The sequence below is a fragment of the Mesorhizobium sp. M0028 genome (assembly GCF_040323855.1).
In the GTDB taxonomy this organism is placed as follows: domain Bacteria; phylum Pseudomonadota; class Alphaproteobacteria; order Rhizobiales; family Rhizobiaceae; genus Mesorhizobium.
The window spans coordinates 1-49,264 of sequence record NZ_JAMYVG010000034.1; the positions used below are offsets into that span (position 1 = coordinate 1).

Annotated in this window: 42 protein-coding genes and 7 pseudogenes; 13 read left to right on the top strand and 36 right to left on the bottom strand. The window is 61.0% G+C overall.

Annotated elements, in window-relative coordinates:
* Window positions 1–778, top strand: a pseudogene (locus tag NKJ93_RS32050) (site-specific integrase); the annotation flags it as partial.
* A 242-nt stretch (window positions 779–1,020) separates the two neighbouring features.
* Here NKJ93_RS32050 and NKJ93_RS32055 read toward each other — a convergent pair.
* The gene (locus NKJ93_RS32055) at window positions 1,021–2,682 is read right to left on the bottom strand and encodes a tannase/feruloyl esterase family alpha/beta hydrolase (RefSeq protein ID WP_352593307.1); all 1,662 of its coding nucleotides are present in this window, start codon (window positions 2,680–2,682) and stop codon (window positions 1,021–1,023) included.
* Window positions 2,683–2,873: 191 nt separating this feature from the next.
* Here NKJ93_RS32055 and NKJ93_RS32060 point away from each other — a divergent pair.
* Window positions 2,874–3,192 (top strand): annotated as a pseudogene (locus NKJ93_RS32060) (integrase); the annotation flags it as partial.
* Between the two features lie 2 nt (window positions 3,193–3,194).
* On the opposite strand, the gene NKJ93_RS32065 reads toward NKJ93_RS32060, so the two are convergent.
* The 3 genes and pseudogenes from NKJ93_RS32065 to nadE form a co-directional block, all read right to left on the bottom strand.
* On the bottom strand, window positions 3,195–3,452 hold the full coding sequence (locus tag NKJ93_RS32065) for an aminopeptidase (protein ID WP_352593309.1): 258 nt from the start codon (window positions 3,450–3,452) through the stop codon (window positions 3,195–3,197).
* Window positions 3,453–4,113: 661 nt separating this feature from the next.
* Complete coding sequence (locus NKJ93_RS32070; RefSeq protein WP_352593312.1) at window positions 4,114–5,196, bottom strand: sensor histidine kinase; 1,083 nt, start codon at window positions 5,194–5,196, stop codon at window positions 4,114–4,116.
* A 404-nt stretch (window positions 5,197–5,600) separates the two neighbouring features.
* Window positions 5,601–5,932: pseudogene (nadE, locus tag NKJ93_RS32075) on the bottom strand (NAD(+) synthase); the annotation flags it as partial.
* Window positions 5,933–6,944: 1,012 nt separating this feature from the next.
* Between nadE and NKJ93_RS32080 the strand changes: the two are divergent.
* Complete coding sequence (locus tag NKJ93_RS32080; RefSeq protein WP_352593315.1) at window positions 6,945–9,011, top strand: carbamoyltransferase family protein; 2,067 nt, start codon at window positions 6,945–6,947, stop codon at window positions 9,009–9,011.
* An 85-nt stretch (window positions 9,012–9,096) separates the two neighbouring features.
* On the opposite strand, the gene NKJ93_RS32085 is transcribed toward NKJ93_RS32080, so the two are convergent.
* Window positions 9,097–9,273 carry a hypothetical protein gene (locus NKJ93_RS32085; RefSeq protein WP_352457364.1) on the bottom strand — a complete coding sequence of 59 codons (177 nt, stop codon included), beginning with the start codon at window positions 9,271–9,273 and terminating at the stop codon, window positions 9,097–9,099.
* Window positions 9,274–9,593: 320 nt separating this feature from the next.
* Between NKJ93_RS32085 and NKJ93_RS32090 the strand changes: the two genes are divergently transcribed.
* The 3 genes from NKJ93_RS32090 to NKJ93_RS32100 all read left to right on the top strand — a co-directional run bounded on the left by NKJ93_RS32090 (window position 9,594) and on the right by NKJ93_RS32100 (window position 12,111).
* Window positions 9,594–10,778 carry a glycosyltransferase family 9 protein gene (locus NKJ93_RS32090; protein ID WP_352453586.1) on the top strand — a complete coding sequence of 395 codons (1,185 nt, stop codon included), beginning with the start codon at window positions 9,594–9,596 and terminating at the stop codon, window positions 10,776–10,778.
* A gap of 538 nt (window positions 10,779–11,316) precedes the next feature.
* Window positions 11,317–11,601, top strand: a complete 285-nt coding sequence (locus NKJ93_RS32095) for a type II toxin-antitoxin system TacA family antitoxin (RefSeq protein ID WP_352453587.1) — start codon at window positions 11,317–11,319, stop codon at window positions 11,599–11,601.
* Complete coding sequence (locus tag NKJ93_RS32100; RefSeq protein WP_352593318.1) at window positions 11,602–12,111, top strand: GNAT family N-acetyltransferase; 510 nt, start codon at window positions 11,602–11,604, stop codon at window positions 12,109–12,111.
* Between the two features lie 213 nt (window positions 12,112–12,324).
* Here NKJ93_RS32100 and NKJ93_RS32105 read toward each other — a convergent pair whose 3' ends face one another.
* The 3 genes and pseudogenes from NKJ93_RS32105 to NKJ93_RS32115 form a co-directional block, all read right to left on the bottom strand.
* Window positions 12,325–12,468 (bottom strand): hypothetical protein, encoded by a 144-nt coding sequence (locus NKJ93_RS32105; protein WP_352502718.1) that lies wholly within the window; start codon window positions 12,466–12,468, stop codon window positions 12,325–12,327.
* A 917-nt stretch (window positions 12,469–13,385) separates the two neighbouring features.
* Window positions 13,386–13,727 (bottom strand): FMN-binding negative transcriptional regulator, encoded by a 342-nt coding sequence (locus NKJ93_RS32110; RefSeq protein ID WP_502904414.1) that lies wholly within the window; start codon window positions 13,725–13,727, stop codon window positions 13,386–13,388.
* An 89-nt stretch (window positions 13,728–13,816) separates the two neighbouring features.
* Window positions 13,817–14,032 (bottom strand): annotated as a pseudogene (locus NKJ93_RS32115) (hypothetical protein); the annotation flags it as partial.
* Window positions 14,033–14,313: 281 nt separating this feature from the next.
* Here NKJ93_RS32115 and NKJ93_RS32120 point away from each other — a divergent pair.
* Together NKJ93_RS32120 and NKJ93_RS32125 are read left to right on the top strand one after the other, a co-directional pair.
* Window positions 14,314–15,960: an MFS transporter gene (locus NKJ93_RS32120; protein WP_352508099.1), complete on the top strand. Its 1,647-nt coding sequence runs from the start codon at window positions 14,314–14,316 to the stop codon at window positions 15,958–15,960.
* 782 nt (window positions 15,961–16,742) lie between these two features.
* Window positions 16,743–16,980, top strand: a pseudogene (locus NKJ93_RS32125) (hypothetical protein); the annotation flags it as partial.
* 9 nt (window positions 16,981–16,989) lie between these two features.
* Here NKJ93_RS32125 and nolL read toward each other — a convergent pair.
* From nolL to NKJ93_RS32195, 14 genes and pseudogenes are all read right to left on the bottom strand, one after another.
* Window positions 16,990–18,034 (bottom strand): annotated as a pseudogene (gene nolL / locus NKJ93_RS32130) (nodulation factor fucose acetyltransferase NolL).
* 1,168 nt (window positions 18,035–19,202) lie between these two features.
* A pseudogene (locus tag NKJ93_RS32135) lies at window positions 19,203–19,316 on the bottom strand (SMC-Scp complex subunit ScpB); the annotation flags it as partial.
* A gap of 988 nt (window positions 19,317–20,304) precedes the next feature.
* Window positions 20,305–22,275 carry a relaxase/mobilization nuclease RlxS gene (gene rlxS / locus NKJ93_RS32140; protein WP_352593321.1) on the bottom strand — a complete coding sequence of 657 codons (1,971 nt, stop codon included), beginning with the start codon at window positions 22,273–22,275 and terminating at the stop codon, window positions 20,305–20,307.
* A 192-nt stretch (window positions 22,276–22,467) separates the two neighbouring features.
* Entirely contained in the window at window positions 22,468–23,154 is a 687-nt protein-coding gene (locus NKJ93_RS32145; protein WP_352593324.1) for a lytic transglycosylase domain-containing protein, read from the bottom strand.
* A complete protein-coding gene (lepB, locus tag NKJ93_RS32150; RefSeq protein ID WP_352593327.1) occupies window positions 23,142–23,690 on the bottom strand; it encodes a signal peptidase I in 549 nt (182 codons plus the stop codon). Before lepB ends, NKJ93_RS32145 begins: the two co-directional genes overlap by 13 nt.
* Window positions 23,687–23,956 (bottom strand): helix-turn-helix transcriptional regulator, encoded by a 270-nt coding sequence (locus NKJ93_RS32155; RefSeq protein WP_352593330.1) that lies wholly within the window; start codon window positions 23,954–23,956, stop codon window positions 23,687–23,689. The genes lepB and NKJ93_RS32155 overlap by 4 nt, the downstream gene beginning before the upstream one ends.
* Window positions 23,957–24,107: 151 nt before the next feature.
* A complete protein-coding gene (locus NKJ93_RS32160) occupies window positions 24,108–24,431 on the bottom strand; it encodes a DUF736 domain-containing protein (RefSeq protein WP_023672372.1) in 324 nt (107 codons plus the stop codon).
* Window positions 24,432–24,975: 544 nt separating this feature from the next.
* Complete coding sequence (locus NKJ93_RS32165; RefSeq protein WP_352593333.1) at window positions 24,976–26,697, bottom strand: ParB/RepB/Spo0J family partition protein; 1,722 nt, start codon at window positions 26,695–26,697, stop codon at window positions 24,976–24,978.
* Between the two features lie 78 nt (window positions 26,698–26,775).
* Entirely contained in the window at window positions 26,776–27,195 is a 420-nt protein-coding gene (locus NKJ93_RS32170; RefSeq protein ID WP_352593336.1) for a DUF2958 domain-containing protein, read from the bottom strand.
* A 17-nt stretch (window positions 27,196–27,212) separates the two neighbouring features.
* Window positions 27,213–27,416, bottom strand: coding sequence for a hypothetical protein (locus tag NKJ93_RS32175; RefSeq protein WP_352593339.1), 204 nt, complete (start codon window positions 27,414–27,416; stop codon window positions 27,213–27,215).
* Window positions 27,413–28,375 (bottom strand): ArdC family protein, encoded by a 963-nt coding sequence (locus tag NKJ93_RS32180; RefSeq protein WP_352593342.1) that lies wholly within the window; start codon window positions 28,373–28,375, stop codon window positions 27,413–27,415. Before NKJ93_RS32180 ends, NKJ93_RS32175 begins: the two co-directional genes overlap by 4 nt.
* A 487-nt stretch (window positions 28,376–28,862) precedes the next feature.
* Window positions 28,863–29,183 carry a sunset domain-containing protein gene (locus NKJ93_RS32185; protein ID WP_352468497.1) on the bottom strand — a complete coding sequence of 107 codons (321 nt, stop codon included), beginning with the start codon at window positions 29,181–29,183 and terminating at the stop codon, window positions 28,863–28,865.
* Between the two features lie 58 nt (window positions 29,184–29,241).
* On the bottom strand, window positions 29,242–29,469 hold the full coding sequence (locus NKJ93_RS32190; protein ID WP_352453620.1) for a hypothetical protein: 228 nt from the start codon (window positions 29,467–29,469) through the stop codon (window positions 29,242–29,244).
* Window positions 29,470–29,604: 135 nt separating this feature from the next.
* Window positions 29,605–29,856, bottom strand: coding sequence for a helix-turn-helix domain-containing protein (locus NKJ93_RS32195; RefSeq protein ID WP_023722035.1), 252 nt, complete (start codon window positions 29,854–29,856; stop codon window positions 29,605–29,607).
* A gap of 128 nt (window positions 29,857–29,984) precedes the next feature.
* Between NKJ93_RS32195 and NKJ93_RS32200 the strand changes: the two genes are divergently transcribed.
* Window positions 29,985–30,254, top strand: coding sequence for a DNA -binding domain-containing protein (locus NKJ93_RS32200; RefSeq protein ID WP_352453619.1), 270 nt, complete (start codon window positions 29,985–29,987; stop codon window positions 30,252–30,254).
* Between the two features lie 95 nt (window positions 30,255–30,349).
* Here the strand turns inward: NKJ93_RS32200 and NKJ93_RS32205 are convergent, their stop codons facing one another.
* The 11 genes from NKJ93_RS32205 to NKJ93_RS32255 all read right to left on the bottom strand — a co-directional run bounded on the left by NKJ93_RS32205 (window position 30,350) and on the right by NKJ93_RS32255 (window position 43,514).
* Window positions 30,350–32,257, bottom strand: coding sequence for a putative bifunctional diguanylate cyclase/phosphodiesterase (locus NKJ93_RS32205; RefSeq protein WP_352593345.1), 1,908 nt, complete (start codon window positions 32,255–32,257; stop codon window positions 30,350–30,352).
* Between the two features lie 303 nt (window positions 32,258–32,560).
* Window positions 32,561–33,742, bottom strand: a complete 1,182-nt coding sequence (ubiM, locus tag NKJ93_RS32210) for a 5-demethoxyubiquinol-8 5-hydroxylase UbiM (RefSeq protein WP_352593372.1) — start codon at window positions 33,740–33,742, stop codon at window positions 32,561–32,563.
* A gap of 421 nt (window positions 33,743–34,163) precedes the next feature.
* Window positions 34,164–34,316, bottom strand: coding sequence for a cbb3-type cytochrome oxidase assembly protein CcoS (gene ccoS / locus NKJ93_RS32215; RefSeq protein ID WP_023679633.1), 153 nt, complete (start codon window positions 34,314–34,316; stop codon window positions 34,164–34,166).
* Entirely contained in the window at window positions 34,313–36,601 is a 2,289-nt protein-coding gene (locus NKJ93_RS32220) for a cation-translocating P-type ATPase (protein ID WP_352593348.1), read from the bottom strand. Before NKJ93_RS32220 ends, ccoS begins: the two co-directional genes overlap by 4 nt.
* On the bottom strand, window positions 36,598–37,095 hold the full coding sequence (locus tag NKJ93_RS32225; RefSeq protein WP_352496245.1) for a FixH family protein: 498 nt from the start codon (window positions 37,093–37,095) through the stop codon (window positions 36,598–36,600). The genes NKJ93_RS32220 and NKJ93_RS32225 overlap by 4 nt, the downstream gene beginning before the upstream one ends.
* On the bottom strand, window positions 37,092–38,651 hold the full coding sequence (gene ccoG, locus NKJ93_RS32230; RefSeq protein WP_352593351.1) for a cytochrome c oxidase accessory protein CcoG: 1,560 nt from the start codon (window positions 38,649–38,651) through the stop codon (window positions 37,092–37,094). The genes NKJ93_RS32225 and ccoG overlap by 4 nt, the downstream gene beginning before the upstream one ends.
* Window positions 38,652–38,782: 131 nt before the next feature.
* Window positions 38,783–39,646 carry a cytochrome-c oxidase, cbb3-type subunit III gene (ccoP, locus tag NKJ93_RS32235; protein ID WP_352516163.1) on the bottom strand — a complete coding sequence of 288 codons (864 nt, stop codon included), beginning with the start codon at window positions 39,644–39,646 and terminating at the stop codon, window positions 38,783–38,785.
* Between the two features lie 2 nt (window positions 39,647–39,648).
* Window positions 39,649–39,798, bottom strand: coding sequence for a cbb3-type cytochrome c oxidase subunit 3 (locus NKJ93_RS32240; RefSeq protein WP_023679629.1), 150 nt, complete (start codon window positions 39,796–39,798; stop codon window positions 39,649–39,651).
* Between the two features lie 11 nt (window positions 39,799–39,809).
* On the bottom strand, window positions 39,810–40,541 hold the full coding sequence (gene ccoO, locus NKJ93_RS32245; RefSeq protein WP_352593354.1) for a cytochrome-c oxidase, cbb3-type subunit II: 732 nt from the start codon (window positions 40,539–40,541) through the stop codon (window positions 39,810–39,812).
* On the bottom strand, window positions 40,532–42,163 hold the full coding sequence (gene ccoN / locus NKJ93_RS32250; protein WP_352593357.1) for a cytochrome-c oxidase, cbb3-type subunit I: 1,632 nt from the start codon (window positions 42,161–42,163) through the stop codon (window positions 40,532–40,534). The genes ccoO and ccoN overlap by 10 nt, the downstream gene beginning before the upstream one ends.
* A gap of 604 nt (window positions 42,164–42,767) precedes the next feature.
* Window positions 42,768–43,514: a Crp/Fnr family transcriptional regulator gene (locus tag NKJ93_RS32255; protein ID WP_352493084.1), complete on the bottom strand. Its 747-nt coding sequence runs from the start codon at window positions 43,512–43,514 to the stop codon at window positions 42,768–42,770.
* 154 nt (window positions 43,515–43,668) lie between these two features.
* On the opposite strand from NKJ93_RS32255, the gene hemN reads away from it, so the two are divergent.
* A complete protein-coding gene (gene hemN / locus NKJ93_RS32260) occupies window positions 43,669–45,018 on the top strand; it encodes an oxygen-independent coproporphyrinogen III oxidase (protein ID WP_352593360.1) in 1,350 nt (449 codons plus the stop codon).
* A 558-nt stretch (window positions 45,019–45,576) separates the two neighbouring features.
* On the opposite strand, the gene queE is transcribed toward hemN, so the two are convergent.
* From queE to queC, 3 genes are read right to left on the bottom strand one after another with little or no spacing between them, the layout of a single operon-like run.
* Window positions 45,577–46,311, bottom strand: coding sequence for a 7-carboxy-7-deazaguanine synthase QueE (queE, locus tag NKJ93_RS32265; protein ID WP_352453860.1), 735 nt, complete (start codon window positions 46,309–46,311; stop codon window positions 45,577–45,579).
* Window positions 46,308–46,664 (bottom strand): 6-carboxytetrahydropterin synthase QueD, encoded by a 357-nt coding sequence (gene queD, locus NKJ93_RS32270; RefSeq protein WP_023722053.1) that lies wholly within the window; start codon window positions 46,662–46,664, stop codon window positions 46,308–46,310. Before queD ends, queE begins: the two co-directional genes overlap by 4 nt.
* Window positions 46,664–47,362, bottom strand: a complete 699-nt coding sequence (gene queC, locus NKJ93_RS32275) for a 7-cyano-7-deazaguanine synthase QueC (protein ID WP_031194962.1) — start codon at window positions 47,360–47,362, stop codon at window positions 46,664–46,666. Before queC ends, queD begins: the two co-directional genes overlap by 1 nt.
* Before the next feature lie 611 nt (window positions 47,363–47,973).
* On the opposite strand from queC, the gene NKJ93_RS32280 reads away from it, so the two are divergent.
* The 3 genes from NKJ93_RS32280 to NKJ93_RS32290 form a co-directional block, all read left to right on the top strand.
* Complete coding sequence (locus tag NKJ93_RS32280; RefSeq protein ID WP_023722055.1) at window positions 47,974–48,363, top strand: hypothetical protein; 390 nt, start codon at window positions 47,974–47,976, stop codon at window positions 48,361–48,363.
* A 32-nt stretch (window positions 48,364–48,395) separates the two neighbouring features.
* On the top strand, window positions 48,396–48,524 hold the full coding sequence (locus NKJ93_RS32285) for a hypothetical protein (protein ID WP_352593363.1): 129 nt from the start codon (window positions 48,396–48,398) through the stop codon (window positions 48,522–48,524).
* Between the two features lie 514 nt (window positions 48,525–49,038).
* A partial coding sequence (locus NKJ93_RS32290; protein WP_352593366.1) for a transposase occupies window positions 49,039–49,264 on the top strand: 226 nt, incomplete at its 3' end.

Here is a 49,264-nt window from a genome sequence, read left to right on the forward strand (position 1 = left end):
CCAAGACCGTTTCAACCATCGAGCGCCGGCTTTCGTCGCTCTCCTGGAATTTTGCCCAGCGCGGCCAGCCGCTGGACCGCAAGGACCGGCATATCGCCACGGTGATGGCTGGCGTTCGAAACACCCACGCCTCCCCTCCCCGGCAGAAGGAAGCGGTCCTGCCCGAGGATCTGATCGCATCTTCGAGACCCTCGACCGCGGCACGCTGCGTGGTCTGCGCGACCGCGCCATGCTGGTTTTGGGTTTCGCCGGCGGCCTTCGCCGATCCGAAATCGTCGGCCTCGACGTCGGCAGGGATCAGACCGAGGACGGGCGCGGCTGGGTCGAGATTTTTGCCGATAAGGGTCTGCTTGTCACATTGCGCCGCAAAACCGGCTGGCGCGAGGTCGAGGTCGGCCGCGGCTCCTCCGACGCCACCTGCCCTGTGGTCGCTCTGCAGACCTGGCTAAGACTGGCGCGCATTGCGCACGGACCGCTGTTTCGGCGCGTTGCTGGTCAAGGCAGAGCCGTCGGTGCCGATCGCTTGAACGACCAGGAGGTCGCACGCCTGGTCAAGCGCACGGCGCTCGCCGCCGGCGTGCGCGGCGATCTGTCGGAGGGCGAACGGGCCAAGAAATTCGCCGGCCACTCACTGCGCGCCGGCCTCGCCTCGTCGGCCGAGGTCGACGAACGCTATGTGCAAAAACAGCTCGGCCATGCCTCCGCGGAGATGACGCGAAATTATCAGCGCCGGCGCGATCGTTTCCGCGTAAATCTCACCAAGGCGTCCGGGCTCTGATGCCCCCGTTTTGTCCGCTGGGATGAGGCGGTCAGATCTCAGGCGATAACAATTACCTCATCGAGCACAGCGAGCGCTGTGTCCAGACTATCGGCGGCCGACGCTTCGTAGTCAGGCATGATCATCAACTGCGTTATGGCACGGCCCACAAATTCCGGGTTTAGCTTTTCCAACCGATCCTTGGTCCGGGAGACCTGTTCCGGGAATGCGCGCAGATTGAAGCGAACAAATGACGAGGTCTCTTATCCCCGACACGAATAGCTCGCGATCTCATCGGGATTTCCCTTACCGCCATAGGCAGCTTGAGTGGGATAAGCGCAGATCGGCTGGTGCTTGCCGGGGAATGCCTTGCTGCCAGCCGCGAGAGAATCCGGAGCCTTGTCTTGGTTTATCCAGCCCTCGATGGCGGCCAAAGGATCAAAGTCGTCGAAGGCTTGGCCATCGCCGCAGTGGGTCATCCCCGGGATTATGAACATGCGCACGAAACGGCGAGTCGCTTCCAAATCGCCGCCGCTTGTGACCTCGACGACTTGCTTGTACCAGCGCACCAGATCGTTGGCTGAGAAGACCGGATCGGAAAGTCCCTGAAACAAGAGCAGCTTTCCACCGTGGGCAGCGAAGCTGGCGAGATACGTGCCGGTCGCATCATTGAGCTTGGCCGTATCCGCAACGCGTGCCGGATCCTTGTCGAAGTCGAACTTCAGGGGGTCAAAATTCGGCGCCGGGGGCGTCATGAAGTAGTATTGAAGCGAGCGGGCTCCCAGAACGATGTTATTTGCATCCGACTGGGAAGTGGGGGAATTGCCCAGCTTCCACATTCTCCAGTCCGCGCCCGCAACGCCCGTATCATATGGCCAATCGCTGTAAAGCTTTTCGCCATCGGAGCTTTCCGGACCCGCGAACGCGCGGCTCATGGCCTGCACTTGACCAGCCGTGAGGCAGCTGTCCGTCTTATCGCCTTGGCAGGACAGGACCTTTGGGTCGAACCGGCACTGCTGCCAGGCGTTGACGACGCCATCCTCAATGCCATCGCGAGCATCACAGGCAGCGAGAACCGCCTTGGCGACGATGTTCAGATCCTGCTGGGAGAAGGCGCGGGATAGAATGGGATGGCCGGCCTCATCCTTGGGAGCGATGCTCATGTACTGGCGAGTATCCCAGGCTTCGGCAATGTTGGCGGCACTGAGACGAAAACCCGGGCTACCTGCAACAATGCCGTCGAACTCGAGCGGATATCGCTGAGCCGCTATCAACGCCTCACGACCGCCATTCGAGCATCCCATGAACACCGACTTTTTCGGGGCCGCCCCATAGAACTTTGCAATCACCTGCTTCGAGACCGAAGTGACTTTGCCAATGGAGGCGTACGCAAAATCAATGCGTGCGGCTTGATCGACCCCGAAAGCCGGATCGGGGCTTGGGTGCCCGCCATCCATGCTTACAACAGCGTAGCCGCGCAAGAGCCCGGGAGCCGCGGTCGAGTTCCGGCAAGGAATGGTCCCGACGGCCGGCGCCAGGAAGCCATCAACTGCGCCGCCGCCCTGGAAAAGGAACATGTCATTCCAGGTCGTCGGAAGACGCACCTCAAACCGGGTGCCATATGATTGACCATCGACCCCCTGGCGTTTCCCGATAACACCTCGGACAAGGCAGTGCCCGCCCACTTTTACCGCCTGAGGCGAGGCGCCGGTGAATGCAGTGAAGGGATCTGCGGGGATCTCCTGCGGCTTTTGAAGGCTAGCCTCGGTAAAGATCACGCTTGGAATTTTGAGCTTGGCGATGGACCGGCACGCCTGATCCGACGCGTTTGCCGCCAGTGCAGGCGCACATACACATATGATCGCCAACATCAGTGCCAGCGTGCACCCGCGGTTCCGCAGCTTGAGCCCGTTAGCCAAGAACATACCCATCCTCCCTGGATGCGCCCGATAGCCCGAAAGCTGATCGCATTGGTAGCTAGTTGTGAGCTTTCAGTAGCTTGTCCATCCGGTCCGAACCGGGAAAGCTGAGATTGTCGAAGCTTCAGTGACTCCAGGGGGACCGGATGAACATCCATAAGAATACCGGTCTGACGCCGCTCGGTCGAGAGCGGATTTTTTGCGCCTGGGCGCGCCGGCAGCACCTCGGAGGTGTTGCCGCCTGATCCGCAGACCGTCGGCCTCTACATCACGGCCTGTGCATCCAGAAAGGTTACAGGAGACAAGAAACCAAACTCTGTGGCGACGATCGAGCGCCGTCTCTCCTCCCTGGCGTGGAATTATACGCAGCGTGGCGAGCCGCTCGATCGAAAGGACCGCCATATCGCCACCGTGCCCGCCGGCATCCGTAACAGCCATGCAAAACCGTCTGTGCAGAATGAGGCCATACTTCCCGAAGACCTGATCGCCATGCTGGAGACGGTGCTCCGCAAGACCCATCAGGTCGCCCCAGGCCAGAGCAACCGGCTCGTCCCCGGGGAGGACGAAACGGTCGACCACTCCGCTTGTTCGACTTGTGTTCGGGCGACTATCCCGGCTTCTATGCATCGCGCTTCGGCGCGGCGAGCTTTGTCCAACGCGCCAAGCCTTTGAACCAAATCGCTGTAGACGGAAGTCGCGGCGAGCTTCGCGTTGTTGATCGGAGCATCGAACCAGGCGTCGTATCCGCGGTATCCACCCCATCGTCTGTCGCGCAATCTGTTGGCGAGCGCGTCCTCAGCCGTTCGATCGCGGCCGTCTTTGCCGCAAACTATTATGTGGCGGCCGCCGATGCCATTCGGGCGCGCAATATCTCAGGGGTTGAAGGATCGTCGATCAGTTTTCCGATGTCTTGGCGGGCCGCGATGATCTGCACATGACCCTACAAAGATTGCGCGTAGTAGGAAATACTGGTGCAACTGGTCACCCCAGGCGTCAGGATAATCGTAGAACCAATCGAACGAATGCACGCATCGCGGTTTGCCTACAGCACTGCTCTCCTGTCCCGATAGCGCAAATTCGCGGTTACCTCCGGCCACGAACAGTCGGACCAATTTTATTTGTAGGTTAGACCTTCGTCCTCGGCAAAATTGGCCAAGCGATGACTCGCTGCTGAATTGCCGGCCCGCGCGTGATGAGCGCGAAGGCGTCAGGTGCCCCCGCCGTCAAGACTCAAGCCGCAACGTAATCAGGCGGGAGTGCCTTCCGCTAGGTGGGGATGGACTGGCCGCCGAAGTCGGAAGCAGCAAGCCTGGAGCATAATGGAAGACCTCGACCATGTGAAGCAGGCCGTGAAGGGCGACCTAGCCTATTTGCAGCCACCTGCTCAAAGCCGCGACATGAAGCCAGCCGTCAGCCTGCTAGTTCGACAGCAACCGTTCAGCTTGCTGCCGCCGACCGCTTGAAAACGATGGTCACCTTCGTCCCTTTGTTGGCGCTGGACTCGACGGCTAGCTGCGCCTTGGCGTTCTCGGTCAGCGATCGCGCGATCAGCGCTCCGAGCTTGCCTGGTTTGGGCCACACCTCGCCTTCCGGCAGGCCGATTCCGTCGTCCGCCACTATAACCCGGCAGCCGTCGCCATCGACGACGCTGTGCAGTGTTATCGTGCCGCCATCGCGGCCCCGGAACGCATGCTTTAGTGAATTGGTCAGCAATTCGTTTACGACCAGCCCGGCCGGCATGGCGACGTTTATTGACACGGGATATGTATCCACCTTCATATCCAGCCGGATCCCCTCGACTGCATGCGAGCTCATCACCGCGGACGCGATCTGGCTGAGATAGACGCCAAGATCGACCTCCTCCTTCGGCTCGTCGGCCGTTAGCGTCTGGTAGAGGATCGCCAGAGCGTCGACGCGACCGGCAAGCCGCTCAAACCGTCTCCGGTCGGCCTCGGTCGCGTTGCGGCTTTCCAGCCGGATCAGCGCGGTGATCATCTGCAGGTTGTTCTTCACCCGGTGCTGCAGTTCGCGCAGCAGCGTGTCTTTCTCGCTGACACGCTCCTCCACCGAGCGCTGATCTCCCGCCTCGCCGTGAGCCGATACGTCGACCAGCGCCACCAGCCGGAAGCAAACCTTGCCGTTATCGTCCTCTATCTCGTTGGAATAAACGTCGACGATCGCGGGTTTGTCCTCGCCGCGCTCCAGCCTGAAGGTGCCGACCAAATCGGTTCCCTCGACCACCGCCTCGGCTAGCGGCCTGTCCTTTTGCTGATGGAGGCCCGTGCCTAAAAGGGCCGCCCAGTTTTCTCGGGTGAGCCTGGCGGCCATCAGGCCTGAGAGTTTCTCGAATTCCGGATTGGCGTAGACCACGCGCTCTTCAGCGGCAAGGTCCGAAACGGCTATGGCGATCGGCACCTGGTCGAGGAATTTCTTGAACTGTTCGCTTTCCAGTGCGGTTGCAAGGTCAGGTGTATCAAGTAACTGCTCGACCGCCTCAGCCTTCTCTGAATCCGATGTCATTTGCGCGCCTGTTCTGTGCGGATGATATCAACAATGCGGCGAGCCCGCCATCGCCAAAACTGGAGCTGCATCTCACGTTTCGCATCACGCATCTGACAACCAGCTCTGCATCGCGTAACGGCCGCACGTCCAGCATTGCGACCGGCCGAACGAGAGCGGCAAGGATCGGCTAGAATCCAGGTGCCTGGAATGTCGAAGCGACCGGTCAAGTGGGTACGCTGCGGAAGATCGATAGAGCAGGCATTCAGGGAGAATGAGTTCGCGTGCCGGCCTCGGCGATACGTGCCGACACTGTCAACCTCATGACCGCATGCGGGCTGAAAGAGCAGCGCTTCGCTCCAGCGGTAATTCAGGCCGCTAGCTGTCTAACTGCGGCAAGCCCATCGATCGTGTATGTTGAGACGCTATTGCCGATGCCTAAATATCGAACCCGTCATGGCAATCGTTGTGACGGGAAGCGCTCGCTTATGGGCTGTGCTGGAATGCGCATGAAGTATACGCCTGTGCGCCGCTTCGTTGATCTCTTGGCCTTCGAGGAAGTCGTCAATCTCATCGTATGTGAGACCGGGACGAGGTTCTCCAGGTCGGCGGTCGGGATCTTTTCAACAAGATCAGACGGAGCGCCCAGATACACTGCCAAGGCGCGAACTCTGCGCTTGTTCAGCCCGGAAAGAGGAAGAATGTCTGCGGCACCATCGCCGAACTTGGTGAAGAAGCCCATCAAGGCCTCGGCTGCTTCGAAGCGACTTCTGAAAAAGAAGTGTGGGTTTGCTCTCATACCCTTTGCTGAAAAATGTTGTCATAGAGCGCATGGAATGCCACGCGCTTCGAATCGGAGTAGCCATCCGGGAAGCCTAAGCCCCTTTGAAGCGCATGTCCGGCAGCTATTCATAGCGTGGATGACTTTGATCGAAACAAACGATTTCATAACTCTTCGGAAATCTTGCATGGACAAAAGCACGTCCGCACCGGTCACCCATCCAAAGGAGAAAATCTTCCATGCGCCCTGACGTGCAGTGGAGGTCGTGCCGAGAAGTGAGTTGCAACTGGCCGATCATGTCGGCGGTTCGACGCTAGTCGTCCCCAATGTTCCTGAGCTGCGAAGTCTTGCAGGCGAGCCAGCTGCCCAGCGCGATTCTGCTTGTGGCGGGCTTTTTGCCGCAGGCAGTCCGCTCGTTTGGGCAGAGGATTGGAGACCCGGCCGGCAGCGCTACCATACAACATCAGCGCACTTTACATCTACGCGGTATTGCCGGGCTTCCAGTCGGTGCCATGTTTGGCCGACGAATGACGCGATGCGGCCTCCTGCACAAGCGAAGGCGTTATCGGATGTGCGACCGGGAAGCAGGCGGACAGTGCAGCACATGTCAGTCGCCTGTGCGACGGTCTTTCGGGGAATGAAATCGGGCCAGTTCACGGCGCGGCATTATTCGTCAACAGCCGCCCCTTCGCAAGGATATAGGCAGCCCGCGTCACAAGTTCGTGCTGCAGATGAAAACGGCATCGCCGGCATGCAAGTCAGCAGCCGCTCAAGATTCGATGATCCAGCCAAGCTCTCGGCGTCATGGAATGGCAGGCGCCACGATCGAAGCATCTCATGTTGATTCAGGCGGACCCTTATGAGGCGTTCTTTGATGCCGGTGATGCCTGACAGGCGGTTGCAGCTGCAAGCGACAACGCGGCCTATTTAGTTGGAAACGGTCTGAGGCAGGCCAATTTGGCTTGCCCGTCACTATGTGGAGAAAGAAATGCTGTGTCTAGGAATTAGCGGCGGACTTGACCAAGTCCATGAAAACCGATTCGAGCTTCGGAACGCCTTTATGCACGATGGCGCCGCGGTGCTCGTCCGAGACGGACGGGTGATAGCAGCCGTCGAAGAGGAACGCCTCAATCGGATGAAACACTCCAACAAGCTCCCAATTCGTTCGATTCAATACTGTCTGTCAGCGGCGGGGGTTCAGCTCAACGACATTGATCGCGTCGCGCTCTACGCCAGCGAGCCCTATGCCAACGCCATGCTTGAAGGTATGTCCGCATCCCACCCGGACATTCTCTCCATTCCGTTGGATGCTAAAACGTTGGTGCAGGATCTGTTAACGCGTGAGTTCGGCACTAAGTTGGACAGTTCGCGTATTTCATTCGTAGGTCATCATCAGGCGCACGCCGTGAGCGCCTTTGCAATGTCGGGCTTCGAACAAAGTCTCATTCTAGCGATTGATGGCTCTGGTGATTTCCTATCGGGCCTCTTGGCGGTAGGGTCTGGCACAGAAATTACGCAACTCGAGGCTTTCCCCGAGAACAATTCTCTTGGGCTGTTTTATCTCGAGACGATCCGCTATCTCGGCTACGGCTTGTTCGACGAGTATAAGGTAATGGGACTCGCGCCCTACGGCGACCCCGCTCCCTATCGCGAGCTCTTCGAGCAGTTCTACGAGCTCTCCGCCAACGGCGGTGGCTACCGTGTTCACCTCGACCGCATCGGTCCGGCGTTGCTCCGCAATATCGAGGTCAGGCGAAAGGGAATGCCCTTCACCCAGCAGCATCGAGATGTGAGTGCGTCACTGCAGGAAGCGCTTGAGCGGATCGTGTTCCACATTCTCCGGCATCACCGTGAGGCCACCGGCATGAAGCGGTTGTGCCTGGCGGGGGGGGTGGCCCACAACTGCACGATGAACGGTAAGCTGCTGTATTCAGGGCTTTTCGAAGACATTTTCGTGCAACCCGCGTCTCACGACGCTGGCTGCGCATTGGGAGCTGCGCTGATAGTCTCTAACGAGATGGGCCGCCCCGCGCCGTGTGAGCGACTGCAGGGGGTCTATTGGGGTCCTGATCTCGGGAGCGAGCGCGCCGTGCAACAGGAACTGAATGCATGGGCCGGACATCTCGAGGTTGAACGCTCTGATGACGTGGCAAGCAGTGCAGCCGACTGGATCGCCAACGGCGCCGTGATCGGCTGGGTGCAGGGTCGTTCGGAGTTTGGGCCACGTGCGCTGGGCAACCGCAGCATTCTTGCCGACCCTCGGCCCGCCGCAAACAAGGACCGGATCAATGCGATGGTCAAGAAGCGCGAAGGCTATCGGCCCTTCGCGCCATCTGTGCTGGAGGAGGATGCGAGCGAATTTTTCGACCTCCCGGACGGTAGGCACGAATTTCCATTCATGAATTTCGTCGTTCGCGTGCGTGACTCAAAGCGCGCCTTGCTCGGTGCCATCACGCACGTCGACGGTACCGCTCGCCTGCAAACAGTATCGCGCGACGCCAATCCCGCGTACTGGGAGGTCATCAATGCGTTCAAGAAGCGCACAGGCACTCCAATTCTGCTCAATACGTCCTTTAACAACAATGCCGAACCGATCGTGGATTCGGTTGCAGACGCGATTGCCACCTTTCTGACGACAGAGCTGGATGGACTTGTGGTCGGGCCCTTCCTGGTAAAAAAGCGGGCTGCAACGCTGCAGGATTGGACTGCGCTTGCGGTTTCGTTGCCGCCCTATGTGTCCCTCCATCAAACCCGCGCTTACAAAGCGCCAGATCGTCGGGAGACTCACTGCGAGATCAGCACGACCCACTTCAGCAGTGACAGTCTACGAATTTCACACGACTTGTTTAATCTGCTGATGCGGATTGAGGGCGAAGCCGTGTTGGGAGATCTCCTCAGTACAATTGCGCCGGATCAGGCTAAGCGTGAAGCTCTGATGGAGGGCCTGCGACGGCTGTGGGAGCAGCGCCTCGTTCGATTGCATCCCTCACAAGCTGCTCGCATGGATCAAGACTGCGATCAAACGCTGGACCAGCATAACAGGCTCTCAGCGTGATAGAGGTGCCGCTATCCAAGCTCGGCGAATAATGGTGTTCATCGATGCCGCCTGCCACCTCACCGCTGGCAGGCAGTCGACTTCATCACAGGGTTGATTCGTCCACTTCACCTTGGACGACCGGACGCGCAGAAAAAAGCGGCTGCGGCGGGTCCTTGCTAGCGACCGTGATGCGGGACCACAGCGACAGGGCGTGCCCGAGACGGTCAATGCGGCCGGCGGTGTCGTCGCCGGCGGCGACGGTCGCATTCAGGATCAGCATCGACCAAAGAGCGAGGCCACTGCCGTTATGCTCCGAGATCTGGGGACGGCGGCTTGGCGATCACCGTCTACTCGGCGTTGCCGAACTCACTGCATGCGAGACCGTGACGAAGCCCCTCACATTGCGGGTCGGGACATAGCTGGCTTTCTTGGCGCGCTACCATCGCTAGAGATGCAGACTTCGCCCAACAGCTCCTGCTGGAGCGCGGCTTGGATCTGATGGCAGAATTCTTGCGGAGACGCGGACAAAGTGGGGAGCACTCCAACCTACACACGCGTCACCGGGCTATCAGTGTTGACCGTATAATCTTCGGAATGGCAATGGCATATTTTACAAAGCACGACGGCAATCAAATTATATACCGCAGCTGGGAAGAGCCGGAACAGTCAAGCGCAAGGATGAGAATTTTGGTCCTCAAGCTTGATCATGTCGGCGACTTTTGGATGTCTCTAGGGCCTCTAAAGGACCTTCGTCAGCGTTTTGCGCATGCCCACATTACGCTGGTGGTGGGAAGCTGGAACATCGCTACTGCAAAACAGTTCGACCTCGCCGACGATCACGTTGCTTTTGACTTTTTTCCTCGCAACCCAAAAGTCAAAACGCGCAAAGAAGCCGCGGACATAAGGCCGCTGCTGACCGGCGAGTTTGATCTTGCCATTGATATGCGTGTTCCGGAAGAAACAAGGCCGATCTTGCTTGAAGTTCCCGCCAGGCACCGTGCGGCGATAGTTGATCCGTACAGCATGCATCAGATCGATATTGCGATAGCGCCATTCAATCTGAAACTGCGCAGAACCATTTTCTACAAGCTGGTCCAAAAAATAGGGCTTGCTAACAAAATCCCCCGTAGATGGCTTGATTGGTTCATTGACCGTAAGCAGGTGCGTCTCCAGCATGTGTCAGAAATCCTCCTCTTTCTGGTCGCAAAGGCAGCTGCCTATTTCGAAAGCGGAGCGGGTCACCCACAGAATTCGACTACAGGCAATGCCCCGATTGTCGTGGCTCCGTTCTCCAATTCCAGCCTGCGAGATTGGCCGATTGAAAGTTTTGGCAAAGTTGTCGCTGCTCTTTCGACCCGTGGTGAGGTGGTCCTCGTTGGCCGTGGCGAATGCCTGGAAGCGCTTGAGGAGGTTGCGAAGATAGCTAGGGAACGTGGGGCCGCGAACATTCGGACGGCTGTCGACTTGTCAGAATTGGAATTCAATTGTCTCGTGAATTCGGCAGCCCTCGTCGTTTCGAACAATTCAGGCACCGGCCATGTCGCTGCCCAGCTTGGCCGCCCTACTATCGGCATTTTCACGGCGTCACATCTACCGGAGATTTGGGGGTTTCGAGGTCCCTTGGTCAGCATGCTTATGAGTGTTATTGAATGTCGCGGATGTGGTCTGGACCAAGTGCGGCATTGTCCGGTCAAAGTCCGATGCAAGTTCGACATCACGCCGGATCTCGTGATTGCCGAGGTAAACGCCTTGATGAATCATTGTAAGGGTACGGCACAAGCTTAGTGGCTCGCGGTCACCACAACCGCGATTGCCCAGCCCTTGTCGCTGATTCAATCGCTACAATCATCCAAAGGCCGAAATTCAGAATCGAATCGACTTGTTCGAAGGACCGCAGTGGCGATGTCACATTGGCCGACAGGTGGCATAGAGCGGCGCCTGAGAATGAAAGTGCCGCCGCCCAGCCTTCATAGCCGTTCCTCCTTTGTGGCGTGACGGCCCGAAAGTCGCCATCGCGTCAGATGTTCATCAGGTTCGGGATAGCCGGGGCTCGTCCGGCGACAGTCATGGCAGCGACTTCGCTTCTGGACCCGCTCATCCGGCCGCCAAAAACAAATGCGCTTTCTAAGCCGTAATTGATCCGCCGGAGCTGACCAAAGCCACCTTGCTCTGGGTTGCGGCAATGGCGACTGGGGCGAGAAGCCGAGAAGAACCGATGCGGCGAGAAATCCTGAGACCATCCGCCACGAGACGTCGCCAGGGAACGCAGTATTGCGTTCCGCGTTACACTAACGTATATACGTCCGCAGCACAGGAGCGCGCCATGGCCACCACACCCACCAGGAAGGAAGCACCCGTCTCGATGCGGTTTCGCGACGATGATCTCACCATCATCGACCGCGGCGCGGAGCTGCTCGGCCTGTCGCGCACGGAGTTCATGCGGCGCGCCGCGCTGCACGAGGCGCAGGCGGCCATCCTCAACGAAACCGTCATCCGCGTGTCCCCGGAAGCCTATGACGCCTTCATGCAGGCGATCTCAGCCCCGGCCGCTGCGCCCCCGGCGAAGGCGGCCGAGCGGCTGCGTCGGTCCCCGCCCTGGGACCGCTAGGTGGCGTTTTCAGGCATCGAACTCCTCGACCACGCACACCGCCTCGACAGCTTCGATTGCGGCAAGCCGGCGCTCAATGCTTGGCTGGCCGGCTTCGCGCGAACGAACCAGGCCCGCGGGTTTACCCGCGTCCTGGTCGTTCACGACGAGGGAACAGTCGTCGGGTATTACGGCCTCGCGCCGGGCGTGATCCAGCCAAATAGCGCACCGCGCGCCATCCGCACCGGACGCCCGCCCGATCCGATCCCCTGCCTGCTGATCGGACAACTCGCCGTCGACCACCGCTATGCCGGACAAGGCGTCGGTAGCGGCTTGGTCAAGGACGCGCTGTATCGCTGCGTCGCCGGCGCCGACATCGTCGGCGGCCGCGCGGTGGTGGTGCGGGCGATCGACGCCGAGGCCGAGCGCTACTGGCGGAGCTGGGGCTTCATTCCCGCGCGGGACAATCCGTCGGTGCTCATGCGCTCGATCCAGGACGTGAGCCTCTGGCTGGCCGACAAAGGCCGCTAGCTCCGCGCGCGTAGCGCCTCCGGAGCGGCAGGTCTGCGCGCGGGCCTGCCGCCGACCGGGCTCTAGTTGCGGCGTCCCGCCGCTCCCCGAGCCGGCTTCGCCGTCTCGGCGTTCGGGTGACCCCTCACGCAGGGCCAGAGGGAGACGGCGGTCAGAGCGAGGGAGCCCTGGAGAGAAGGGAAAGTCATGATGTCGATGATATTCATAGGTGGTTCACGCGAGATATTTGAGCTGCCGGAACCTGCCGTCGCTCGGATCCGCCCAATCGTTGTTGCCGTGCACGGCGTGCTGATTGGCGACGCGTCTGGAGCCGATGCCGAGGCGCAGGGCCTGCTCGCGGGCTACGGCTACAAACATGTCGGGGTCTTCCATGCGGCCAAGGAACCCCGCAATGATCTGGGCGACTGGGCTGCCTACCGGGTCCCGTCTCCTGAAGGCGCTAGAGGATACTGGATCCACGCGCGCCAAAGACCGGGAGATGGCGCGCGCCGATTTTGGGATGATAGTCTGGGACGGCGCGTCACCCGGCACGGCCGTCAACGTGCTTCGGCTCGCCATGGCGAACAAGCCGATGTCATCTACGATCTGGCCAGGGGCAGCATGGCGACTACGCACCATGTCGGAGACTGGTGCGCCATTGCTCCGCGATGCCGGTCCAGACATTCGGCGCGCCAAGCCGAAGCCCGCATGACGCCAGGCGAGCGCCTGGCGTTGCCGGGATGATGTACGCGCGGTCCCGGCGGGTCCAACGCGATAGGCTTGATCCGGCCCCGCGCCCCCAACTCCACTTGTATGAACGGCCGGGGCCGGCCCTTTTCGAAACCGGCTCACCGCCGCGTGGCGTTGTGCAGGATGATTGTCTTGACCCGTCTCGCATCTGAAGCGGGTGCAAGCCTGCCGCACATGCCGCTGCTTGGTCATCCAACCTGGCTGCGAGGCATCGCTACCGTGGGGCTGGCATTCGCTGCCAGTCGGCTCCGATCTCCAAACCGCTGTGCCGCCATACCGAACACGCAAGGCGGTTTAACCGCCAGGCTGCTGTTCAAGGTATTAACGACGCAGGCGGCATGACCGGAGAGGCTGGCGGGGTAAGCAGCTTCCATCGATCCGGCGGCATTGCGGATGTGGCTGGCGATGGCGGCCTGAGTTCTTGTCCATCTGCCGCATAGCGGGTGGTCAGATGCTGGTCGCGTTTCCGGCGAGCCGAAGCATTTGTCTCTCAAGGTCACCCGTTGGAAATCCAGCACCAGCGGCTTGTCGGGACAAGATAGTTGCTATTGGGATTTGGCCACCGCAACCGCGAGCATCGCTTCTCCCATCCCATTGACGCCTCGGGCATTCAGCATTTCACCAGCGTTCTGAATGTCGCGCACCTCTTTGTTCTGGCTGAGTTTTGATTTACCAACCAGGCTGGTGATCTCGATTTCCAGGGCGACGATCGCCTTCACCATCGTGTCAATGAAGTCCTTCGGCGCGTCGCCCATCTTCCACGGGGCAGGCTGCGAGGCTTCATGCATGTGAGTGAGCTTCGCCACGTTACGGCGCACATAGCGCTCATCATCCCGGACAGTGATGCGTCCGTGGGCGTGGACGACGAGATAGTTCCACGTCGGCACCTGGTTATGGAATTCATGCTTGCTTGGATACCAGTTCGGCGAGATGTAAGCGTCAGACCGTCGAGCTCGTCCCGGACCGCGTGGCGCTACGGCGTCACCTCCAGCCCGGCGAGAAAGTCGTCATTGTCCGTGAGGGTGACCGCCGCCTCTACGGTGAGAATATTGATCGCCGGCAACTTATGGCGCCTGCCGACCTCAAATTCGTTGAAGTCGTGCGCCGGCGTGATCTTGACCGCGCCGCTGCCTTTCTCCGGATCAGAATACTCGTCCGCCACCACCGCGATCCTGCGGCCGACGATCGGCAGAGGATTCGCTGCTGGCACCGTGGCAGTTTGACAACCCGGCCATCGGGGCGGTAGCACCGTCCAAGGCCAAGAGTCGCAGGGCAGACCGCACCCCATCGGGCTGCGCGACCCAGACCAGCTGACGCCCAACTGGCACACTCATCGCGCATCAGCACCGTGGATGCGACATCTACTTTGTTGCGAGCGCGATATCGGAACTTGGTTGTGACGCAGCTGTGCGTAAGCGCACCGCTGTCAGCAAGTGAGTGAGCGAAAGAACTACGTGGTGGAGGTGAGAAGTCATGCGGCGTCAAGATTCCCCGCCCTTTGCGGCAAACACACTGATCCCTCTTCAGAATCCGGTCTTTCGTTCGATCTGGACAGCCACGCAGATATCCAGCCTTGGCTGGCTGGTGCAGAGCGTGGCTATAAGCTGGCTTATGGCAACGATTTCAGCCTCCGATCTGATGGTTGCGCTCGTGCAGGCTGCATCGACACTGCCCGCCTTCTTCTTGTCGATCCTTGCTGGAGCGATTGCAGACAGCTTCAGCCGCCGCGGCGTGATGCTTGCCGGACATTGCCTGATCGCACTGGCATCCACGGCGCTGGCTCTCTCTGTTGGACTGGGCTTTGTCAGTCCATGGCTGATCTTGGGACTGAGTTTCTTGGCGGGATGCGGCTTTGCCTTGAATGATCCAGCCTGGCACGCCTCGGTCGGCGACATCCTGGAAAAGCGCGACATACCCGCTGCAGTGACGCTGATGTCGGTGGGGTACAACGTGGTTCGGAGTATAGGACCGGCGCTGGGCGGTGTAATTTTGGCTTTGCTGGGCCCCCTTACGGCTTTCGCCTTCGCTGCGCTGACCGACCTGGTCCCGTTGAGCGCTGTGCTGCGCTCCAAGTGGCAAGTTCGCTCTTCGCCTCTTCCGCGCGAGCGGATGACGACGGCCATTCATGATGGCATGCGCTTCACGGCAATCTCCTCGGAGATCAGAGTGGCGATCGTGCGCGCAACCCTGTTCGGGCTGTCAAGCATCTCGATCCTTGCTCTGCTCCCCCTCGTGGTTCGCGACCAACTGGCGGGGGGGCCAATTGTTTACGGCGTCCTGTTAGCCGGCTTCGGCACAGGCGCCTTCATCGCGGGCATTGGCAATAGTTACTTGCGACGCATCACGTCCCAAAATCGATTGATCACGCTCGCATCCGTTGCTTGCGCAACGTGTTGCCTTTTACTGGCTCTCACATCATCGGTGGCTGTAGCAGCGATCGCGCTTGCAATCGCTGGCGCAGGCTGGGTTGTCACCTGGACCGGAACCGACGTGTGTGTGCAGTTGGCAAGCCCAAGGTGGGTCGTTGGTCGCACCCTGTCGATCTATTACGCCCTGACCTACGGCGGCATGGCAGCGGGCAGCTGGATCTGGGGTGCTGTCGCGCAGTACTATTCCCTGACGTGGGCTTTGGAAGGTGCTGCAGCGGCGCTGTTGCTGGTTGCAGCCGTGGGAAAGCTATTGCCGGTACGGCTATGGGAGGAATCGGATCAAGGGGCCTTCGACTTCAGGCCACCAGAACTGGCCCTCGATTTGAAGCCCAGGAGCGGCCCGATCGTGATCAAGGTGGAGTACTCGATACCCGAGGAGAATATCGAGGAATTTCTGAGCTGCATGCGCGAAAGGCGGCGCGTTCAGAGCCGTGCCGGTGCGCGGGACTGGACCCTCCAGCGCGATCTTCAGAACTCGACTCTTTGGACCGAGACATTCCGCACGCCGACATGGACGGACTATCTTCGTCTAAACCATCGGCTAACGGTGACTGACAGGGAGGTAGGCGAGCGCCTTGCCGCTCTGCAGGTCGGTGATTCTCCTCCTCGTCTCTCACTTTCGATCGAGCGGTCGACAAGCCCCGCCCCCGGCAGCCAAGTCCAGCCTGTGCCCTTTGTATCGCGCCCGTAAGGAAACCAGTAACTTTTCTGGGCTCGGACACGGGAATGGCCGAGACCTACTCCTTCTTTCGTCGGGTCAGCCCGGATTGCCATACCTTGCGGCCGGTTAGGCGAGCATGAGGATTTGTGTGGCACGTATGTCCACCACGGGCCCATGTCCAGCCCCACCGCCTCCGCCATCAGATCGGCTTGGGCACGGGTTCAGGTCGCCTGTCCCCCTGCATCGCGGCGAGCAGCGGGGAGCAAGGGGGGCGGAGGGGTCTCCCCGGTCTGCACGGAGCGAAGCGGGCAGACGGAGGAATCCGCCAGCGGCGGCTTGCAGGGAGAGGGCCGCGCGCCTCTTTCCCCTCCCTGACAAAACGTGCCGCCAAGCACGTTCACGTCGGCGCAGCCGTGCCGCAGAGGCGGCCGCAACAAAGAAGCCCTACAAGGCGGAAGCATCGAAATGTCCGCCAGCGGGACCAATTCAGTTCGGTGCTGGAGAAAGCGGTTCAACAGGGCGGCCGTAGGAGCACCAGCATAGCGCCGCCGTCAGGCGCGATGCGGACCGACAGCCCCGACGAAGGGCGCTGATTGATCGACTGAAATTGGATCGGGTCATTTTACCAGCTGACATAATCCATGAATTTTTCACGATGCGTCAGCGCGCGCCTGGATTTTCTGCGTTTAGCTGCAGCGAACGTCCCGGTGGTGCGGTGGAAGCGCACCCGGGGCATCTTGGACTTATTTGATGCAGCCATCCAGGACTGCTGCATTGCCACAGCAGTGGTCACAACCTGCTAGGCGGGCTTCCTGGAGATGAACGCGACGATTGGTCAGAAGCGCTTCTATTGGGCTGCGCTCGGCGCCAGACGGTCGCGGAGCTTCAAATCTGATCGGGCTCCCGAGCGAATTGCCGTCCTACGAGCATTCGGGACCGATCCCGGCCTACAGGCACGCCTTACTTCGGGCGGCGGATCAAGTGATCCGTGAGGGGAATGCCACGCCGGCGTGGCTCGCCAATGACTTCAATGCCAACTGTCGGCAGTCACATCATAAATTAAGCATAGCTCCGCGACACATATCCAAGGTGGCGCACAATCCTGCGAATTGTCATCGCTGTGACAGCAATCGCCGCACCAAGCAAAGTGGCGAACTCGATTCTGCTCGTGAGATCCCAAAGCTCTCCGAACGGTATTAGCTCCATGAAGCGAAACACGGCACCCTGAAGCAGGTAAAGCAGCAGTGTGCTCTGACCAAGCTCCACCGCGACAAAGCGAGCTGCGCGAGTTGAATAGCCAATTCTCCAGCATAGAAATATAAGCTGCATCGCCACTGCAGAAGTTGCTACCGAGCCCGCGAACATCAGCAACACTTGTTTGGCCGACTGTGCATCATAGATCAAAACGAGTGTAGACGTACGTCTCCTTTCCCCAAGCAAGAAAACACATGAACGCAGCCATAGAAAGTAACACCACAAAAATATCCTTGTAGCGCCTGATGCTAGCTGCCTGCCATCCAATCGGCTGCGCAAACAAGAACCCCAAACAAAAGAATGGGTATGTGTATCGTACCAACGGGATTATTGACCACGGGACGTCGCGAACGCGATCGCAATTGCAGAAGCGCCTATGATCCACACCGACGAGCCATTGAAAGTCGTGAGCAACTTAATAAGGACGAAGGACGCGAAAGCTGCCCAGATGAACCAGTATGTGCCAATGAACTCCCTAAAAAAATCCAACATTCCACTGGTTAAACTGTTCGCCGAAGACATTACGGCGGCCTTCGATATCCAAATCAACGCACACCAAAAAAGCATGGGCAATACTAGTTGCATTGCTCGATCACTGACGCCTTGACGGAACGATTTGCGCAGAATCGCTCCCGAAGAAAGATATCCACTTATCGCCATAAAGAGGGGCATGTGAAACATGTAGATCGACTTAAAATATGGCGACAGCCAAAAGTCGTCAGTGCCTCGATAGACAACATATTGCAATAGATGCCAAAGTATTGGCGAAATCGACGCTTAGGTCTCGGGCCTTTGCCCCTTCTGGGCGCGAGTCTCGCCCCTTCGAACCGACTGTTTTGTGATTAAGCATCAGACCTCCAGCCGATATCCTGCCGTTACTGCTCCCACTTTGCTTCTAGAGTGGTTCACGCACGGCATCTTCGGATCCCATTCTGGATTGTCGCACCCCAATCCAGCCGGTAATGGAGAGGATGGAGGGCCGCAGCACGACATAAGCGGAACAGGCCTGTTCTGGGCTAGAAGGCCGCAATATTTCCATTGAACTTCGTCCTCATCGCCTCAATAGCGGCAGTGCCGCCGCCTGGAATGTAGATCAACCGGAAGTCAGGGCTCGCGCCGGCCAACTTCGATTGGTTTCGAATGGTCAAGCGGCGCCGGTCGGTCCATAAGCCTTCCTCAAGAAACGGACCGTATCCGCTATTCTCTTTGGTCGGTAAAATCGATTGTGTTTATGGAATGCATGCGCACGATGGATACATGCGCATCAGGGCACGTGACCGCCCACGGATAGGACTTTGCTTCGGAGGTCACCGCCCTTTCGCGACTCTTGCAGTGCATGGATGAGGCGGCAATTCCCGCGGTGCAGCACCTTTCGAGCGCGTGCCACAAAATCGCTGGGTTCGACCTGCGCGGCGACTGGGTGGAGATCCGCCTGATCTAAAGCATCACCCATCCGACGGGCAACATCTCACGACGCGCCGAGCAGCTTGGCCAAGCATCCGCACTGGCCGATCTTGCGGGGCGTGCGATCGCCTCCTGATAGCATTCGAGCAACAAAATCGGCCTGTGCCGGCAATTTTGTCGTAAAGCTCATGGTGGCGACTCCCGCACGCGCGCAGGACAGCCGGCAAATCGCGCATCTTGGCGATCAATCCTGCCATTCGGCCCGTCGTCTTCTTTATTCCAATCGAGATCGCAATCAGGTCCGGCCGGTCACGCAGTGAAGTGTTCTCCCTTCGAGCAGCCACGTCGGCGCCGCTCAGCTCTTCGACGAGCGCGCCAGGACAGCATCGATCTCCGCAAATTCTTGCCAGCAGATCGTCCTCACATCATCATGCCCTTGGCTTCAACCGGGCTGGTGCCCTCCCCTTCCCGGCTTTTTGTCCCGACGCTCGGGTCGCACCTTCCGGCCGGTCAAGGCCAAAAAACTCGTCGGGGCTGAGCTCCGGCTTCTGCCAAATATTCGTCGGCGGGTTCGCAGCACCGCGGGCGCACGGGTGAGCTCGTGGGTAGGAGTGCGGATGGAAGTAGGCGATGCACATCGTCACCAGCACCTCAGATTGTGTGAGGTCCACGGCCCGCTCGTTTCCGCCGACGGCGGCGCGGCGGGCGTCGGTATACGCAGGGCGGGTCCGTCGCCTTGGCCTCAGTTTCGGGGCAATGGCAAGCCCCGGTCCGCGCGGCGCCGAGTTGGGCGGAAAGATCGACGGCGCGCAACGCGGGGCTCCTACGCGACGAGCAGTTTTTCCCCCGGTCTGACCCGGCCTCGACTCCAGATGCCGCAATGACCGTCGCGGCCCGGCGCGATTGATCGGGTCTCATGCCCAAAGCTGCCTCGGTGCCCAGTAGCGGCACCGCATTGTCCCTCCCAGGCGCTCCGCCAGTAAAGCGTCGGCGAGCCAGCATCCGACGGTGCGTTCGAAGCGATCTCATTCGGCGGCCATGATCGCGCCGGTCACCATGCCGCAGCGGAAAGCTGCCGAGCTCGTCTGGTCAGGTCGCTGACCGCCTCGTCGTCGCGGGCGACGATCGAAATCTTCCCCGCCGCAGCGAGGTTTCTCCCGTTAGAAGATCCTCAGCGGGATGGGCTGCCAGTTCACGCCCGGTCAACAGCATCCGGCCCGCGGGGTTGACCTTGTCTCCCGGTCGTGTGAGCAGAAGAACATCGCGAAGTGCGGCTTCATCCTCGACGCCGCGAGCCTGCTTCGCCGTACCACGGCCGCCGAAAGCCCTAGGCGCTGTCACCAGGCGCCAGCCCACCTCTCTAGCTGGCGGACCATCTCATCGAGCGCGCCGATGGCTGCACCGTCAGTGATTGCAATGTCCTCAATGCGCCGCAACTGTTTGGGTCGGGGGCAGCCCTGTGCAACCAGGCCGGCACCGCCGCGTCGGCGCGGCTTCCGTGGCACCGGGAAGAGTGCGGTGGTGGCGCAGGAGGGTTTTGGCTCAGAATCATGGAACACGATGAATCATCGCGGCGCATTTTGTAGAGCGAACGATAAGTCTTGCACGACCAGCCATTTATCCCTCGCGAGATCAATGCCGCGGGCAATTAGCAGGCGAACTCCGTCCGGACTGAGTACCTGTTTCAACGCGGGCAAAAGAAGTTGTGTAGCCATGTCACGAAATGCTTGGTCCGCTTCTCTGCCGGCCGATGGTCCATGAAATCCCCTCTGCACGCACGACGCCGGAAACCTCCTTGCCGATATGATGCTCAAGCACCGGCCGCCATGGCACCAGCGTGAACTCGCGCGATTTCTCGATGACAGCGTATTTTCCGCCGGCGAGCTCGACGGAGCGGCGGAGCGTGCCTTCTATTCGATCTCCACTCTGGACTTCAGAATAGGGCAGACCGAGTTCGTTCGACAACTGGCCGGCCACGCGGTTCAACTCGCGTTGGCGCAGCATCGAAAGCATGTTGGCGCGATAGACGATCCGGTCCTGCTCTTCCCGAGCAAGACCTTGCGCAATCAGCCACTGCCGTCGGCGGCCTTGCGCCTCTCGGACATCGCGGCCGAAACCAGAGCTGTGCAAGGCCTCCGGTATGTCGGAAACCAGCTCTCGATCGAGCCAGGTGGCGCCGTCGAAGCTGACTTGTTGTTCCAGCGGCGTCGATGAGAGCTTGTCAACCGTGACAGGCTCGGCCCCGGCCCGCTGACGCTCGTAGTCAGACACACGGTCGAGATGATCCGGTGCGACGATCCAGGTGCCGTCCGGCTCGCGCTCGACACGACCGGTCCCCCGGCGGATCGCCTCCAGTCGCCGCACGTGCGTTTCGGCAAACCGTTCGGTGGCCGACGGGTCATGCTTGAGATGGATATCGATGCTGTAGCGCCCGTCATGGGCCGTGGCGATCTCGGCAATTGTGCGGTCGACTTGCCTTGGCCCGGTGTCCCTCGGCGTGACCCGCACTATGCAGCCCTCTGGCGTGGGTTGGGTGGCCTCGCCTTTGCCGATATCAACATAATGGCTTTTGCCGTCCACGCCGTCGACGACGAGGTAATGGCGGTCAGTGATTTCGTCGGCCAGGCCGCGCGCAACGATGCGGCCGACGACAGGCTGCATCTGCTCTGCAGATCGATCATGGACGACATAGTCGGCGGCACTGCGGGCGAGCCCCTTGCCGGTCAGTTCGCGGTGCATGGTCTTGATGATGTCGCCCCGCTCGCCGATGCGGCGCAGCGTCGCTTCAAGCTCGCCATCAAGGCGCCAGCGGCCCGAGCCGACTTCCTCAGCCAGACCCATCCGCTCGAGCTTGCGCAGGCGGCCCTGGTGCAGCGTCTGGCGAAACGTGTCTCGGCTGGCCGGTGAGACATGCCCCTCATGGTCGCGCATGCGGAGCAGCTGCCGATCGATGCTGGTGAAGCGTTCCCGCTCCATTTCCTGGCGCAGGCGTTGCTCGATCTCGCGGTCCGTTCTCGGGCCAAGGTCGAGGCTGACCAGCTCGGCCGCCCGTTCACGGATTCCAGACGAGATGTAGTCTCGCGCGATGACAAGATTTTCGCCGCGGTCGTCCTTGCCGCGGACGATAATATGGGTATGCGGATGACCAGTGTTGAAATGATCGACGGCCACCCAGTCGAGCCTGGTGCCGAGATCTTCTTCCATCTGCGCCATGAGGCGCCGCGTGAGCGGCTTCAGGTCATCATACTCGATGCCGTCTTCAGGGGCGACGATGAAGCGGAACTGATGCCGGTCGCCATCGGCACGATCGATGAAGGCCTTACCATCGACGCGGGCGCTGTCGGCGCTATAGAGCTCGCCAGGCTCGCCTTCGCGGGTGACGCCGTCGCGCTGGAGGTAGCGAAGGTGTGCACGTGCCCCGTCAACACCCTTGCCGGCCAGCTTGACGATACGCGCCTTGACGACGGCGCGCCGCTGCCGAAACGCCGCGTGGGGGTCGCGCGCTCTGAGAACGGCGGCAGCAGCCCCGCCGCGCCCCGCCCGGCTTCCGATGAAGCGGCCACGGCGACCGCTGCCCCCGCCGGCTCGGTTGATCGCGGCGCGGATCTGGCCGGCGAAACGCTTGCCTGCCTTCGAGCCGCGCGATCCGATTTTGCCCAGGCTCGGCTTGAACTCTTCATCCTGCATTGAGCCTCCTAGCAATCTTTAACAAAATCAGAGGTTTGTCGGCAGCAGCTCTCCTGACGCTGAAGGCAGCCTCCGTGAAAAACGATGTGCAGACAAAGACTTCGCCGCCTCCAGGAGGCGATGCCTTTATCTTGCCTTCCGCGGACCTGCCTCCCTGCCTCCCTGCCCCGCCCGACCCCGGTACCCCTGCCCTCACCTGCGATCCGGCCGGCCTGACCTTGCTCGCTCCGATCCGAGCGGCACCACAATTTGGCCATTCGGATCGGTCGCGGAAACACCGTTTCGCAGGAAAAACAGCGACTGCCCGGACGGGATTTCCGGCGCTTTTCCGGAACGGGATTTGCCGGTGAACGCGTCCATGTCGGCGGCCGCGATCCCCGCCGCCTTGAGCTCTTCCAGATACGAAACCGTCTCGCTGGGCAGCGGTCGCCCACGCTGCAAATGCTGTTCGTAGCGGTCCGGCCCAGCGTTATAGGCGGCAAACAGGCCGGGAAAGCCGAAGCGGTCATACATGGCGCGCAGATAGGCAGTACCTGCCAGAATGTTGTCGCGAGGGTCGTGCGGATCGGCTCCCAGGCCAAGCTCTGCGCGCATCTCCTCGTAGGTGCCGGGCATCACCTGCATGAGGCCAATAGCGCCGGCGTGTGAGGCGATCGGCCGTCCGTCCAGCATTGTCTGCCCCCGGCTTTCGGCATCCATGACGGCATAAATCCAGGGCTGTGGAATGCTGAAACGCCGGCTTGCTTCGGCTATCAAGTGCTGCCATCGTTGGAGCTGCGGACCACGGGAGATGGCGGCCGGCTGAGCGTCGGTCGCGGCGGAACAGGCGCATGGCGCTATCGCGACTATGCCCAGCATCAGGAGGGTTACTCGGTCCATAGCGGCACGAGCCTCCCGGCAATATTTTCGGCCGGCACCGGCCCGAAATAGCGGCTGTCGAAGGAGCGGTTTCTATCGTTGCCGAGCAGGAAAAACTCGTCGGCGGCGAGCTTGCGGCAGGCATTCCACCAAGGCAGCGGACGGTGCTGCGTGTCGGTTGCCAGCCGGCGCGCGACAATCTCGCCGCCGATGATGATGGCGTCGCCGAAGGCGCAGACATGCTCGCCAGGCAGCGCGGCAAGGCGCTTGACCAGCGGCACATTGCTGGGCAGATAGAAGCGTTCGGCGGCGAGATCGGCGACCGGTTTTGGCGGGCGCACGAGCACCAGATCGCCACGAGCCGGTGATCCGGACGCGACGCGATAGAGGCCGACCGGCGCACTGGCCGAGGCGTTCCACACCAGCCAGGGCGATGGGTTGTCGAAAGCGGCGAAGCCGATCAGGCCGAGGCCTATTGTGGCCACGGCGATCGTCTTGCGCGCCCGAATGCGCCGCACATGGCTGCCGATCAGACGGATAGTGGGACGCCGGCTCATGAGCGGCCTCCCTCACCGGCCGAGCCGGAATCGTGCCCGCCATCCTCGGGCCTGGTCGCCTGCGCGCGTCCCTTCGACCAGTCGTCGAGCTCGTCGATGTGATAGCGGACATAGCGGCCGTGCTTACGGAATTGCGGGCCACCGCCCTTGAGCCGCATCTTCTCCAGCGTGCGCTGGGACAGCCCGATATAGAAGGCGGCCTGCGCGGTGTTGAGAAACGGACTGCCCTTCTTGGCGCGGGCCGCGCGTTCGTTTTCGTCGTCCATGATGGTCCTCGTTTCGTTACGGACAAGCGAAGGCGAGGATCGGCGAGCGAGATCGTTTTGGGGACGGGCGAAGAGTGGGGGGCGAGTTTTCGCCGCCCCTTCTTGAGAAGAGCCCCGCGCCGGTTGCGGCGCGGGGCTCGAGGCTGGCGGTTCAGTCGACGGGGTTCCAGATGATGGCGTATGTGTCGTCATCATCCTGGCCGGCGGCGCGGCCGAGATTGGCGTAGAGCTTGCGCGGGCCGAACTCCGGGGCGGCAATCGACAGGCTCACATAGTCCTTGCCGGAGGTCTCGCCGGTGCGGATCCAGCCGGCCCCTACTTCGACCCCTTGCGTCAGCACCCGGAAGTCGGGATGGGTGTCGGCGCTCTTTGCCTGATTGGGCACGATGTCGATGTCGGCGCGGACGCTGAGCGTCTTGAGCTGGCCCTTGTAGCCGCCGTTTTCCTGTTTGGTGACGTATCCGATCGCGGTCATTTTCAGTCTCCTTTTGGTGCTCGCCGGGGACCATTCCCCTGCGATGGCGGACCGTGATGGGCGCGTCCGGACCGCCGGAACCGGGACGGCCGCAGCGATAGCGGAGGACCCGAGCGGACAGCTTTTTTGAAGCGAAGCGGCGCGAGGAAGCCGCCGCAGGCGGCGGGGAAAAAAGCTGCTGGCGAGGGTTTCGGGCGGGCCGGATCCGCCCATAGGTCGTCAAGCCAGCCGCAGGGGAATGGTTCCTGAGACACATGGAGACAGGTGGCGCGATCCGATGACACAAACGAGCAGGCGGCATTACAGGGCGCTGGCTGCGGGGGCTCTGTCGCCAACCGGATCGGTAATTGGCCATGCGCGGAGCGCCTCGGCAAGCAACCCGGCGCGGTGCAGGGCTGCCGAAATGGGGGCGAGTTGGCGTCGGGATTTCTCGCGCAAGGCACTGGCTCGACAAGACGACCAATCGGCAGCCGGCGCGGCCCGGAGCGGCGCGCGCGATCTGAGCGGCGGCACTCGAGAGAACCGCCGCTTGAGGCTGATCGGTTCATTCGCGCACGAACAGCGGCTGCACTTGTGCCCACTGATCGGCGGTGCGGAAGCCGCCGCGGCTGGTGTAGCTTTCGGCCGGGAATTTCATCCAGCGCGGCAGCCAGGTCTCGACCTTCTGGCGGCCATTCTCGCCCGCCAGGAAGTCGCGGATGATCTTCTTTTGCGTCTTGACCTTCTCGGCGACATTGCCATCCGCGACCAGCTTGCCGCCGACATCGGCGAGCATCGAATTGGCGATTTCCTTGTCGCGCAAGAGGTCGAAGAACGCATCGTCCGGTTCCCACCATGCGCCCATATCCACGTTCAGATGGTCGCCGAGCGCCTCGATGACGGCGCTGCCGGCTGCAAGCGTCTCGGCCATGACAAGGGTGAGAACGCGCATGACATCGTCGTCGCACAGCGCCAAGAGGCGCGAGAAGACGCCGGCGATAGCAAAGGCGTCGCTATTGCCGGCGACCACGCCACCATCCTCATCCGGTGATCCGAGCAGGGCCAACACCTCGCGCCGCTTTTTGCCGAATGCAGCTTCGGCCTTGCAGCCGGCAAGGCTGGCAGTCACCGTTTCGTTGACTGCGCGCTGTGGCTCACGGCGCACCTGCCACAGGCCGGAACCGGTGATGGCGTGCGCCACCACGAGGCGCAGCGCCACGGCGGGATGGTCGAGCATGGCCGCGCGCACAGCGGCATGGCGATGCAGATCGACATAGTTCTGCATCGGGCCGGTGACTTCAGGGCGCGGCGGCTTGGCGGCTGTTTCTTCTTGCTCACCGCCCTCGCGGGCGCGGCGGGCTTCCTTGCGTGACAGCCAGCCCTCGTGACACTCGACCTCGCCGCGATACGTGACCGCGATGAAGACCTTGCCGCCCTTCTTCTTCGGGGTCTTCTCGTGGTCCCATGGGTGGAAATACTGGCCCGGTCCCAGCAGCACCACCTCGCTCCAGCCGCCGTTGAGATAGGTGTCGCGTCTGGCGGCAATCGCTTCGTTCTGCTTTTGCCAGAACAAGTCGGCATCGGCGAAATAGCTGTCCTCGCCGAACAGGTCCGAGGTGATCAGGCCGGGATATTCGTCGATGGCAAACAGCGCCATCTTGGTGGAAATCGACTGGCCGCCGAACAGCCATTGCTTCAATTGAAAGCCACGCGGCGCGTATTGATCGGGATCGGCACAGAGTGCCAGCCAGTCCTTCTGCTGCGCCTTGGACGCCATGGTGAGATGGCGCACCGTCTCGGCGTCGATCTCCTCGCGGCGATAGGCTTCGCGGATTTTGGGCAAGAGGTCGCCAAGCGCCAGAATGCGTTTGACCTTCAGGTCAGTGATGCCGAAGGTCGCAGCGATGTCTGGAACGGTGCGGCCTTGCCTGACGAGCCGCGAAAACGTCTCCCATTGCGATACTTCGTCCGGATCAAGGCGGGCGAGGTTTTCGATCAGCGAGGCTTCCAGCGCATCGGCGTCGTCACCGTCCTCCATGATGGCGCAGGGCAAGGGATCGCCTTCGCCGCGCTCGCCGGCAAGCGATTTCGCGGCGAAATAGCGCCGCCTGCCGGCGACGATCTCGAAGGTTTCCGGCTGGCCGTTCGGCCGCACAAGGAGAGGCACCAGCACGCCGCGCGCACGCACGGATGGCAAGATGTCGGAAATGTCGGGCGCGCGTTTTCCATGGCGCATGTTGAGCGCGGAAATGTTGGGCCGATCCAAACGGATGTGGGCAAGCTGCATGGTTACTCTCCTTCGCTTTGGTTGAGGTTGTCCCCGCCGCAGAGGCCGAAGGCCGGCGCGGCGGGACGGTTTTTGCGCCTATCGGCGCTGCTGTTCCGCCGTGTCGGGCGGAAGCTCGGAATGGGGCTTTGAAAGGGCGTCTGCTGCCTGCCGCAGAAGTCGCTCGGCCTCGGTGATGTGGCCGCAAATGCGGGCGGCTTCGGCATAGACGGAGAGCGGAAAGCGCGCCTGGAAATGCAGGTCGCGCTCGATGCCGAGGCCAAGCGGACCTTTTACGGATGCAAGCTCGGCCAGACTGACGCTGCCGAGTTCGGGGAAGCCGAAGCCGAGATCGCAAAGGCCGAACAGCGTGTCGCCATCGGCGTCGAGTTCGCTCAGAAGCCACGTGGCGGCACCTGTGGGATTAAACAGTTTCACAACGGGAAAATGGTCGATGTCGGCGTCGGCGGCGCCATTGGCGAGCAGTCGTGCGCGCAGTGGATCGGTGATCAGGATCATGGAAAGAAGACTCCTTGTCAGAACAGGTCGAATTGATTTCTGCTGGCTTCATCGAAGAGGCCGATATCGAGCGGCTTTTGCGCCGCGCGCGGACACATCGGCGCGTCCATCAGGAGGGTGAGCCGATCTCGCGTGGTGATCGGCCGGACACCGGGAATGAGCATCTGCTCGCCTTGCGGCGTCGGCTCGCTCGCGGTCAATTGAGGATCGCGCATCGTCATGCCGCAATCCCTTCCTGCGCCTCGCCTTCGGCATCGGCCTGAAGGCCAAGCAGGAAATCGGCGGGCTTGGAAGCAAGACTGGCGGCACGGAAGATGGCGCGATTGTCCTCGCGCAGCACCTTCAGCCATGAGCCGATGTAATCGGCATGACGCACGGTCGGCTCGATACCGAGATTGCTGCAGACGAAGGCGGCAGTGATTTCGGCGACCAATTCTTCACGCGCGTAAGCCTTGGAGCCGAACGAGCCGGAGAGGTCGCGAGCAAGCCGCGTCGGGTGGCCGGTCCAGTGGCCAAGCTCGTGAAAGCAGGTCCGGTAATAGTCGATCTGGTGATGGAACGCCGGCTGCGGCGGCACCTGAATGTGGTCGCTGCCCGGCATGTAGAAAGCGCGATCGCCGCCGACCCTGAAATCCGCACCGCTGGCGCGAATGAGCGTCTCGGCCTGCGGCACGATCTCGCACTGAGGCAGCGGCTCGGCGGCGGCATAGAGGTCTTCCGGAAGATTATCGCACTGCGCGACATTGAAGACGGTGAAGCGCTTCAAAAAAGGCACGGCCTGTGGTTCATCGCCCTCGTGGCGTGCGCGCTCCTTCTCGTCCTTGGGGACAAAGCGGTCGGCATGCACGATGGTCGTGCCGCGCTCGCCCTTCCTGACGTTGCCGCCAAGGACGAGCGCCTGCCGGAAGGTGAGCCAGTTCTGGCTGGGATAGCTGCGCTCGATCACCGCGCCCCACAGGATAAGGATATTGATGCCGGAATAGGTGCGGCCAGAGGATGCATTCCTCGGCAGGCCAAGGCCTGCCTTTGCCCTGCCCCATGGCTTGACCCATGGCACGGTGCCGCGCTCCAGCTCGGCAATGATGCGGTCGGTGATCTCCTGATAAAGGCTGGCGCCGGGGCGCCCGCCCTTGCCTGCGCCAGCCTCTGTGCTGGCACAACGCTTGCTGTTTGCATGCATCGTCTCATCCTTCGCTCGCCAATCGCCGCGCCTTTCCCCGGAAGCGGGATGGGCGGCGAGTCGCGACCGGAAAGGCCCGCCGTGGTAGGCGGACCGCATCCGAAGGACCGGAACGAAGAGGAGGACCCTGAGCGGCACGCGAAGGGTTGCGGGCTGCCGCGGCGGGCCTAGAAGGGAGTGCCGCCCACCCCGCGCCACCGGGAAAGGCCAACAGACAAACCGCGCCGCCCGCAAGGGCGGCGGCCGTCACAGCCCGAAGGGCTGCCCACGCCAAGGGGCGAAGCCGAATGGCCGAGACCGCCTGAGCTTGCCGAAGAAAAGCGGGCTCGGTTCACGAGCACCTGGTGCGCGTCGTCAGGCGCGCGGGCGCCCGCCAGGACGGCAGGCTGGACAGATTTTTCGAACGGATCGCGATAAATACTTCAAATGAATGCTGCACCGAAAACATGTGCGATGCAGCATTTTCGCAAGCATTTACCACGGACGCTCAGACCCGAGACTTCCGCCACCCAGCCTTGCGCGCGGCTTCCTCCGAACAAAACCAGCGCTCGCCTTTCAACAGGTTGATGCGCGTCTCCCAGTAATATTCCTGTCCGGGAACATGATAGATGCGCTCGCCCGTGTTGTAGCTGATATTGGCTTTGATGTTGCAGCCGAGAGCGGCAGGGCCGATTTCGAAGGCAAGAAAGCCAGCCAGGATTGTTCCACCAGCAACGATCTTTGCCCACAACGGAACGTCCTTCGAACGATGGCGCTCGCCATACCTGCGACGGTTGTACCGATTGTCTTGATAGCGATGGTTGCCCACGCCCCTTCTCCCCGAAGAGAGAATGCGACGTTTGCAGCCTGGAGTCTATAAGTCTGGTCTAATTCACCGGTCCTGTTCCGAACCATTGAATGAACGGCGCATCCTTACCGGTGATATCCTTCACCGTCTTCAACAGCGCTTCATGGGTGCGTTGGAGAGCCCGGTAATGGTTGCTGGTAGGTGATAGAAGCGGCTGGACGATGCTCTGGTGCAGCCGTTCCGCCTCCGCGAGAAAGCGCTCGATTTCAGCCTGTGAAAGCTGCTTGGAAAGTTTGGTCCTAGCCATTGCGATCTCCGTTGAGGAATCGCCCCACCTAGGATTATCATCCTATATCGGCATGGCTTGGTAAAGACCCACCCGCAGCGGAATGGCAGCTTGCCGAAGAAAAGCACGCTCGGTTCACGGCACCGGCGCGAGCCGTTAGACGCGCAGGCGCCCGTTAGCCCGCAGGCTGGACAGAATCTCGCACGGATCAGCGTCAAGCGCCGCAGTTAAGTCGAGAAACTCGATGACATCGAGACGCCGCTCTCCACCCTCGTACTTGGCCACGAAGGATTGGGGACGATCAAGCTTCTCGGCCACCTGCGCCTGAGTCAGGCCTTTGGCCTTGCGCAGGGAAACCAGCTGGGCCAGAAACCGCTGGTGGCGGGGCGAGCGAAGAGATTTGGGCATGTAGGCGAACCGGTCGGGTAAAGACCGGATCAGCGACTAATCCCGGTTTCGGATTATCCCATTTTGGGATATGCTGCGTTGCATCCAGCGCTCAACAGCCGAGGCTCGCAACAGGCATGAATCGATCAATGGGAACAGATGAGACTCGAAACTCAACTCTGTGCGACGAAGTCCCCTGGTCGGAGAACCTGACGGCCTACGATAGGCAGCATTTCACGATCTACCTGCGGATCCTGGATGCCTGCGCCGACAATGCCAGCGAAGAGGAGATGGCCGATCTCATTCTAGGCATCGACCCGGCCCTTGAACCGGTCCGCGCCCGCAAGGCTCTTCGCAGCCATATCGACCGGGCGAACTGGATGGTGACGACCGGCTACAAGGAACTGTTCGCCGGCTGACGCACAGCACGGATTGTCATGCTCTTCAAACAAGGAAGTTCAGATACCCGTCACTCATGAGCGCACGGCCGCGAGAGACGGCGCGGCGGGAGCGGTCACAACTGCTTCGCGTGCTGTTTGACTGCCATTTCCAGTGCTTGGCTCAGAGGCACAGCCTTGGAGAACAGGTAGCCTTGAGCGGTTCGGCAGCCAAGCTTGTGCAGGGTTTGCCGATCCGCCTCTGTTTCGACGCCCTCGGCCATGACCTCGATCCCGAGCATGTTACCGAGATCGATGACCGATTTGACAAGCAGTCGGTCCTCTCGGGACTTGGCCAAGCCGCGAATGAAGCCCTGGTCTATTTTGACCTTGCGTATCCGACTGTCCTTGAGCGATGCCAACGTAGAAAAGCCGGTGCCGAAGTCATCGAGCGCGATGGAAATGCCCGCATGTGAAAGCCGTCCGAGCTTTTCATCCACTCTGTCCGGGTCCACCGGGGATTCTTCGGTAATCTCGATTTCGAACATCGTTGCAGGGAGGCCTTTTGCCGCCAGACCATCCAAAACCATGTCGTCGATATCGCCGGCTTCCAGTTCGCGCGGCGAAACATTCATCGCCACACGGAAATCACGACAGTCAGCTTTCACCAAGCCGTCGATAAAAGCACAACAGTCGGCGAAGACGGTTTGCGTCAGCAGCTGAAGCATTCCGGTTTCGCGTGCAGCTGTGATGATTTCGGGTGGAGAGATGGCACCATGAGTCGGATGGGACCACCTCAGCAAGGCTTCAAAACCGACCACGGCCTCGGTGTCGAGTTTCACGATCGGCTGGAACCAAGGTTGCAAGCTTCTCGTCTTTATCGCCGAATGAAGGTCCCGTTCGACGGACTGGCGGCGTTGCAGTTCCCTGTCGAGTTCGGCATCGAACAGGCAAAATTCGTTCCTGCCACGACGCTTGGCCGTGTAAAGGGCGATATCCGCCCGCAACAACATTTCGGTCAGGCCCGGGCTTTCCGCCAGGTATATTCCTATTGATGCCCCGACCCGGACGGACGCGACCTCCCGATAGGGGCGGGCAATTTTTGCTATGATATTGGAGGCGAGATCATTGGCAGAAAGCGAAACCCTCGTTGAGGGAAAAAACAGCACGAATTCATCGCCGCCGATACGAGCGAGCGTTGAGCCTTCCGGTGCTTCCTCCTCTATGCGGCGGGCGATCCTGACAAGCAGTTCATCACCGGTCCTGTGACCGTAGGTATCGTTGACGGATTTGAACCCGTCCAGGTCAACCAGCATTGCCACGAAGGGGCCATCCGCGGTCTCGAACCGTCCGATAGCGTCTTCGAGGCCACGCCTGTTGAGAAGGGCCGTCAGGTGGTCCTGCCTGGAACTGGCCTTCATCTCCGCCGCAAGCCGCTCGGCCTCATGCCTCAGGCGGCTCGCTTCGCGGAACCGTGCTTGCCCAACAAACGAAGCTCGAACCAAGCCGCCCATGAAGAGCAGAACGGTAAAAGCCAGAATGTAGTCTTCAAAATTGCCTTTCGCCAAAAGGCAACCCACCGTGATGAGGAGCGGAGGTGTGATGAAGTTGATCGCCGCCGCGGCATACGAACTGCCGTATGTAACCGCACCAGCTGAAATGCCCGCCAGAATGACCAGATGCAGCGGTGCTTGAGGTGTCGTGTATCCAACAGTCAGGACGGCCAGGAAGGACCAGGCAAACCCTGCCAGAAGAGCAAGGATGCCAAACCAGCGAAGCCGCGGCAAAACCCCCACTAATCCGTCATGGCGCCCCGTTTCCTTTAGCTGATAACGCGCGAGTGCAAGGCGGGCGGCATTTATCGCATTGACGACCAGGAACCAGATTGCAGCTGCAAAGCCGCTGCCAGAAAGGGCGTGCACCGCCCAAATCAGGCCTGACAGGATAGCGCTTATCGGCATCGACACGAAGAGGCCGGCCCTCAGGTCAGCAAGCTGATCCTGACGGATTTTGGCCTCCAGCGTGTCTTCATTCTTCGGGGCCATGGACGGACCAGCTTGCTCCCATCGTTGTTCGCGAGGACAAGCCTACGCAGGCCCACTGAAGGACGGGTTAACTATCCAGCGGGGATAACCAGTGTGCTCACCATGTCTTCGGGGCGCACGTCTGCCTCTTGGCCTTGCCGTCTGACCATCGAGCTCTTGCCCGCACGCGTGCCTTGATCCGAATCATCCCAGGATCGGCAACGTCACCATGGAAGCAGCCCTGCCAACGGCATCAACGCGCCCGGCGAGACAAAAGGAAGCCGGGCCGAGATAGCGTTCCAGAGCGGCAGCGCTGCCTGCGATTCACCGCCTGAGCATGGCCGAAATGCCATGGCGGATAAAGGGAAGATATTGGGCAAAGCGAAGCCCTGCATGTCTTGCAAGCCGTGCCGCCGGGTGCTCGCCTGAGTAGAGAGCGACAAGTGCATTCGTAGCATGATAGAGCGGTGCCGCCGACAGACGCAGCCGGCTTTCGTATCTGCCGAGCATGTCGGGATCAGCAATGTCGCGGCGCTCGCGACATGCCGGCAGGATTCTGTCGGCGAGTTGCTTCTGGCCACTGAGGCCGATGTTGAAGCCATGCGCGGTCACCGGGTGCATGCCGAGGGCAGCATCGCCGATCAGTGCCGCACTCGGAGCCCAGAACTTGTGCGCCCAGGTCGTGACCAGCGGATAGGCATGGCGGGTGCTTGCCAAGGTCATCTCTCCGAAGCGTCCTCGACACCGGCTCGTCGATTCCATGAGGAACAAATCGTCGTCGAGAGCAAGCAGTCTGTCGGCCTCGCTTGAGCGCAACGTGAGAAGCAGCGACGACACGCCTTCCATGAGCGGCAACATCGCTATCGTCTGATGGTGATCGAACCATTCGACCGCGATCTGGTGATGGGCGCGCTCGTGCCTCACTCGGCAAATCAGCATGGAGTTGCCAAGCCGATTGATGTCGGCGCCAATGCCGAGCAGGTCGCGCGTCGCGGACAAACGCGAATCCGCTGCAACGAGCAGCCGAGCGGCCAATTGCCTGCCATCAGAGAGCGTTATGACTGCTTCTTTGTGGCTGGTTGTTGCATTGACGACCGAGCGGCCGCACAGCAGCTGGGCATGATCCTGGAAGTGGACAAGCTTGAACAGGGCGTCGCGGATCCGACAATTTGGGACCAGAATTCCGAGTGGTTCCCCAGATCCGCTGGGAGAATCGAAGCTCAGGGCGAAAGGGCTCGATCCGTTGAGCACGCGCGCGCCTTGTAGCGGTGATTTGTCCGAAGCGGGGATGGCATCCCAGGCGCCGAGCTCGCGAAGGATTCCAACCGATGCGTGGGTCAGCGCGATCTCGCGACCGTCGAAAGCCGGATTCGCCAGGCTTTCGAGCGACTGCCGTTCAACCACTGCCACCTTGAGTCGGCTCTGGGCAAGCGACGCGGCGAAGGAAAGTCCGACCGGCCCGGCTCCGACCACAATAACGTCGAATCTATCGACAGAGCCGGCCATCAGCGTGCCGCCATTGCGTCGGCTATCTGCGACGAAGGGCACTGGAACGCATCGCAATCGATCCACGGTTTGCGGCTCATCTCCCCAAGCGTCTCCACGCGACCTAACCGTCCGTTAGACATCCGTTCTCCGTTCAAAATGCTCAATGAAACCATGCCTATGAAGAGATAACCCTGATGTGGATCAACCAGGCTCGATAAACGCGGCAACGGCGGGTTCACGGTCGACTGGTCGACCGCCACACCATGGTCTGGTCAGGTCATCATGGAATGGCCGGCTTCCCGTTCGGTGCGGCCCTTTCCTGGCCGAAAGTTCGGCAACGTATTCTGGCTGATCCGTTCGCACCCGTCGCGCGCCGAAATCGGCATGACGCGAAGCAACCGCGGAAAATATTCGAGCGGTCCTCGCAGGGCAGGCTGGGTCAACTGCGTGGCTCGTCGCGGTCGATCAGGATCCGCTCGGCGGCGCCATCGAGATCTTCATATTGGCCGCTCCTCAAGGCCCACAGGAACCCCGCCAGCCCAAGCGCTCCGAGGAACAGGGCCACAGGTATGAGGTAGGCGAGCGTCGTCATGAGGATTGTGCCAGTGCGCCAATGTCGGAGCGCCTGTCATGTCGGGCATCTTGCACCGATGCATTTGACACGAAACCTTGCAGGCGTAGCGCATTGCCGATGACCAGGAGGGACGAGGCGGACATCGCGACCGCCGCGATCAGTGGCGTAACGTGCCCCAGAATGGCGACCGGCACGGCGATGCCATTGTAAACGATCGCGATGGCGATGTTCTGCCGGATCAGCCGTCCGGCCTTCCGCGAAATGTCTAAAGCAAGTGGGACCGCCAGAAGACTTTTACGCAGGAACACGAAATCCGCGGCGTTGCGACCGATATCCGCCGCCGTGGCGGGAGCTATCGAAACGTGTGCGGCGCCCAATGCAGGCGTGTCGTTGAGCCCATCGCCGACCATCAGCACCTTGTGGCCAGTTCGCGTCAATGCTTCGACGTGTTCGACCTTCCCGGAGGGAAGCAACGCGGGAACGAAGCGCTCGACGCCCAGTGCTTCCGCGACTTCGCCGCAGGCAGCTTCTGTGTCGCCCGACAGCATCTCCACCGACACGCCGGCGCCGTTCAGTTGCTCGATGGCCGCCTTGGCATCGGCACGCAGCTCATCCTCGAAATCGAAAGTCGCGACAATGACCCCGTCCTTCGTCAGAACGGTTCCGCCATAGCCTTGTTTGCCTTCGCCGCCGGTCCGGGCTTTCCACTCAGCCCATCCGCGGCGACCCAGCCGCCAGGTACTGCCCTCGGCGATGGCTTCGATGCCGAAGCCCGGATGCTCCCTGACGGACGCGAGTTTCGGCTGGCCGGCAAAGGCTGCATTGCCAGCGATTGCCTTCGAAAAGGGATGGCGGGAATGCGCTGCCATCTCGGCCGCCATGGCGAGCATCGTCGGATCGATGGACGGCGCATTGATCAGCCTGGGCAGTCCGAGCGTAAGCGTGCCGGTTTTGTCGAACAATGCCGTGTCGATCCCGGCCAGGCGCTCCATGGCGGAGCCGTCCCTGACCATGACGCCGCTTTCAAACAGCCGCCGCGCAGCGACCACCTGCACGATCGGCACGGCGAGACCGAGCGCACACGGGCATGTGATGATCAAAACGGCGATCGCGATTGTTATTGCCCGGTGCCAGTCGCCGGTCGCCGCCATCCAGCCGAGGAACGTCACAAAGGCGGTGAGGTGGACCACGGGAGCATAGAGCGCGGAGACGCGATCGGCGATCCTGCGATGGCGGGCGCGGCCGCCCTCTGCCGCTTCCATCAGCCGAACCATTTCGGCCAGGAATGAATCCTTCGCGGCGTCCGTCGCCTCGATGGTCAGCGGACCGGTGAGATTGAGTGTACCGGCCTGGACCTGCGCCCCCGGGCCCACCGTTCTGGGCGTGCTTTCCCCGGAAACCAGGGAACAGTCGAGATCCGACGCCCCGCCAATGATCCTGCCGTCGATGGGCATCCTCTCGCCGGCCGCGATCAAGAGCTCCATTCCTGGTTCGATCTCGCCAACCGGCAAGTAGTCGCGCGAACCATCCTCGCGCAGCACCATGGCGCCGCGCGCCGCCAGCCGAGCCAGTCCGTTTACGGCCGTCCGTGCTCGTTCCCGCATCACGTGATCCAGCGTGCGGCCGATCAGCAGAAAGAACAGCAGCGACACCGACGCGTCGAAATAAGCATGGTCGCCATGGTTGATCGTCTCGTAGAGGCTCATGGCGTAAGCGAGCGATACCCCGACCGCGATCGGCACGTCCATGTTCATGCGGCTGTGGCGTAGCGCATTCCAGGCCGAGCGAAAATAGATGCCGCCGGCGAAAGCGAGCACAGGAATGGCAATCAAGGCCGAGACCCAATGGAACAGGTCGCGGGTCGCGCCTTGCGCGCCGGACCAGACGGAGACTGATAGCAGCATGATGTTGCCCGCCGCAAAGCCGGCGACCGCGACGGCGCGGATCAGTTCCGAGAGCGTCTTGTCCTTCCCGTCAGCCTCGGGATCGAACAGGTGCGCGCCATAGCCCAGCCGTCCAAGTGTGGCGACGAATGGCGGAACCTCCTCGCCGCGCCACCGGACCGAAACACGTTTCGTCGAAAGATTGACACGAGCGCCTTCGACGCGATCTAGCTTGCCGATCGCCGTCTCGATCGTCTGGATGCAGGCGGCACAATGCACAGCCGGCACCGAGAGGTCGGTCTGGCGAAGATTTTCGCCAATCGAGCGGCTCGCCAGTCTGATTTCCTGGCCAGAAGGCAGGACCAGTGTGACCTTTTCCAGGTCCAATGCCATTTCGGCGCCTGGCGCGCAGCAGCTCATTGCAGCGCCCCGTGGGAAATCATGATCCGGCGAACGTCGCGATAGGGTTCCGCAAGGCTCGCATCGGCGTCGATTTCGACGATCCAGACGCCATCCGTGGGCATGTGGTGCGCGGCGAATATCTGACCGGAGGCAGCCTCAAGAGTGACGGATTTGTCCTCGGCCTCGTAGGCGGGATGACGGAACAGCACCTTGACGCCATGCAAGGCAACCGGCTTGCCGACAGCATCGGTGAGGCTGTAGCGGACCTCACCGCCTGCGATGGTCAGTTTGCCAGTCCAGCCGAGGGCTGCCTGAGCTCGCCCTTGCTCGGCCTTTTTGTTGAACTGCTGGCTCGCCACATAGGTGTTTTCGACGACAAGGCCGGTCCAGCTCGTGTTGGCGAGCGTCGCCATCGTCAGATTGACCGCTATGACCACGCCGAAGAAGCCAAGGATGGTGAACAGCATATGCCTGCCGGTGAATTCGCGGGATTGTCGCGAGGTGTCGGTCATCTGGCGATCTCCGGTGCGTTGAAAGTGGCCGTGTATTCGTCCGACTCGAACGTTGCCTTGTTTTCGACCCGGAACTTGAAGCTTTGCGCTGCACCCCGAACCTGATCTGCCGGCTGACGCACGAAAACCTTGAGCATCTTCAGCCGGTCAGGTTCGACCGGGATGGCGAAGGAGCGATCCGCCGGCAGGTCGATGCCGACAACGCTCATTTCGGCTCCATGCAGGCCCTGCATCGTGACAATGATCGTTCTTGGTTCGGGGATCATGTTGAGCAGCTTGACGGTGTAGCCGTTGCGGATCGAACCGTCGGACAGCGTCACGAACTGCGGGTTTCGATCGTGCAGGACATTCAATTCGAGCCGTTCGCGGGTCAGCAGCGAATATAGCAGCGCGAGACCGACCGCCGACCAGGCGCCCATATAGATGAAGGTGCGCGGGCGAAAGATCTTGCGGATATGGAAACGGGCCACCTTGTCGGAGAACAGGCCGTCAGCGCTCCTGACCAGTGACGGGTTGACTGAACCGGAGCCGCCCGGGGTCGCCAGCATCATGTTGGCGTTGTAGTCGGCCAGCGTCGCATAGGAAATCAGTCCGCGCTCCCTGCCGAGCTTGTCCATGATACCGTCACAGGTATCGATGCAGAGCGCGCAGGTGATGCATTCAAGCTGCTGGCCATCACGAATGTCGATCCCCATCGGGCACACCGCGACACAGCCATTGCAGTCGACGCAGTCGCCGACGGGCTGCCCGGCGGCAAGGACCCTCTTGGCGTGACGCGAGCGCGGTTCGCCGCGCCAGTCATTATAGGTGACGGTGAGGGAATTCTCGTCGAGCATGGCCGCCTGGATGCGCGGCCATGGGCACATATAGGTGCAGACCTGCTCGCGCATCAGCCCGCCGAACGTATAGGTCGTCGCTGTGAGCACAGCGACGGTGATGTAGGCGACAGGCGCTGCCGTGCCGGTGAAGAGTTCGACGAGCAAGGTCGGCGCATAGGCGAAATAGAAGATCCAGGCGCCGCCGCTCGCCGCGCCTATGACCAGCCAGATGGCGTGTTTCGATGTTCGCAGCACGAGTTTGCGCGCCGTCCAGGGCCCGGCATCGAGCTTCATGCGCGCGTTGCGGTCGCCCTCGATGGCTCGCTCGACGACCAGAAACAGATCGACCCACACGGTCTGCGGGCACGTATAGCCGCACCAGGCCCGGCCGACGGTGGATGTGATCAGGAAAAGGCCGATACCGGCCATGACCAGCAGGCCGGCCACATAAAAGAATTCCTGCGGCCAGATCTCGATGAAGAAGAAATAGAAGCGGCGGTTGGCAAGATCGACCAGCACGGCCTGGTCCGGGGCAAATGGCCCGCGATCCCACCGCAGCCAGGGCGTCAGGTAGTAGATCCCCAGCGTGATTGCCATCACCGACCACTTGAAGCGGCGGAAACTGCCAGAGGCCCGGTTCGGGAAGATCTTCTTGCGTGCGGCATAGAGCGGCTCGCGGGTCTTGGCGGAGTTGACCGCATCGGCTTCGAGCCGTTCTATTTGCGTGTTATCGAGCACGAGAAGCTCCAGTCACCAGCGACGATTTCGCCGGAAGCCCGACCCATCGGTTTCTGGATGATGCCGAGGCCCGGCTCGCGCCGGGCCTCGTCGCTTGGCGGTGGGGGGGAGGACGAGAATAGGCTGCGTACCTATTCTCCGCCACCAAGCGAATGGACATAGACCGCGAGTTCCTTGGCCTTGATCTCGCCGAGACGCCCGATCCAGGCCGGCATGACGCCGTGCTTCGGCGCGCGGACCTGCGCGGCGATGGCTGTTTCGCCAGACCCGTATAGCCAGATCGCGTCGGTCAGGTCGGGGGCGCCGAGCTCCCTGTTGCCCTTTGCATTCTCACCATGACAGGCCGCACAATTCTCGGCGAAAACATTGGCGCCGAGTTCGATCAGGCTTGTGTCCTGAACAGGATCGGAGAGGCTTGCGACATAGGCGCCGACCTGCTTGATCTGATCCGTCGTGATGATGTCGCCAAAAGCAGGCATTTCCGACAGGCGCGTATCCGGGTCTGATGCGAAGCGGATGCCGTGCGCAATCGTCTGCTGGATCTGTTCGGCGTTGCCACCCCACAGCCAATCGTCGTCGTTTAGGTTGGGAAAACCCTTGGACCCTTGAGCGCCCGAGCCATGGCACTGCACGCAATTGACCTTGAACGCGGCGCCCCCTGCGGCGACGGCGAATTCGCGTAGCGTATCGTCGGCAGTAATCTCGGAGACGGTCTTCGCCTGAATGGCAGCGACAAATTTACCCTTGGCCACTTCGGCCGCGGCCAGTTCATTCTTGACGTCTCTGCGGCTCGAATACCCCAGCACACCCCTGGTCGCGGAAGTCAGCATCGGCCATGCCGGATAGACGACGGTGTAGCCGATCGCCCAGGCAATGGTGATGTAGAAGGTGATGACCCACCAGCGGGGAAGCGGGTTGTTGAGTTCCTTGATGCCGTCCCACTCATGGCCGGTCGTCGAGATACCCGAAACCTCGTCGATATGCTCGCTGCCCATGATCAGTCGTCCTTGAGAGGAATGTGAGCGGCTCTCTCGGCTTGCCTGCGGCTGCCGGGACGAAGTGCAAAGGCAACGCATCCGAGGAAGAAAAGCGCCATGGCAAGCAGGCCCCAGCTGTCGGCAAACTCCCGCATGAAATTGTAGGTCATCGCCATTCTCCTCAGCGGTAACCGGCGGCTTCGTCATAGGTCCTGAAATCGACCAGCGTGCCGAGCATCTGGAGATAGGCGACTAGCGCATCCATTTCGGTGACCTGCTGCGGATCGCCGTCGAAGTCCCCAACCTTGGCTTTCGGATAGCGTCTCTCCAGGCCCGATGTGTCGGCATTCGCATCGGCCTGCGCCATGAGATCGGCATTGGCATGAGCGATCATGTCGTCTGAATAGGGCACACCGACACGGCTGTTGGCGATCAGATGCGTCGAGAAATCCTTCACCTCGATGGGCATGTCCTTCAGGAACGCGTAGCTCGGCATGATCGATTCCGGCACCACCGAACGCGGCTCGGTGAGATGCTGGACGTGCCATCCGTTCGAGTAGCGGTCGCCGACCCGGGCGAGATCCGGCCCGGTGCGCTTCGAGCCCCACTGGAACGGGCGGTCGTACATCGACTCGGCCGCCAGGCTGTAGTGCCCATAGCGCTCGACCTCGTCACGGAACGGCCGGATCATCTGGCTATGGCAGAGGTAGCAGCCCTCGCGCACATAGATGTTGCGCCCCACCAGTTCGAGTGGCGAGTAAGGGCGCATGCCTTCAACCTTCTCGATGGTGTTGTCGAGATAGAAGAGCGGTGCGATCTCGACGATGCCGCCGATTGTCACGACCAGCAGGGACCCGAGGAGAAGAAGTGTGGCGTTCTTCTCGATGACCGCGTGTCTGTCCATCAGGACCATTTTCTGGCTCCTGATCGCACAGGCTGGAGGGCGGGGATGGAGCGCGGCATCGGATCCTCTTCGCGCTGGTAGCCGAGGATGGTCATGGCGATGTTCCAGGCCATGATGAGGGCGCCCGACAGATACATCGCGCCGCCGATGGCACGCATGATGTAGTAGGGATGCATGGCGGCGACGGTTTCGGCGAAGGAGTAGACCAGGAAGCCCTGCTCGTTGCATTCGCGCCACATCAGGCCCTGCATGACGCCGGAGACCCACATCACCGCGGCGTAAACGACGATCCCAAGCGTCGCCAGCCAGAAGTGCCAGTTGACGAGCCGCAGCGAATAAAGCCGGTCGCGATTCCATAACTTCGGGACCATGAAATAGATCGCGCCGAACGAGATCATGCCGACCCATCCGAGCGCGCCCGAATGGACGTGACCGATGGTCCAGTCGGTGTAGTGCGAGAGCGAGTTGACGGCCTTGATTGACATCATCGGGCCTTCGAAGGTCGACATTCCGTAGAAGGCGATGGCCATGACCATCATGCGGATGATCGGGTCGGTGCGCAGCTTGTCCCAGGCGCCCGAGAGCGTCATCAGGCCGTTTATCATGCCACCCCATGACGGCATCCAGAGCATGATGGAGAACACCATGCCGAGCGTCTGGGCCCAGTCCGGCAGGGCGGTGTAGTGGAGGTGGTGCGGACCGGCCCAGATGTAGAGAAAGATCAAAGCCCAGAAGTGGATGATCGACAGCCGGTAGGAATAGACGGGTCGGTTGGCCTGCTTGGGAACGAAATAATACATCATGCCGAGGAAGCCGGCGGTGAGGAAGAAGCCGACGGCATTGTGGCCGTACCACCATTGCGTCAGGGCGTCCTGTACGCCGGAGAAGGCTGAATAGCTCTTGGAGCCCAGGAAGGAGACCGGCATCGACAGGTTGTTGATCACATGCAGCATTGCGATGGTCACGATGAAGGCAAGGTAGAACCAGTTGGCGACATAGATGTGCGGTTCCTTGCGCTTTAGGATCGTGCCGAGGAACAGGATGAGATAGGCGACCCAGACAATGGTCAGCCACAGGTCCACATACCATTCGGGCTCGGCGTATTCGCGGCTCTCGGTTATGCCGAGCAGGTAGCCGGTCGCCGCCATGACGATGAAGAGCTGGTAGCCCCAGAACACGAACCAGCCGAGATCGCCGCCGAACAGCCGAGCGCGGCAGGTGCGCTGGACGACATACAGCGACGTGCAGAGCAGCGCATTGCCGCCGAAGGCGAAGACGACGCCCGACGTATGCAATGGCCGTAAACGGCCGAAATTGAACCAGGGCTGGATGTTGAGATCCGGGTAGGCGAGCTGCAGGGCGATGACCACGCCGACCAGCATGCCGACGACGCCCCAGAATACGGTGGCGATGGCACCGTAGCGGATCGGCCCATCCATGTAAGCGGCGGGGTCGATCGGAACTGCCGGCTTGAACTCCGTGTTGCGCAACAGAATCGCAGTGAAGCCAGCCACGGCGAAGAACAAAACCCACATATGCCGCCGAAAAGGTTCATCTACGCCGAAGCCGGCAGCCACCAGGGCCGCAAACGCAAACAGGCTTAGAAGGACGATCTCTGTGCCGAATTTCATCGCAAGCCCCGATTTCCGATTCCGGCGGGCGCCAAACCGCAGTGCCTTATTGCGCAGCCGTGGCCTGCTCGCCCTGATCCATGTCAGAGCCGCACGATTTTGCTTCGAGCAGCATCGAGTTCGGTGCGATCAGACTGTGGCGATCGAATGTGGAAGCGCAGCACCGGCCGCCACGCTTATGGACAGGCCCGGCGTCCCCGGTCTGGCCGGGTATGGAGGCGATCGCGGGCGTGTGGGAAGCGCGCCTTCTGTGACGCTGGAAAGTAGGCCGATGCCTTGCCGAACGTCGATCGTTTCAATGCCTTGGGACAGCCAGCGCCAGCGTTGCGCTGCCTTCGTGACATTCATGATTCGGGGGAACGGCAATTTTCCCCTGCGTATGAGGCGTATTGACTTCGGCCGAGTGCGATCCTGCCTGGAACAGCCGGTTGCACGTCGAGCACCTCGAGGATGGATGCTTCGCCGACGAGTTGGCCGAAACGCACCTGGCTCATCCGATCGGATGGAGAGCGGGCTATCGCTATGCGACTTCTTCTAAGCCCAACGCGAGCATGCCCTGCCCCGAACGAAGTAAGTGACGTAAGCCATGCAGCTTCGGTGTCATTCAAAGGGCGGTTGCGCCTCGGCCGCCGCAGCGCCGTTCCAGCCGGCTCATGCTGTCCACGGTGACACGGCGGTTGTTCTCGATCCGAATCACGCCGTCCATTCTCAGGCTGGTCAGCTGACGGCTCACGGTCTCGTTTGTAATTCCAAGGAAATCAGAGATGTCGGCACGCGTCATCGGCAGCTCGAAGCACGCCGACCTAGCCGCCGGGTCAACACTGGAACCGATGTTCCGGGCGATCATGAGGAGAAAGCTCGCCACCTTCTCCGGTGCGGTCTTGCGCCCCAGAGTCACCATCCATTCGCGTGCCTCGTCGAGTTCGTTCAGCGCCTGCTTGAGCAGGCGATGCACAAATTCCGGTGATTCCTTCATCATCCGTTCGATGGCCGCTCTCGGAAACGAGCATAGCGAGACAGCTGTTGCCGCTTCCGCATTGATCGCGCTTTTCATCTTGAAGGGCCGTCCCAGAAAATCCGGCGCGAACTGGAGACCGACGATCTGCTGGCGGCCGTCCGAAAGGCTCTTCGTGAGCTTCACCACGCCTGAAAGCACGTTTGAATAACAGTCGACCGCCTCGGCGTCGCCGATCAGTTCGACCCCCGGCTCGATATTGTGCCGCGACGACGTCTTGGCGAGCTGAGCCAAATGGTCTGGTTCGAGCGCACCACAGACACCGCGGTGCCGTGCCTCGCAAGACAGGCAAAGAACGGGAATGCCGGAACTGTGAATGTCCTGCCGTAATGTCATTCGATCGCTCTACCGGTCCAGTGCGGGCAGGATAGCAATCGACGGTAGAAAAATCCTTGCGGCAGTTTGTCCGTGCTGAACGTTGATCGAAATCAGGGCTTAGGCTCATCCAAGCATCCACAGTTCCGGCGACGCAAACACGGTGGACCACGACATGCGACTGGAGCTAGCTGCCAGACTTGGCGAGAACGTCCCGCGCTATACCAGTTATCCGACCGCGCCGCATTTCCATGCGGGGGTCGATGCCGTCGTTTACCGAGGCTGGTTGGAGGCGCTCAACGACGGCGATGAGATCTCGCTCTATCTGCACATCCCGTATTGCGACAAGCTTTGCTGGTTCTGCGCTTGCCATACCAAGCAGACACGCCACTACGAACCAGTGACCACATATCTGCGCTCACTGGATGCCGAGATCGCCACCGTCTCCAGTCTTGTCGCAGGCAAGGGCCGCGTGCGTGCCGTCCATTTCGGCGGCGGTTCGCCGACGATGCTCAAACCGGAAGATCTGGTGGCGCTGGGAACCGTCCTGCGCAACAGCTTCACCTTTCTCCCCGGTGCAAAGATCAGCGTTGAGATCGAACCCAACGATATGGACGATGCCCGCCTCGATGCACTTGCCGAAATCGGCATGACAAGGGCGAGCCTCGGCGTTCAGGATTTCGACCCGAAGGTGCAGAAAGCGATCAACCGCGAGCAGAGCTTTCTGCAGACCAAGACGGTTGTTGATGGCGTTCGTTCGCGCGGCGTCGAATCCGTCAATCTCGATCTGCTCTACGGCCTGCCGCATCAGACCAGGGAGAGCGTCGCCTCCACGGTTGCACAGGCACTGACCCTGGAACCGGATCGGATCGCGCTTTTTGGCTACGCCCATGTGCCGTGGTTCAAGAAACATCAGACGATGATCGACGAGGCATGGCTGCCGGGTCCGGCGGAGCGGTTTGCCCAATCGCAACTGGCGGCGCGGGCGATCATGGACCAGGGATACGAAGCAATCGGGCTCGACCATTTCGCCAAGCCGGGCGATGCCCTCGCGCTTGCCGCCCGCGCCGGAACACTGCACCGGAACTTCCAAGGCTACACCGAGGACCGCTACGAGACCTTGATCGGCCTCGGCCCATCGTCCATCAGCCAGTTTCGCCAGGGCTATGCACAGAACATGCCTTCGACCGCCGAGTATGGGCGCATGGTCGAAGACGGCGGGCTGGCTGCGGTCCGCGGCATTGCGCTTTCCGAAGACGACCGCGCTCGCGGCTGGATCATCGAGCGATTGATGTGTGACTTCGCCTTCTCGGCGATTGAGCTGGTGGAGCGCTTTGGCGAAGCCGGCCAAAGACTTCTTCTCAAGGCGAGTTCCACGGCCCTCCAAGATCCTGCGCGGTTGCTTGAACTTGATGGTGACCGCTTCGTCGTGCCTGCGGAAAGCCGGCCCTTTGTCAGGAGCATCGCGGCAAAGTTCGACAAATATTTCGAAAGTGGAACGGCCAGGCACTCAGCGGCAGTCTGAGCACCGCAGAGGAACGGTCATGGTTCTCAGTCGATCGTGGACCGATTGCGCTACATTTTTCACTGTTGATCGGCGACCGTCGTGTCGAGACAGGATTCGGAGCGGACCAGACGCGTCTTGGCATAGCGACGATATCGTCCGGTCGTGCCTTCCGGCGCCGTATTCCATTTCGCAGTCCCTGAAGCGCCACGTCGAGTCCGGCCTCTTTTCTGTATCGGAAGCAGTCGACAATCGTCCTGGCCAGATCATGGTTGTCGGCCGACAGCTCCCTTCGGCCTTGCAACAAGAAACCGCAAGGACCGTGCCAGCTGCAGCAGGCGCCGCCGAATCGCACCACCATACTATCCACCCGTGGCTCGCACTAACCTTTGATTGGTTCGCGCCAGGCCGACGCCCGTCGAAACCGAGCCTCGGCAACAATCCGAGTCGTAAGCGGCTGGCCACGCTCTTGGTGCCGGTGGCAGAAGTCCGCAAGCATCCCGGCAGCGCCGTAAAGCTTGGGACAACCCGTCCACCCGAATATCCGCCGGCGCAGTTTCAGTGAAAAACGGGCCTAGGCTAGACGGCTCTCTTGTTACCCCAGAGCATAACGTGCAGCTGCGGCAGCACGCGGGCTTCGAACCACCTGTCGCGGGTCACGCTATCAACCAGCCACTCCATGCGCTTCAATATTCCGTCAAGGTCGACAGGCGCGTCTTCATTTGCGGGGCGTGGCGGCGTGTGATTGCCGGGTTGCAGATAGATCGGAAGTCGCGGAAATCTCGCAGCGGCGTCTTTCGCGTAGGCGTAGTCCCTTTCGTCGAAAACAATGAGCTTGAGCACGACTTGCGGCCTGCCTTGTGCCGCCTGGAGGCACGCCTCGAAAGCGGCCCAATCGGTCGTCATTTGGCTTGACGGCGGCTTTGGGCTGAGGACTAGCACGTCAAGGTCGGCAAACCAGTCCCTGGCCACCGAACCTTGGGTTTCCAGCGCAAAACGGTAACCTTCACCATGGCCTCGCTCGATGAGCGCGCCGAGCGGCTGGATGGCCGGATTGCCGCCTGACAGCGACACCATCAGCGGGCGGCCACCGGAAAGCGCAAGCACGTTTTGCCACACCGCGCCAATGGACATCATCTCCCATTCATGGCGGAATTGATTGTCCACCGCATGCAGGCTGTCGCACCAGGAACAGCGATAGTCACACCCGCCGGTTCTGACGAAGACCGTCGGCAAACCGATGAGCACGCCCTCGCCCTGGATCGTCGGCCCGAAAATCTCACTCACGCGGATTGCGGGATGCGTATCGGTCATGGCCGGTATTCCGCCCAGGTTTTCGGTGTTTCGCTCACCCGCACGGCCGAGGTTTCGCGCAGGCGTGCCTTGCACCATTCATAAAAATGTCTGGCCAGATATTCCGCCGTGACTTGCTCATGTCCCAGCACGTCGTTGAGATGTCGATGGTCGAAGCTCTCGTCGATGTAGCGTTTGAATGGCGCCAAATCGTGATAGTCGCGCACGAAGCCGTTGTCGTTCAGTCCATTCGCTGAAAGCTCCACTTCAACGATGTAGTTATGCCCGTGCAGGCGCGCGCATTGGTGATCGGGTGGCAACGAGGTGAGCTGATGCGAGGCTGAGAAGTGGAATTCCTTGGTGATGCGGAACATTACGCGGTCCTCCTGCGCAGCGCATCGAGCCAGAAGTCGGAGTCCTCGTAGTCGGTGGGGTCCGGCTGCCCAGAGAGATGAAACGCCTCGCGCCGCTCGACGCAGGTCCCGCACCTCCCGCAGTGACGCTCGGCGCCCTTGTAGCAGGACCAGGTCTGCGCAAACGGCGTGCCGTATGCTGCTCCATTCCTAACAATGTCCGCCTTCGTGAGATTCACATAGGGTGCATAAATGCGAATCTCCGCGTAGCCGTCGAGCGCGTGGTCCTGCATCATCTGGAAAGCGTCGATGAAGGCCGGACGGCAGTCGGGATAAATGAAATGATCCCCACCATGCACGGCCGTCGCCACCGCCTCAGCGCCGTGCGCTGCGGCGAAGCCGAAGGCAATGGCCAACATGATGGCGTTCCGGTTCGGCACCACCGTCACCTTCATCGTGTCTTCGGCGTAGTGCCCGTCGGGCACGTCCACATTATCGGTCAGCGCGGAGCCGGAAAGGCCGCCGCCGATCTCGTGGATGTCGATGATGCGGTGCGGGACGCTCAGTCGCTCCGCGCAAAGGGCGGCGAAGCCCAATTCCTTCCTATGCCGTTGGCCGTAATCGAAAGATAGGAGGCCGGCGAGTTCGTGCTCCGCTGCCACCTTGTGAGCAAGGGTAACGGAGTCCAATCCGCCGGAGCAGACGACGAGAGTCTTCATTTTTGGGTCCTTGTTTTAACCGGGTAGGCTGCGACCGGAGATTTCTCTGCGCTCCCAGTACTTCAGGAAATCCATTTTGTGAAGTGAACGGGGGACGAGTTTCATGCGCTGACGTGCAGCTGTGTGCAAGGCGCCCTCGCGGTGAGCCTGCAAGGAACACTGACTAGCGAAACGTCACGCTTCAGCGGAATGCTCAAAGGCGAGCGCACCAGAATAAGCTCTGCAGGAGGTCCGGACCTTCGTAAACAAAGTTCTCGACGATCAAGCGCCCGGCGGTCCCGAGCTTCGAGGGACGCCACCGCGAGGGTTTCAGGTACTAGACGGCCCAAGGATGGGCTTGCCGCAAACAACGGACTTACCAGTGGGATGTTCAGCGACGCCGATGCAGATGTCTGGAATGATCACGACATCAATTGTCGCGGCAACTTTGGCTGGCCTGCTCCTCGGGTTCCGTAGATCCAGCGCATTCCGCTTCAGGATCGGTTCGAACCGGAGCACTCCCTCGGTCAATGGACGTCCGGCAACAACCTGAATGATCGGTCGTGAGCCGACATCTGTGAACAAGCGGTGTGGTCGATTGCTATCACCCATGTGTTGCGCGCAGGTACCTTATGGCAGTGGATGAACTGGATTTGATGGTTTTACAGCTGGCGGTCGAAAGCGTCCGCTCGCTCTCCTTAAGCTTCGCTGAAAAGGCCGCCGAGGTAGCCACCAGGAGCCGCGGCATCCTGCTTTTCGACGTGCGGGTCGACGGTGATGCGGGGGTCCAGCGGGTCGCAGCCATCCGATATCAGGGCGACCAGATCGGCGTGCTGGCGTTGGACAGACAGGGCCTTGTTACCCACCATTGCATCGTCAACGGTACGTTCTCACATTTCATTGCGCCCTTGGAGAACTGGCACAGCATGCCCCTGTCGATGCAGGCCAAGATCGATGCCAACGGCCATGCCAGTCTCTTCCTAGGGGCCTTGCGAAATGCCGGACATTTGCTGGGCAGCTAGCATTTGGCCAGAATGCATCTGTGAATTTTTGCATGCGCATCGCTGCCGACAGCGCCGGCATGATTGTCGTGCTCGAAAACGGCTGCGGCGATCGCGGCAAAGCGATCGCCGCGATGATGGCGATCCACGCGTGGGCGTTGCATCGATGCGCGATCGTTTAGACAGAGGTCTCCGCCTGGCATCGAGCAACATGCACGGAGGTACGCAAAGCGCAAATTGCATCAAGTATTTGAAGGGACGAGCCCCTCGCGCAAATGGAGCTTGCGCTGCCGTTGTCGTCCCATCGTGCCGCCGAACTCGGGGGCGTGACGATCGACCACGATGGCCTATTTTTTTGCAAAGCCGAATGTCCCGATTCCGAAGCCAAGGAAAAAACTCCACCCCAGCGAAGAATAGTAACAACACGGGCGACGCAAGCCGCCTTGCCCTCTAGCAGGGGAGGTGCTTGCGGTGCTCTCACCGACACAAGATCGCAAATGGCACGTGGGTGAGCACCAGAACTGGCGACACGCATGGTGATCGGCTTGACTCGCTGGAGGAAGCACAAGGCCTCAGTGGGCGGAGGCGCCAGCGACGGTCGAATACTGGCTGGCTGCTCGGGATCTGATCGTTGAAATGACGTAGGATTTGGTTGCTTAAGCCGATCCGAACCATTTCCCGGAGACCACACCCACCATGAACGATCTTGCGCTGCCGCTGAGCGGTTTGTCATCAGTCGGCGGGTCCGTCGTCGCCCGTTTCGACGGCGGCATGCTGTCGTCCAACAGCGGCGTTCTGGCCTTGGCCGAGGTGGAAAAGCGGTTGCGGGTGGCCGAGCGTCTGGCGCGTTGCATCGACGATCCGCGCTGCCCGGACCAGGTCGTCCACAGCCTGGCGGACATGATCGGCTTTCGCATGAAGA

Bases quoted from the DNA above. Each gene is read 5' to 3' on its own strand.
- NKJ93_RS32055 (WP_352593307.1), bottom strand. From the start codon at position 2,682: ATGTTCTTGGCTAACGGGCTCAAGCTGCGGAACCGCGGGTGCACGCTG.
- NKJ93_RS32070 (WP_352593312.1), bottom strand. From the start codon at position 5,196: ATGACATCGGATTCAGAGAAGGCTGAGGCGGTCGAGCAGTTACTTGAT.
- NKJ93_RS32080 (WP_352593315.1), top strand. From the start codon at position 6,945: ATGCTGTGTCTAGGAATTAGCGGCGGACTTGACCAAGTCCATGAAAAC.
- NKJ93_RS32085 (WP_352457364.1), bottom strand. From the start codon at position 9,273: ATGCTGATCCTGAATGCGACCGTCGCCGCCGGCGACGACACCGCCGGC.
- NKJ93_RS32090 (WP_352453586.1), top strand. From the start codon at position 9,594: ATGGCATATTTTACAAAGCACGACGGCAATCAAATTATATACCGCAGC.
- NKJ93_RS32095 (WP_352453587.1), top strand. From the start codon at position 11,317: ATGGCCACCACACCCACCAGGAAGGAAGCACCCGTCTCGATGCGGTTT.
- NKJ93_RS32105 (WP_352502718.1), bottom strand. From the start codon at position 12,468: ATGTTTGTAGCCGTAGCCCGCGAGCAGGCCCTGCGCCTCGGCATCGGC.
- NKJ93_RS32120 (WP_352508099.1), top strand. From the start codon at position 14,314: ATGCGGCGTCAAGATTCCCCGCCCTTTGCGGCAAACACACTGATCCCT.
- rlxS (WP_352593321.1), bottom strand. From the start codon at position 22,275: ATGCAGGATGAAGAGTTCAAGCCGAGCCTGGGCAAAATCGGATCGCGC.
- NKJ93_RS32145 (WP_352593324.1), bottom strand. From the start codon at position 23,154: ATGGACCGAGTAACCCTCCTGATGCTGGGCATAGTCGCGATAGCGCCA.
- lepB (WP_352593327.1), bottom strand. From the start codon at position 23,690: ATGAGCCGGCGTCCCACTATCCGTCTGATCGGCAGCCATGTGCGGCGC.
- NKJ93_RS32155 (WP_352593330.1), bottom strand. From the start codon at position 23,956: ATGGACGACGAAAACGAACGCGCGGCCCGCGCCAAGAAGGGCAGTCCG.
- NKJ93_RS32160 (WP_023672372.1), bottom strand. From the start codon at position 24,431: ATGACCGCGATCGGATACGTCACCAAACAGGAAAACGGCGGCTACAAG.
- NKJ93_RS32165 (WP_352593333.1), bottom strand. From the start codon at position 26,697: ATGCAGCTTGCCCACATCCGTTTGGATCGGCCCAACATTTCCGCGCTC.
- NKJ93_RS32170 (WP_352593336.1), bottom strand. From the start codon at position 27,195: ATGATCCTGATCACCGATCCACTGCGCGCACGACTGCTCGCCAATGGC.
- NKJ93_RS32175 (WP_352593339.1), bottom strand. From the start codon at position 27,416: ATGACGATGCGCGATCCTCAATTGACCGCGAGCGAGCCGACGCCGCAA.
- NKJ93_RS32180 (WP_352593342.1), bottom strand. From the start codon at position 28,375: ATGCATGCAAACAGCAAGCGTTGTGCCAGCACAGAGGCTGGCGCAGGC.
- NKJ93_RS32190 (WP_352453620.1), bottom strand. From the start codon at position 29,469: ATGGCTAGGACCAAACTTTCCAAGCAGCTTTCACAGGCTGAAATCGAG.
- NKJ93_RS32195 (WP_023722035.1), bottom strand. From the start codon at position 29,856: ATGCCCAAATCTCTTCGCTCGCCCCGCCACCAGCGGTTTCTGGCCCAG.
- NKJ93_RS32200 (WP_352453619.1), top strand. From the start codon at position 29,985: ATGGGAACAGATGAGACTCGAAACTCAACTCTGTGCGACGAAGTCCCC.
- NKJ93_RS32205 (WP_352593345.1), bottom strand. From the start codon at position 32,257: ATGGCCCCGAAGAATGAAGACACGCTGGAGGCCAAAATCCGTCAGGAT.
- ubiM (WP_352593372.1), bottom strand. From the start codon at position 33,742: ATGGCCGGCTCTGTCGATAGATTCGACGTTATTGTGGTCGGAGCCGGG.
- ccoS (WP_023679633.1), bottom strand. From the start codon at position 34,316: ATGACGACGCTCGCCTACCTCATACCTGTGGCCCTGTTCCTCGGAGCG.
- NKJ93_RS32220 (WP_352593348.1), bottom strand. From the start codon at position 36,601: ATGAGCTGCTGCGCGCCAGGCGCCGAAATGGCATTGGACCTGGAAAAG.
- NKJ93_RS32225 (WP_352496245.1), bottom strand. From the start codon at position 37,095: ATGACCGACACCTCGCGACAATCCCGCGAATTCACCGGCAGGCATATG.
- ccoP (WP_352516163.1), bottom strand. From the start codon at position 39,646: ATGGGCAGCGAGCATATCGACGAGGTTTCGGGTATCTCGACGACCGGC.
- NKJ93_RS32240 (WP_023679629.1), bottom strand. From the start codon at position 39,798: ATGACCTACAATTTCATGCGGGAGTTTGCCGACAGCTGGGGCCTGCTT.
- ccoO (WP_352593354.1), bottom strand. From the start codon at position 40,541: ATGGTCCTGATGGACAGACACGCGGTCATCGAGAAGAACGCCACACTT.
- ccoN (WP_352593357.1), bottom strand. From the start codon at position 42,163: ATGAAATTCGGCACAGAGATCGTCCTTCTAAGCCTGTTTGCGTTTGCG.
- NKJ93_RS32255 (WP_352493084.1), bottom strand. From the start codon at position 43,514: ATGACATTACGGCAGGACATTCACAGTTCCGGCATTCCCGTTCTTTGC.
- hemN (WP_352593360.1), top strand. From the start codon at position 43,669: ATGCGACTGGAGCTAGCTGCCAGACTTGGCGAGAACGTCCCGCGCTAT.
- queE (WP_352453860.1), bottom strand. From the start codon at position 46,311: ATGACCGATACGCATCCCGCAATCCGCGTGAGTGAGATTTTCGGGCCG.
- queD (WP_023722053.1), bottom strand. From the start codon at position 46,664: ATGTTCCGCATCACCAAGGAATTCCACTTCTCAGCCTCGCATCAGCTC.
- queC (WP_031194962.1), bottom strand. From the start codon at position 47,362: ATGAAGACTCTCGTCGTCTGCTCCGGCGGATTGGACTCCGTTACCCTT.
- NKJ93_RS32280 (WP_023722055.1), top strand. From the start codon at position 47,974: ATGGCAGTGGATGAACTGGATTTGATGGTTTTACAGCTGGCGGTCGAA.
- NKJ93_RS32285 (WP_352593363.1), top strand. From the start codon at position 48,396: ATGCGCATCGCTGCCGACAGCGCCGGCATGATTGTCGTGCTCGAAAAC.